Annotated in this window: 49 protein-coding genes and 4 tRNA genes (1 of these 53 cut by a window edge); 29 read left to right on the forward strand and 24 right to left on the reverse strand. The window is 70.2% G+C overall.

Features of this window, described 5'->3' with window-relative positions:
• The first annotated feature begins 16 nt into the window (after positions 1–16).
• Entirely contained in the window at positions 17–1,555 is a 1,539-nt protein-coding gene (locus tag P5G59_RS02075; RefSeq protein WP_301215516.1) for a hypothetical protein, read from the forward strand.
• A 5-nt stretch (positions 1,556–1,560) separates the two neighbouring features.
• Here P5G59_RS02075 and sucB read toward each other — a convergent pair whose 3' ends face one another.
• The 3 genes from sucB to P5G59_RS02090 form a co-directional block, all read right to left on the reverse strand.
• A complete protein-coding gene (gene sucB / locus P5G59_RS02080) occupies positions 1,561–3,084 on the reverse strand; it encodes a 2-oxoglutarate dehydrogenase, E2 component, dihydrolipoamide succinyltransferase (RefSeq protein ID WP_301215519.1) in 1,524 nt (507 codons plus the stop codon).
• Between the two features lie 79 nt (positions 3,085–3,163).
• On the reverse strand, positions 3,164–4,537 hold the full coding sequence (gene lpdA / locus P5G59_RS02085) for a dihydrolipoyl dehydrogenase (protein ID WP_175336328.1): 1,374 nt from the start codon (positions 4,535–4,537) through the stop codon (positions 3,164–3,166).
• Positions 4,538–4,643: 106 nt separating this feature from the next.
• On the reverse strand, positions 4,644–6,128 hold the full coding sequence (locus P5G59_RS02090; RefSeq protein WP_301215522.1) for a leucyl aminopeptidase: 1,485 nt from the start codon (positions 6,126–6,128) through the stop codon (positions 4,644–4,646).
• Positions 6,129–6,220: 92 nt separating this feature from the next.
• On the opposite strand from P5G59_RS02090, the gene P5G59_RS02095 reads away from it, so the two are divergent.
• From P5G59_RS02095 to P5G59_RS02115, 5 genes are all read left to right on the forward strand, one after another.
• A complete protein-coding gene (locus P5G59_RS02095; protein ID WP_301215524.1) occupies positions 6,221–7,150 on the forward strand; it encodes a proteasome assembly chaperone family protein in 930 nt (309 codons plus the stop codon).
• A gap of 71 nt (positions 7,151–7,221) precedes the next feature.
• Positions 7,222–8,553 (forward strand): MFS transporter, encoded by a 1,332-nt coding sequence (locus P5G59_RS02100; RefSeq protein ID WP_301215525.1) that lies wholly within the window; start codon positions 7,222–7,224, stop codon positions 8,551–8,553.
• A gap of 199 nt (positions 8,554–8,752) precedes the next feature.
• Positions 8,753–10,120, forward strand: a complete 1,368-nt coding sequence (locus tag P5G59_RS02105) for an RNA polymerase sigma factor (protein ID WP_301215526.1) — start codon at positions 8,753–8,755, stop codon at positions 10,118–10,120.
• 4 nt (positions 10,121–10,124) lie between these two features.
• Positions 10,125–11,399, forward strand: a complete 1,275-nt coding sequence (locus P5G59_RS02110; RefSeq protein ID WP_301215527.1) for a MurT ligase domain-containing protein — start codon at positions 10,125–10,127, stop codon at positions 11,397–11,399.
• Positions 11,396–12,112, forward strand: coding sequence for a type 1 glutamine amidotransferase (locus P5G59_RS02115; protein WP_301215529.1), 717 nt, complete (start codon positions 11,396–11,398; stop codon positions 12,110–12,112). The genes P5G59_RS02110 and P5G59_RS02115 overlap by 4 nt, the downstream gene beginning before the upstream one ends.
• Positions 12,113–12,190: 78 nt before the next feature.
• Here P5G59_RS02115 and P5G59_RS02120 read toward each other — a convergent pair whose 3' ends face one another.
• From P5G59_RS02120 to P5G59_RS02130, 3 genes are read right to left on the reverse strand one after another with little or no spacing between them, the layout of a single operon-like run.
• On the reverse strand, positions 12,191–13,267 hold the full coding sequence (locus tag P5G59_RS02120; protein ID WP_301215530.1) for an alanine racemase: 1,077 nt from the start codon (positions 13,265–13,267) through the stop codon (positions 12,191–12,193).
• A 10-nt stretch (positions 13,268–13,277) separates the two neighbouring features.
• Positions 13,278–14,000, reverse strand: coding sequence for an alanine racemase (locus tag P5G59_RS02125; protein WP_301215531.1), 723 nt, complete (start codon positions 13,998–14,000; stop codon positions 13,278–13,280).
• Between the two features lie 34 nt (positions 14,001–14,034).
• On the reverse strand, positions 14,035–14,271 hold the full coding sequence (locus P5G59_RS02130) for a DUF7455 domain-containing protein (protein ID WP_018191296.1): 237 nt from the start codon (positions 14,269–14,271) through the stop codon (positions 14,035–14,037).
• Between the two features lie 213 nt (positions 14,272–14,484).
• On the opposite strand from P5G59_RS02130, the gene P5G59_RS02135 reads away from it, so the two are divergent.
• Positions 14,485–16,584 carry a DNA gyrase/topoisomerase IV subunit B gene (locus P5G59_RS02135; protein ID WP_301215536.1) on the forward strand — a complete coding sequence of 700 codons (2,100 nt, stop codon included), beginning with the start codon at positions 14,485–14,487 and terminating at the stop codon, positions 16,582–16,584.
• Between the two features lie 111 nt (positions 16,585–16,695).
• Here P5G59_RS02135 and P5G59_RS02140 read toward each other — a convergent pair whose 3' ends face one another.
• The gene (locus P5G59_RS02140; RefSeq protein ID WP_301215538.1) at positions 16,696–19,176 is read right to left on the reverse strand and encodes a DNA gyrase/topoisomerase IV subunit A; all 2,481 of its coding nucleotides are present in this window, start codon (positions 19,174–19,176) and stop codon (positions 16,696–16,698) included.
• Between the two features lie 84 nt (positions 19,177–19,260).
• On the opposite strand from P5G59_RS02140, the gene P5G59_RS02145 reads away from it, so the two are divergent.
• Complete coding sequence (locus P5G59_RS02145) at positions 19,261–20,382, forward strand: alkaline phosphatase family protein (protein WP_301216970.1); 1,122 nt, start codon at positions 19,261–19,263, stop codon at positions 20,380–20,382.
• A gap of 68 nt (positions 20,383–20,450) precedes the next feature.
• Here P5G59_RS02145 and sepH read toward each other — a convergent pair whose 3' ends face one another.
• Entirely contained in the window at positions 20,451–21,584 is a 1,134-nt protein-coding gene (sepH, locus tag P5G59_RS02150) for a septation protein SepH (RefSeq protein WP_301215540.1), read from the reverse strand.
• Between the two features lie 204 nt (positions 21,585–21,788).
• Between sepH and P5G59_RS02155 the strand changes: the two genes are divergently transcribed.
• A complete protein-coding gene (locus P5G59_RS02155) occupies positions 21,789–22,082 on the forward strand; it encodes a DUF4193 domain-containing protein (RefSeq protein ID WP_039920738.1) in 294 nt (97 codons plus the stop codon).
• An 11-nt stretch (positions 22,083–22,093) separates the two neighbouring features.
• Here the strand turns inward: P5G59_RS02155 and P5G59_RS02160 are convergent, their stop codons facing one another.
• A complete protein-coding gene (locus P5G59_RS02160) occupies positions 22,094–22,540 on the reverse strand; it encodes a DUF3093 domain-containing protein (protein ID WP_301215542.1) in 447 nt (148 codons plus the stop codon).
• Between the two features lie 39 nt (positions 22,541–22,579).
• On the opposite strand from P5G59_RS02160, the gene dut reads away from it, so the two are divergent.
• The 5 genes from dut to acnA all read left to right on the forward strand — a co-directional run bounded on the left by dut (position 22,580) and on the right by acnA (position 29,901).
• The gene (dut, locus tag P5G59_RS02165) at positions 22,580–23,038 is read left to right on the forward strand and encodes a dUTP diphosphatase (protein WP_301215544.1); all 459 of its coding nucleotides are present in this window, start codon (positions 22,580–22,582) and stop codon (positions 23,036–23,038) included.
• Positions 23,035–23,709, forward strand: coding sequence for a DUF3710 domain-containing protein (locus P5G59_RS02170; RefSeq protein ID WP_301215545.1), 675 nt, complete (start codon positions 23,035–23,037; stop codon positions 23,707–23,709). Before dut ends, P5G59_RS02170 begins: the two co-directional genes overlap by 4 nt.
• A 9-nt stretch (positions 23,710–23,718) precedes the next feature.
• The gene (locus P5G59_RS02175) at positions 23,719–24,549 is read left to right on the forward strand and encodes a DUF3159 domain-containing protein (RefSeq protein WP_301215546.1); all 831 of its coding nucleotides are present in this window, start codon (positions 23,719–23,721) and stop codon (positions 24,547–24,549) included.
• Positions 24,550–24,571: 22 nt separating this feature from the next.
• On the forward strand, positions 24,572–26,947 hold the full coding sequence (locus P5G59_RS02180; protein ID WP_301215548.1) for a cation-translocating P-type ATPase: 2,376 nt from the start codon (positions 24,572–24,574) through the stop codon (positions 26,945–26,947).
• Between the two features lie 140 nt (positions 26,948–27,087).
• Positions 27,088–29,901: an aconitate hydratase AcnA gene (gene acnA / locus P5G59_RS02185; protein WP_301215550.1), complete on the forward strand. Its 2,814-nt coding sequence runs from the start codon at positions 27,088–27,090 to the stop codon at positions 29,899–29,901.
• A gap of 55 nt (positions 29,902–29,956) precedes the next feature.
• On the opposite strand, the gene P5G59_RS02190 is transcribed toward acnA, so the two are convergent.
• Complete coding sequence (locus P5G59_RS02190) at positions 29,957–30,568, reverse strand: hypothetical protein (protein ID WP_301215552.1); 612 nt, start codon at positions 30,566–30,568, stop codon at positions 29,957–29,959.
• A gap of 275 nt (positions 30,569–30,843) precedes the next feature.
• On the opposite strand from P5G59_RS02190, the gene dxs reads away from it, so the two are divergent.
• Genes dxs through P5G59_RS02205 form a run of 3 tightly spaced genes read left to right on the forward strand, consistent with a single transcriptional unit; the run spans position 30,844 to position 34,237 of the window.
• The gene (dxs, locus tag P5G59_RS02195) at positions 30,844–32,802 is read left to right on the forward strand and encodes a 1-deoxy-D-xylulose-5-phosphate synthase (protein ID WP_301215554.1); all 1,959 of its coding nucleotides are present in this window, start codon (positions 30,844–30,846) and stop codon (positions 32,800–32,802) included.
• 56 nt (positions 32,803–32,858) lie between these two features.
• Entirely contained in the window at positions 32,859–33,260 is a 402-nt protein-coding gene (locus tag P5G59_RS02200; protein ID WP_175336309.1) for a MerR family transcriptional regulator, read from the forward strand.
• Positions 33,257–34,237, forward strand: a complete 981-nt coding sequence (locus P5G59_RS02205) for an aldo/keto reductase (RefSeq protein ID WP_301215557.1) — start codon at positions 33,257–33,259, stop codon at positions 34,235–34,237. The genes P5G59_RS02200 and P5G59_RS02205 overlap by 4 nt, the downstream gene beginning before the upstream one ends.
• A gap of 75 nt (positions 34,238–34,312) precedes the next feature.
• Here the strand turns inward: P5G59_RS02205 and P5G59_RS02210 are convergent, their stop codons facing one another.
• From P5G59_RS02210 to P5G59_RS02225, 4 genes are all read right to left on the reverse strand, one after another.
• Positions 34,313–36,451 carry a 3-hydroxyacyl-CoA dehydrogenase NAD-binding domain-containing protein gene (locus P5G59_RS02210; RefSeq protein WP_301215559.1) on the reverse strand — a complete coding sequence of 713 codons (2,139 nt, stop codon included), beginning with the start codon at positions 36,449–36,451 and terminating at the stop codon, positions 34,313–34,315.
• 5 nt (positions 36,452–36,456) lie between these two features.
• Positions 36,457–37,665, reverse strand: a complete 1,209-nt coding sequence (locus P5G59_RS02215; protein WP_301215561.1) for a thiolase family protein — start codon at positions 37,663–37,665, stop codon at positions 36,457–36,459.
• 73 nt (positions 37,666–37,738) lie between these two features.
• Positions 37,739–38,935: an HRDC domain-containing protein gene (locus P5G59_RS02220; RefSeq protein ID WP_301215562.1), complete on the reverse strand. Its 1,197-nt coding sequence runs from the start codon at positions 38,933–38,935 to the stop codon at positions 37,739–37,741.
• The gene (locus P5G59_RS02225) at positions 38,928–39,539 is read right to left on the reverse strand and encodes a DUF3000 domain-containing protein (protein WP_301215563.1); all 612 of its coding nucleotides are present in this window, start codon (positions 39,537–39,539) and stop codon (positions 38,928–38,930) included. The genes P5G59_RS02220 and P5G59_RS02225 overlap by 8 nt, the downstream gene beginning before the upstream one ends.
• Positions 39,540–39,640: 101 nt before the next feature.
• Between P5G59_RS02225 and P5G59_RS02230 the strand changes: the two genes are divergently transcribed.
• Positions 39,641–40,834: an alpha/beta hydrolase family protein gene (locus P5G59_RS02230; protein ID WP_301215564.1), complete on the forward strand. Its 1,194-nt coding sequence runs from the start codon at positions 39,641–39,643 to the stop codon at positions 40,832–40,834.
• Here P5G59_RS02230 and P5G59_RS02235 read toward each other — a convergent pair.
• Positions 40,831–41,265 (reverse strand): SufE family protein, encoded by a 435-nt coding sequence (locus P5G59_RS02235; protein ID WP_175336301.1) that lies wholly within the window; start codon positions 41,263–41,265, stop codon positions 40,831–40,833. The two genes, P5G59_RS02230 and P5G59_RS02235, sit on opposite strands and share 4 nt — an antisense overlap.
• 47 nt (positions 41,266–41,312) lie before the next feature.
• Positions 41,313–42,212, reverse strand: coding sequence for a sulfurtransferase (locus P5G59_RS02240; protein ID WP_301215565.1), 900 nt, complete (start codon positions 42,210–42,212; stop codon positions 41,313–41,315).
• Positions 42,213–42,362: 150 nt separating this feature from the next.
• On the opposite strand from P5G59_RS02240, the gene zapE reads away from it, so the two are divergent.
• The 4 genes from zapE to P5G59_RS02260 all read left to right on the forward strand — a co-directional run bounded on the left by zapE (position 42,363) and on the right by P5G59_RS02260 (position 46,689).
• Positions 42,363–43,418 carry a cell division protein ZapE gene (gene zapE, locus P5G59_RS02245; protein ID WP_301215566.1) on the forward strand — a complete coding sequence of 352 codons (1,056 nt, stop codon included), beginning with the start codon at positions 42,363–42,365 and terminating at the stop codon, positions 43,416–43,418.
• Positions 43,419–43,626: 208 nt separating this feature from the next.
• On the forward strand, positions 43,627–44,910 hold the full coding sequence (locus tag P5G59_RS02250) for an ammonium transporter (RefSeq protein ID WP_301215567.1): 1,284 nt from the start codon (positions 43,627–43,629) through the stop codon (positions 44,908–44,910).
• A 104-nt stretch (positions 44,911–45,014) separates the two neighbouring features.
• Complete coding sequence (locus tag P5G59_RS02255; protein WP_301215568.1) at positions 45,015–46,268, forward strand: ammonium transporter; 1,254 nt, start codon at positions 45,015–45,017, stop codon at positions 46,266–46,268.
• Positions 46,269–46,296: 28 nt separating this feature from the next.
• The gene (locus tag P5G59_RS02260) at positions 46,297–46,689 is read left to right on the forward strand and encodes a type II toxin-antitoxin system PemK/MazF family toxin (protein ID WP_301215569.1); all 393 of its coding nucleotides are present in this window, start codon (positions 46,297–46,299) and stop codon (positions 46,687–46,689) included.
• A gap of 113 nt (positions 46,690–46,802) precedes the next feature.
• On the opposite strand, the gene P5G59_RS02265 is transcribed toward P5G59_RS02260, so the two are convergent.
• A tRNA-Val gene (locus tag P5G59_RS02265) sits at positions 46,803–46,878 on the reverse strand.
• Positions 46,879–47,050: 172 nt separating this feature from the next.
• On the opposite strand from P5G59_RS02265, the gene P5G59_RS02270 reads away from it, so the two are divergent.
• The 4 genes from P5G59_RS02270 (at position 47,051) to P5G59_RS02285 (ending at position 47,972) form a co-directional block, all read left to right on the forward strand.
• A tRNA-Gly gene (locus P5G59_RS02270) sits at positions 47,051–47,123 on the forward strand.
• Between the two features lie 66 nt (positions 47,124–47,189).
• A tRNA-Cys gene (locus tag P5G59_RS02275) sits at positions 47,190–47,260 on the forward strand.
• 26 nt (positions 47,261–47,286) lie between these two features.
• Positions 47,287–47,358: transfer RNA gene (locus P5G59_RS02280), tRNA-Val, on the forward strand.
• 137 nt (positions 47,359–47,495) lie between these two features.
• A complete protein-coding gene (locus tag P5G59_RS02285) occupies positions 47,496–47,972 on the forward strand; it encodes a hypothetical protein (RefSeq protein WP_301215570.1) in 477 nt (158 codons plus the stop codon).
• A gap of 21 nt (positions 47,973–47,993) precedes the next feature.
• Here P5G59_RS02285 and P5G59_RS02290 read toward each other — a convergent pair whose 3' ends face one another.
• The 7 genes from P5G59_RS02290 to P5G59_RS02320 form a co-directional block, all read right to left on the reverse strand.
• Positions 47,994–48,410, reverse strand: coding sequence for a hypothetical protein (locus P5G59_RS02290; RefSeq protein WP_301215571.1), 417 nt, complete (start codon positions 48,408–48,410; stop codon positions 47,994–47,996).
• Between the two features lie 35 nt (positions 48,411–48,445).
• Complete coding sequence (locus P5G59_RS02295; protein WP_301215572.1) at positions 48,446–48,946, reverse strand: hypothetical protein; 501 nt, start codon at positions 48,944–48,946, stop codon at positions 48,446–48,448.
• Positions 48,947–48,951: 5 nt separating this feature from the next.
• A complete protein-coding gene (locus P5G59_RS02300; RefSeq protein ID WP_301215573.1) occupies positions 48,952–49,395 on the reverse strand; it encodes a GNAT family N-acetyltransferase in 444 nt (147 codons plus the stop codon).
• A 4-nt stretch (positions 49,396–49,399) separates the two neighbouring features.
• A complete protein-coding gene (locus tag P5G59_RS02305) occupies positions 49,400–49,846 on the reverse strand; it encodes a hypothetical protein (protein WP_301215574.1) in 447 nt (148 codons plus the stop codon).
• Positions 49,847–49,850: 4 nt separating this feature from the next.
• Positions 49,851–50,303 carry an NUDIX domain-containing protein gene (locus P5G59_RS02310; RefSeq protein ID WP_301215575.1) on the reverse strand — a complete coding sequence of 151 codons (453 nt, stop codon included), beginning with the start codon at positions 50,301–50,303 and terminating at the stop codon, positions 49,851–49,853.
• 79 nt (positions 50,304–50,382) lie between these two features.
• Positions 50,383–50,853, reverse strand: coding sequence for an NADPH-dependent FMN reductase (locus P5G59_RS02315; protein WP_301215576.1), 471 nt, complete (start codon positions 50,851–50,853; stop codon positions 50,383–50,385).
• 40 nt (positions 50,854–50,893) lie between these two features.
• A complete protein-coding gene (locus P5G59_RS02320; protein WP_301215577.1) occupies positions 50,894–51,967 on the reverse strand; it encodes an alkene reductase in 1,074 nt (357 codons plus the stop codon).
• Positions 51,968–52,134: 167 nt separating this feature from the next.
• Between P5G59_RS02320 and P5G59_RS02325 the strand changes: the two genes are divergently transcribed.
• The 3 genes from P5G59_RS02325 to thrS form a co-directional block, all read left to right on the forward strand.
• Positions 52,135–53,676, forward strand: coding sequence for a DUF1254 domain-containing protein (locus tag P5G59_RS02325; RefSeq protein ID WP_301215578.1), 1,542 nt, complete (start codon positions 52,135–52,137; stop codon positions 53,674–53,676).
• A gap of 158 nt (positions 53,677–53,834) precedes the next feature.
• Positions 53,835–54,881, forward strand: coding sequence for a DUF4917 family protein (locus P5G59_RS02330; RefSeq protein ID WP_301215579.1), 1,047 nt, complete (start codon positions 53,835–53,837; stop codon positions 54,879–54,881).
• Positions 54,882–55,068: 187 nt separating this feature from the next.
• Positions 55,069–56,952: the 5' portion of a threonine--tRNA ligase gene (gene thrS / locus P5G59_RS02335; RefSeq protein ID WP_301215580.1), read on the forward strand. The gene runs 99 nt beyond the window's last position; 1,884 of the gene's 1,983 nt are visible here — the first part of the coding sequence; its start codon is at positions 55,069–55,071; its stop codon lies off the right edge, out of view.

Genomic DNA, 56,952 nt, shown 5'->3' on the forward strand with positions numbered 1-56,952 from the left:
CTACTGGGATGGAGGCATGACACCGATCACCGGCTCCTCCCCCTCCCGTCCTGCCGACCGTGCAGAGCTCCACCGCATCGCGACGGCACTGGCCCGCGCCGAGGGTTGGGACGCGGCGGGGCCGCCGACGGACGACCCGGGCGGGGGAGTGTCCCTGCCGGTGACGGGCGCCGCGCTGCACCGACGGGCGCGGCTGCGAGTGCGCGAGCGGCGGGCTGGAGAGGCAGGGCCGTCCGCCGACCGCGAGCTCGCGGCGCGGAGGCGAGCCGCGAGCGAGCACGTCGTCGGGCTCGTGCAGGAGGTCGGCCGACGCCAGGTCCGCGGACGTGAAATGGATGCCGTCCTCCTGGCCGACGCTCCCGGCGGCACTCTGGCGGAGCTGATCGCGCGTCGCTCGGGTGTGTCGGGCGGTGAGGCCGCGACGGTGCTGCTCGGCGTTGCGCGGGGGATCGCCGCCCTGCACGCGGCGGGCTGGGCCGCGCCGACCCTCTCGCCGGAGGGTGTGGAGTTCACCGCCGACGGCTGCCCGTCCCTCGGCCTCCTCGACGGTGTCGTGCCGCTGCATCCCGAGGCCGCCGTCGCGGACGCGGAAGCGTTCCACGCGTTCGCTCGCTCCCTGTGCCTACGCGTGGTCGACGGCACCGGCATGCGCCTCCTGGCGGCCGTGGAGGGTGCACTCCGCAGCGGGCGGTGGTCCGCGGTGGAGGAGGCGGTGGCGGCGGTCGCGCGTCCGGTCGCGGTGCGTTCGGCGGTCGAGGGGGAGGTGCCGTCCGTCGGGGTCTCGGTGAACGCGCCGGGAGCCGTCGATGCCGGCGATTCCGCTCGCGCTGTGGCGAGGGCTCATCCGAGCGGGGACGATCGGGGACGTGCTCCGCGCCTTGCCTCGGTGGTCGAGCTGTTCGACGACCGTCCCCTTCAGCGAGTGGGGACGCGACTGCTCGCCGCCCTGCGCAGGCGGCCTGCCCTGGCTCTGGTCGCCGCTGTGCCCGTGATCGTCGGGCTGGCAGTCGTCGCGCTGGTTCCGGGAACCCCGGCGCCGAGCGCGGCGGTGAGCCGCTCGACCGCGGCGAGTACACCATCGGTCGGCCGATCGACCGCGGCCTGGGGACGGTCGGGTGCGACGGGAACCCCGGTCGCCGGCTCCGGGGCGGCATCCCTCGCGGCGGAAGCGGGCGATGGAGGAGCCGGCGCGGGCGCTTCACCTGAGGGCGAGAAGCCTCGCGGCGACAGCGATGACCCGGTGGATGCGGCGGTCACTCTGCTGGACGCGCGGCATGCCTGCTTCTCCGCGACATCGGCCGCCCCCGCCTGCCTCGACGATGTGCTCGAAGCCGGAGCCGCTCTGCAGGGGGACGAGGCTGCAGCGCTCGGCGGAGCGGGGGCGGCAGACGAACGCGACTACGCGGGAGCTCAGCTCTCCCTGGTGGAGCGCTGGGGCGATGCGGCGCTGGTGGCGGTCGTCCCCGATGCGGCGCGCACGCCGAAAAGCCGACCGGCCTCGCTCCTACTGGTGAGGAGCGAGGCCGGCTGGCGGTTACGGGCGGTGTTCCCGTGAGGCGATCAGATCCCGAGGTTGCCCTCGAAGTTGCCGCCCTCGAGACGGTTCTTGACCGCGACGAGGAAGCGGGCCGCGTCGGCGCCGTCCACGATCCGGTGGTCGTACGAGAGGGCGAGGTACACGGTCGAGCGGATGGCGATCGAGTCGCTGCCGTCGGCCGAGACGACGACCGGCTTCTTGGTGACGATGCCGGTGCCGAGGATCGCGACCTGCGGGAGGAACACGAGCGGGGTGTCGAACAGCGCGCCGCGCGAACCGGTGTTGGTCAGCGTGAACGTGCCGCCCGCGAGCTCGTCCGGCTTGAGCCGGTTGTCGCGGGTGCGCTCGGCGAGGTCGCCGATCTCCTTCGCCAGGGCGGCGATGTCGAGCTCGGAGGCGTTGCGCACCACCGGGGTGAGCAGCCCGCGCTCGGTGTCGACGGCGATCGAGATGTTCTCGTGGTCCGGGTAGACGATGCTGTCACCGTCGACGGTCGCGTTGATGACCGGGTAGGTCTTCAGCGCCTCGGCGGCGGCCAGCGCGAAGAACGGCAGGAAGGAGAGCTTCACACCGGTCTTGCTCAGGAAGTCGCCCTTCACGCGGTCGCGGAGGGCGGCGACCTTGGTCACGTCCACCTCGACGACGCTGGTGAGCTGCGCGGTCGACTGCATCGAGACGACGGCGCGCTCGGCGACGACCTTGCGGAGGCGCGACATCGGCTGCGTGGTGCCACGCAGCGGCGAGACCTCCGGGGCCGGGGCCGCGGCGGCGGGAGCCGACGCAGCGGCGGCAGGGGCGGCGGCCGAAAGGATGTCCTCCTTGCGGATGCGTCCGCCGACGCCGGTGCCCGTCACGGTGGAGAGGTCGACGCCCTGCTCGTTCGCGAGCTTGCGCACGATCGGCGTCACGTAGCCGGCGTTGCCGGCGTGGGCGCCGCCCGATGAGGCGGGTGCGGCGGCCGCAGCAGCGGGCGCCGCCGGGGCAGCGGCCTGCGGAGCGGCAGCCTGCGGAGCAGGCGCGGCGGCAGCCTGCGGAGCAGGGGCGGCCTGAGCAGGAGCGGCCTCAGCCGGAGCGGCGGGCGCCTGCTGTGCCGGAGCGGCCGGAGCGGCGGCAGCCGGCGCGGGAGCGGCCTGCTCGGCCGGGGCGGCGGGCGCGGACTCCTGAGCGGGGGCGGCCTGCGGGGCCTCCTGCGCCGGAGCGGCCGGTGCCTCCTGCGCGGGGGCGGGCGCCTCCGGTGCGGGAGCAGCGGCCTCGGCGGGCGCGGCCTCGGCCGGCGCAGCCTCGGCGGGCGCCTCGGCGCCGGCACCCGAGCCGTCGCCGATCGTCACGAGCGCGGTGCCCACCTCGACGGTCTCGTCCTCCTGCACCAGGATCGCCTCGATGACGCCGGCGACCGGCGACGGGATCTCGGTGTCGACCTTGTCGGTCGAGACTTCGAGCAGGGGCTCGTCCACCTCGACACGGTCGCCAACGTTCTTCAGCCAGCGGGTGACCGTGCCTTCCGTGACACTCTCGCCGAGTGCCGGGAGGCTGACGGATTCGCTCATGAGCTTCTCTCCTTCAAACCTGATCGTTCAGTAGCTTATTGCAGGCGGGTCCGCGCGCGGCGGACCCGCCTGCGACGTCCTAGAGGGTGTGCAGCGGCTTGCCCGCGAGGTAAAGGAAGGCCTCGCCGAGCGACTCGTTCTGCGTGGGGTGCGCGTGGATGAGCGGAGCGATGTCCTCCGGGTACGCCTCCCAGTTCACGGCCAGCTGCGCCTCGCCGATCAGCTCGCCGACGCGGGCGCCGATCATGTGCACGCCGACCACGGGGCCGTCGTTGACGCGGACGACCTTCACGGAGCCGTTCGTGCCGATGATCTCGCTTCGGGCGTTGCCGGCCAGGCTGTAGTCGTAGCTGCTGACGCTGTCGGCGCCGTACTTCTCGACCGCCTTCGCCTCGGTGAGGCCGATGGAGGCGACCTCCGGGTCGCAGTAGGTGACCTTCGGGATGTTGACGTCCGGGACGACGATCGGGTTGAGGCCCGCGATCTCCTCCGCGACGAAGATGCCCTGCTGGAAGCCGCGGTGCGCGAGCTGCAGGCCGGGGACGATGTCGCCCACGGCGTAGACGCCCGGGATGTTGGTGTGCAGGCGCTCGTCGGTGATGACGAAGCCGCGGTCCATGGTGACGCCGACCTCGTCGAAGCCGAGGCCCTGGGTGAGCGGTCCGCGGCCGACGGCCACGAGCAGCAGGTCGGCCTCGATGGTGTTGCCGTTCTCGAGGGTGACGACAACGCCGTTCTCGTTCTGGGTGACGCCCTGGAAGCGGACGCCCAGGCTGTAGTCGATGCCGCGGCGGCGGAACGCGCGCTCCAGCGACTTGCTGATCGACTCGTCCTCGTTCGGGACCAGGTGCGGCAGCGCCTCGATGATGGTGACGTCGGAGCCGAACGACTTCCAGACGCTGGCGAACTCGACGCCGATGACACCGCCGCCGAGCACGGCGACCTTCTTCGGGACGAAGTCGAGCTCGAGCGCCTGCTCCGAGGTGATGACCCGTCCGCCGATCTCCAGACCCGGCAGCGAGCGCGAGTAGGAGCCGGTCGCCAGGATGACGTTCTTGCCGACGATGCGGTCCTCGCCGACCTGCACGGTCGTGGGGGAGACCAGGCGGCCCTCGCCCTCGATGACCGTGATGCCGCGGGCCTTCACCAGGCCCTGCAGACCCTTGTACTTCTTCGCGACGATGCCGGTGCGGTACTCGGTCACGCCGTTGATGTCGACGCCCTGGAGCTGGGTGACGATGCCGTACTTCGCCGACTCCCGCGAGTAGTCGGCGATCTCGGCCGCGTGGAGCAGCGCCTTCGTCGGGACGCAGCCGCGGTGCAGGCACGTGCCGCCGACCTTGTCCTTCTCGATCATGCCGACGGTGAAACCGAGCTCGGCCGCACGCAGCGCCGCTGCGTAGCCTCCACTCCCACCGCCGAGCACCACAATGTCAAAGTTCTGCTCAGACACCCAGCTACTCCCTCGCGCATCAGGATCATGTGACACGATTTGCCGCCCAGAGGGGTGGCTCCGGGTGACGTGTTGATGGGCGGGATTTCCCGCCCATACGACCCTACTACTTCCCTGAAATGGTCTCGGCCAGACGCAGAAGCGCACGTACGCTGACGGCGGACGGGCCCTTGCCGGTGAAACCGTAGGGCGCCGCGGGGCTCTTGGCGGGGCCTGCGATGTCCAGATGGGCCCACGGGATGCGCGGCGCGTCGTCCTCCTCGCCGGTGCGCCCGATGAACTCCTGGAGGAACACCCCGGCCAGCAGCGCGCCGCCGGCGGTGTTGCCCGGGTTGGCGTTCGCGATGTCGGCCACGTCGGAGTTGATGGTCGCGCGCAGCTCGCCCGGGAGCGGCATCGGCCACAGCAGCTCGCCGGACTCCTTCCCGGCGGCGAGCACCTGGTCCACCAGGTCGTCGGAGCCCATGACGGCCGCGTAGCGCGTGCCGAGCGCGACCATGGCGGCGCCGGTCAGGGTCGCCACGTCGACGATGGCGTCCGGGTGCTCCTCGCTCGCCGCCACCAGGCCGTCGGCGAGCACGAGCCGCCCCTCCGCGTCGGTGTTGAGCACCTCGACCGTGCGCCCGCCGCGGATCCGCAGCACGTCGTTGGGTCGGATCGCCGAACCCGACGGCATGTTCTCGGCCAGGCACAGCCAGGCGGTGACCCGCAGCGGGAGGGCGAGCCGCGCGGCCGCGAGCGCCACGGCGAGCACGGTGGCGGCGCCGGTCATGTCGTACTTCATCCCGACCATGCCGGTCGCGGGCTTGAGCGACAGGCCGCCGGAGTCGAAGGTGATGCCCTTGCCCACCAGGGAGAGGTGGCGGGAGGCGTCCGCGGGCGCGTACGACACCTTCACCAGCCGCGGCGGGCGCGTCGAGCCCTGGCCGACGCCGAGGATGCCGCCGAAGCCGTCGGCCGCGAGCCGCTCCTCATCCCACACCTCGACGGTGACCGGCAGGTCCGCCGCCGCGTCCTGCGCCCGCGACGCGAAGGTCTCGGGGTAGAGGTCGAGCGGGGGCATGTTCACGAGGTCCTTGACCAGCGCGGCGGCCTCGGCGACCGCGGTCGCGCGGGCGACGAGCGCCTCGGCGTCGGGAGCGGAGCCCAGCACCTCGATCGACCCGACCGGGTCCTTGACCGCGGCGCGGCTCTTCTCGCGGTACTCCGTGAACGCGTAGGCGCCGAGCGCCGCACCCTCCAGTACCGCGCCGACCTCGGCCGCGTCCCCGGCGGGCAGGTCGAGGGCGACCGCCGCCGTGCCGGCCAGCTGGCGCACGGCGCTGCCGGCGGCGTAGCGGAGCGCGTCCGTCCCGCCCTCGGGGAGCCCGATGACGGCGAGGGACGCGCCGGCGCCACGGCCGGGCAGCCGCACCAGCTCGTCCCGCCCGCCGCCGAAGCCGACCTCCCGGAGCTGCTGCTCCAGCACCTCGCGGTGCTCGCCGGAGAGCACGGCGACGGTGTCGCGCGCCACGCGGGCGGCGACGACGAGCACGTCGGCGGAAGTGGCGGGGGTGGGGGCGTCGGTCAGCGTCAGCGAGGGAACGGTCATGCTCCGACCCTAACGCGCGTGTTCGCTGTGGGCGTGGCCGCGCGGGGTCCTGAGCAGGGCACGCGCGGGGGAGCCCGATCTAGAGTTGAGTTATGCGAGACCCCGGCGAACTGTTCGAGCTCAACCCGGCACTCGACGTGCCGGAAGGTCTGCCGCTGGTCGCGGGACTGACCGGTTTCGCCGACGCGGGCTCCGGCGTGAGCCAGCTCGGCACCTACCTGCTCGGCACCCTCGACAGCGAGGTGGTCGCCACCTTCGACGCCGACATCCTGCTCGACTACCGCGCCCGCCGGCCCATCATCCACTTCGACCAGGACCACCTGACCGACTACCAGCCTGCGACGCTCAAGCTCTACCTCGCGTACGACGAGCTCCGTCAGCCGTTCCTGCTGCTCTCCGGCTTCGAGCCGGACTTCCGCTGGGAGGCCTTCACGGAGGCGGTGCTCGGCCTGATCGAGCGCTTCAAGGTGTCCACGATCACGTGGGTGCACTCCATCCCGATGCCGGTGCCGCACACGCGCCCGATCGGGGTCACGGTCAGCGGCAACCGGCAGGAGCTGATCGACTCCATGTCGATCTGGAAGCCGCACACGCAGGTGCCCGCGAACGCCCTCCACCTGCTGGAGTACCGGCTGCAGCAGCTGTCGTACCCGATCGCGGGGTTCATCCTGCTCATCCCGCACTACCTCGCCGACACGGAGTACCCGGCGGCCGCGGTGGCCGCGCTCGACTCCATCAGCGCGTCGACCGGGCTGATCTTCCCGACCGACCGGCTGCGCCAGGAGGACAGGGAGTTCGTCGCCAACATCGACGAGCAGGTCGCCGGCAACCCGGAGCTCGGCCGGCTGGTCGGCACCTTGGAGGAGCGCCACGACTCCTACATGGAGGACACGCAGCTGCGCTCGCCGCTGACCGACAGCGACGGCGAGCTGCCGAGCGCCGACGAGATCGCCGCGGAGCTCGAGAACTTCCTGGCTTTCCGCCGTCACGGCGACGAGGACAACCCGCGCGGCGAGCGCTGACCGCGCGCTGACCGCGCGCTGAGCGCACACCCGATTCCTGGCCGGTGCATAGCCGGGCGTAGGATCGTTCGGTGAATTCGCGTCGCTCCTGGATCGTCTACGGGATCGGCGTCTTCGCCTACCTGATCGCCGTGATGCAGCGCACCACCGTGGGTGTCGCGGGCGTCGCGGCGACCGAGCGCTTCCACGTGTCCGCGTCGGTGCTGTCGACCCTCGCCGTCGTGCAGCTCATCGTGTATGCGGGCATGCAGGTGCCGGTGGGCGTGCTGATCGACCGGATCGGGTCCCGCGTCCTGATGCTGGTGGGCACCGCCCTCATGGTGGTCGGCCAGGTCGCCGTCGCCCTCGCGCCGAGCATCGCGATCGCGATCGTCGGCCGCATCCTCGTGGGGGCGGGCGATGCGACGGTGTTCACCTCGCTGATGCGGCTGGTGAACTCCTGGTTCCGCGGTCGTATCGTGCCCCAGCTGTCGCAGTGGATCGGCAACGTCGGCCAACTCGGCCAGGTGCTCTCGGCCGTTCCGTTCGCCCTGCTGCTGCACCTCTCCGGCTGGACGGTCGCGTTCCTCTCCGCCGCCTCGCTCTCGGTGGTGGCGCTCATCGGCATCGTGCTCGGCGTCACCGACCGCCCGGTCGGTGCGAGCGAGGGGCCCAGGCCCGCGACGTGGTCGGACTCGCTGCGCCAACTGCGGATCAGCCTGGCGCGGCCCGGCACCCAGCTCGGCTTCTGGTCGCACTTCGTGACGCAGTCCTCCGGCACCGTGTTCAGCCTGATGTGGGGCATCCCGTTCCTCGTGTTCGCCATCGGGATCGAGCCGGCCGAGGCGTCGGCGCTGCTGACGGTGCTGGTCGGGGCCGGCCTCGTGTCCGGTCCCATCCTCGGCATCCTCACCGCCCGGTTCCCGATGCGACGGAGCAACCTCGTGCTCGGCATCGTCGCGCTCATGGCGGCCGCGTGGACGCTGGTGCTGCTGTGGCCGGGGAAACCGCCGCTGTGGACGATCGTCGTCCTCATCGCCGCCATCGGGATCGGCGGCCCCGGCTCGCTGATCGGCTTCGACTTCGCGCGCACCTTCAACCCGCTGCACAGCCTCGGGTCGGCGAACGGCATCGTCAACGTCGGCGGCTTCCTCGCCAGCTTCGTGATGATGTTCCTGATCGGCGTCTCCCTCGACCTGCAGGCGCACGGCGCGGAGGGCGACGCCCAGCTCTACCAGCTCGACCACTTCCGCTGGGCGTTCGCCATCCAGTACGTGATCGTCGGGATCGGCGTCGGTTTCCTCGTCCGCGCGCGCCGCCGGACACGCCGTCATCTCCTCGAGGACGAGGGAATAGAAGTGGCCCCTCTCTGGGTTGCACTTGTCGGAGCGTGGAGGCGGCGCGGCGGGCGCGAGGCTCTGTAACGACGTGGTCGGGGGAACGCGGGGAACGTGCAATAATTGATGTCTGGACCCGTTCATTTCCTGGGGCCGGAGCATTAGACGATGCACGGCGCAAACCCCCAGGACTTGACATGGGTCTTAGTAGTGTCCGCACGCAAACCCTGAGCCAGGCCCGGCCGTCAGGATCCCGGCCCCTCCGCTTGGTATGAAAGGTGTTCACATGGCAACCCGTGCAGCAACGAAGACCCGCGAGCCGGAGGTCGAGGTCGACGAGACCGTGACCGCGGCGGCGGGCGAGGAGACGGCGAAGCCCGCAGCCAAGAAGGCGGGCACGAAGGCGGCGCCCAAGAAAGCGGCCGCGAAGTCGACGGCTGCGAAGAAGCAGGCCGCCCCGAAGGGCAAGGCTGCGGACGACGAAGACGACGAGGTCCTCGACGACGACGCCGAGGTCGAGATCGACGAGGACGACGAGACGGACGCGGAGGGCGACTCCGACACGGAGGCCGCCGCCGAGGGCGACGCCGACAGCGAGTCGGAGGAGACCGAGGGCGACGAGACGGGGAGCGCCGCGCCTGCGGCCGCCCCGGCCGGCGACCTCCCGCTGCCGACCGATGCCCTGGTGCTGCGCGCCGTCGACGAGGAAGACGACATCCCCGTCTACTCGACGACGATCACCGGCGCCACCGCCGACCCGGTCAAGGACTATCTGAAGCAGATCGGCAAGGTCCCGCTGCTGAACGCGGCGGAGGAGGTCGAGCTCGCGATGCGCATCGAGGCGGGGCTCTTCGCCGAGGACAAGCTCGCGAACACGCCGAACCTCAGCAAGGAGCTCGAGCGCGAGCTGAAGTGGGTCGCCCGCGACGGCCAGCGCGCCAAGAGCCACCTGCTGGGCGCCAACCTGCGTCTCGTGGTGTCCCTCGCCAAGCGCTACACCGGCCGTGGCATGCAGTTCCTTGACCTCATCCAGGAGGGCAACCTGGGTCTCATCCGTGCGGTCGAGAAGTTCGACTACACGAAGGGCTTCAAGTTCTCCACGTACGCCACCTGGTGGATCCGTCAGGCGATCACCCGCGCGATGGCGGACCAGGCGCGCACCATCCGCATCCCGGTGCACATGGTCGAGGTCATCAACAAGCTCGCCCGCGTGCAGCGCCAGATGCTGCAGGACCTGGGCCGCGAGCCCACCCCCGAGGAGCTGTCGAAGGAACTCGACATGACCCCGGAGAAGGTCATCGAGGTGCAGAAGTACGGTCGCGAGCCCATCTCGCTCCACACGCCTCTCGGTGAGGACGGGGACAGCGAGTTCGGCGACCTGATCGAGGACACTGAGGCGGTCGTCCCGGCCGACGCGGTCGGCTTCACCATGCTGCAGAAGCAGCTGGAGAGCCTGCTCGACTCGCTGTCGGAGCGCGAGGCGGGCGTCATCCGCATGCGCTTCGGCCTCGGCGACGGGATGCCGAAGACGCTCGACCAGATCGGTGACACGTTCGGCGTGACGCGTGAGCGCATCCGCCAGATCGAGTCGAAGACGATGGCGAAGCTGCGCCACCCGTCCCGCTCGCAGTCGCTGCGCGACTACCTCGAGTAAACCGGTGCGCTACCGACTGGCGGTCATCGCCGGCCGCCTCGCCCGCTGGCTTCTGCGCCTGCGGGGAGGCGGCTCCGCGGTGCCGGGCCGCGTCGCGCTCGCGATCGCCCCGAAGTTCCTGGAGCGTGCGGTCAGCCGGCTGCCTCTCGGCGTCGTGTTCGTGTCCGGCTCGAACGGCAAGTCCACGACGACGAACATGCTCACCGCGATCCTGCGGGAGCACGGGCTGGACGTCTTCACCAACCCCTCCGGCGGCAACCTGCCGCAGGGCATCGCGTCGGCGCTGCTCGCGGACGTGCCGCTCGACGGCTACGTGCGCGGCGACGTCGGTGTTATCGAGGTGGACGAGGCCTACGGCGTCGACCTCGCGCGCGTGCTGAAGCCGCGCGGCTCGTTGCTGCTCAACGTCCAGATCGACCAGCTGAACCGCTTCTTCGAGCCGACCCGCGTCATCGGGATGCTGCGGTCGATCGCCGAGGGCTCGTCCGAGTTCGTCGTGGTGAACGCCGACGACGACAGCCTCGCCCGCGTCGGGGCGGAGCTGGCGGCGCAGGGGCGCGACGTCACCACGTTCGCTGTCGCGCCGTCCCTCATCGAGGCGTCGCCGAACGGGCTGGCCAACGTCAAGGACCTGACCGGTGCCGCGGCGGGGTCGCTGCCCATCCCGTCCGTCTTCGTCAGCAAGCTGGAGGTGCAGAGCGCCCAGCTCACCATCGGCGGCGAGAACGTCCGCATCGGGCTGCCCGCGCGCGGCCTGCACTACGCGGTGGACGCCGCCGGCGCGACCGCGATGGCCCGCCGCCTGCTGGGTGACCGGTTCCAGCCGAACGCCGTGGTCGCCGCGATGGCGGCGCTGCGCACGGTGTACGGCCGCGGCGAGACGCTGAAGGTCGGCGACGAGGACGTCGAGATCATCATGATGAAGAACCCGCCGAGCCTCCAGCTCAACCTGGACTACCTCAGCGAGTCGCCGGAGCAGGTGTTCGTCTCGGTCGACGAGGGCACCCCCGACCCGTCGTGGGTGTACGACATCGACCTGTCGAAGCTGAGCCACGTGGATGTGATCTCCGGCACCAAGGCCTGGCAGTTCGCCACGCGGTTCGCCTACGCGGGCATCGAGGTCGACCAGGTCGTGCCCGAGCTCAAGCCGGCGCTGCAGGCCTTCCTCGCGCTGCCGAAACCGTCGCGCGGCACGAAGACCATGATCGTCAACTACGAGCAGATGATGCTGATCCGCAAGCAGCTGGGCTTCCTCGACCTGGAAGGCGGCGAGCGATGACCGTGCTGCGCATCCTGCACCTGTACCCGGCCGAGCTGGGCATCAACGGCGACGCGGGCAACGTGCTCGCCCTCGCCGAGCGCGCCCGCTGGCGCGGCATCGACGTCGAGACCGTCGCGCACGCGCCGGGGGCCGAGCTGCCGCCGAGTGCGGACATCGTGCACATCGGCTCCGGGCCGCTCTCGGGCCAGCGCGCGGTGCACCAGGACGTGCTCCGCATCGCGCCGAGACTGCGCGAGTGGCGTGACGCCGGCGTGCCGATCCTCGCGATCGCGGGAGGCTGGCAGCTGCTCGGCACCGAGCTCGAGACCGCTGAGGGCGAGGTGCTCGCGGGCGCCGCGGTGTTCCCGACGCGTGCCGCGCTCGGCCCGAAGCGCCACGTCGGCGAGGTCGTGGCGCGGCTGGCCGACGGCACCGCCATCGCCGGTTTCGAGAACCACTCCGCCCGCACCGTGCTCGAGGGCGCGGAGCCGCTCGCCCGCATCGTCAGCGGGACGGGCAACGACGGCTCGACCGAGGGCGTGGTCGTCGGTGCGTCGATCGGCACGCACCTGCACGGTCCGCTGCTGCCGATGAACCCGGTGCTCGCCGACCGTCTGCTCTCGACCGCGCTGCGCGCCGAGCTGCCGCCGGTGCCGCAGACGGAGCGCGTCGACCGCTACGCGACGAACGCCCGCCGAGCCATCGCCGACCGCCTCGGCGTCTCCCTCTAGCAGCCATCAGCTCCGGACTTGTTCGACCCCGCATCGGCGTGTCGGGTCGAAGAACTCAGGAGCTGACGGCGTCGGGGGTCAGTCGACGTAGACGCGGGGGACGCGGGCGGAGACGCCGGTGACCATCTCGTCGGCGATCGTCTCGGCCCAGTCGGCGTACTGCTCGGCGGTCGGCTCGCCGGCGGTGCCGGGGCCGAACAGGATCGCGGTGTCGCCCACCTCGACGCGGTGCGGGCCTGCATCGACGAGCATCCCGTCCACCTCGACGTCGATCACCGGGCAGCGCCGGCCGTTCAGCGACACCGAGGTCTTCGCGATCCCCAGCGTCGGCACGCCGTCGCCGTAGCCGATGCCGAGCCGGACGTGCGTGGTGCCGTCGACGTGCACCTCGGTGACCGGAGCCTCCAGCCGCATCACCGGGATGAGGCCGAGCTCCGCGCCCGTCGAGTCGTCGAACGGGGAGAAGCCGTAGGCGGCGATGCCGAACCGGACGAAGTCGAAGCGCGCCTCGGGCATCCGGATGCCCGCCGAGCTCGCCGCCAGGTGCAGCACCTCGAAGCGCGCGCCCAGCGACTCCGCCTCGGCGACCGCGTCCCGGAACTCGGCGAGGGCCGCCTCGTCGTCGGCGATGGAGGCGTCGGCCAGGTGCGACCAGGCCGCCCGGACGCGGAGCACCCCGCGCTCCTGCAGTTCGAGCGCCGTGCGGATCAGCCCGGGCCAGTCCTCGCGGGTCGCGCCGTTGCGGCTGAGCCCGGTGTCGACCTTGAGGTGCACGACGGCGGGACGGTCGGCGCCGGCGGCGGCGATCGCCTCCAGCTGCCACACGGCGGAGATCCCGAGCTCGATGTCGGCCTCGATGCCCGCGCGCCAGTCGGTGTCCTGCCCGTGAAGCCAGGCCAGGATCGGCACGTCGATGCCGGCGCTGCGCAGGATGAGTCCGGCGGGGATCTCGAGCACGGCGAACGAGGTCGCTCCGGCGTCGAGCCCGGCGTCCGCGATCGGCAGCAGTCCGTGCCCGTACGCGTCCGCCTTCACGGCGAGCATGGTCTGCGCGGGCTCGATGAGACGGGTCAGGTGCGCGACGTTGTGCCGGAGCGCCGCCAGGTCGATGACCGCGCGGGGGAGCGGCTCCGCGATGGCGTCCACGATGGTCATGCGGCCGTCCTCACTCGCAGTACGTCCTCTCGATGCGGCGGCCGAGCCGGCTGGTGATGACCGGCGCCGCGACGCCGAGCGCGTCGGCCCAGTCGAGCACGGTCGGCTCGCCGAGCGCGGCATCCCCGAACAGGATGACGGCGTCGCCGGGCTCGGCGGAGTCGTCGCCGAGGTCGACGACGAACTGGTCCATGGCGATGCGGCCGGTGATCCGGCCGGTGGTCGCGCCGACCTTCACCGGCGCCTTGTTGGAGGCGACGCGGAGGATGCCGTCGGCGTAGCCGAGCGCGACGAGCACGAGTGTGCTCGGCCGTTCGGTGCGATACGTGTAGCCGTAGGAGACGCCGCGGTGGGCGGGCACGCGCTTGACCGCGATGACCTCGCCCTCGAGCCGCATGGCCGGGGCGGAGGGCCGCGTGGGGTCGAGCCCGAGCAGCTCAGGACCGAGCAGCGCACGGTCGTCGGTCGCCGTCGGCGGATGCGCGGCGACCGTCGTCGGGACCGGCACCCCCTCGTCGGCGATCGCGGCCGCATCCTCCACCCGGGAGACGACGAAACCGCCGACCCCCGCATCCGTCAGCGCACGTGCCACGGGGATCAACCCGTGTCCGTACGCGTCAGCGCGGAGATCGGCGGCGCAGTCGGGGAGCGGTGTCGCGAGCGACGCGGCGGTCGAACGGATGACGGAGAGGTCGATGTGGGCGCGCCTGCGCACGCCGGTCCTGATCGTCATCGCCCGGTCGGACTCGCTGTTCGCGACGGCCGCGTTAAGCGCGCTGCTCTTCGAACAGGCGAGCGGTCTCGTCGTGCCAGCTGTGGGCGATCTGCGAGAGCTTCTCCTGGTGCTTCTTGCCGTGGTGGGCGCAGAACAGGAGCTCGCCGTTGTTCACGACGACGCGGATGTACGCCTGCGCGCCGCAGCTGTCGCAACGGTCCGCGGCCGTCAGTTGCGGCCCCGATGCGAGCTCGTCAACCGCCCCGTTCTCCGAGGTAAGTGTCGACATGTGATGCTCCTTCCGTCGCAACCGGTGAACTCGGTACGTCTATAGAACCACGGATGTTCGGCAATCAGGCGCGCATTGGCTGCTATTTCGCTCAACGCGTAGCCTCCCGGGCGCACCCGTGTCGTGGCGTAGGCTCCGCCGCCCGGCGCTTAGGCTGGAAGGGCACATGCGCCCGGACCCGCGGTGGGCGCATCCGATCCACAAGGAGCGCTCGTGGCGAGTTCGGACTATTCGGCCAGGCACCTCTCGGTGCTCGAGGGGCTGGAGGCCGTCCGCAAGCGTCCAGGCATGTACATCGGCTCCACCGACTCGCGCGGCCTGATGCACTGCCTCTGGGAGATCATCGACAACTCCGTCGACGAGGCGCTGGCCGGATTCGGGTCGGACATCGAGGTCATCCTGCACCCGGACGACAGCGTGGAGGTGCGCGACCAGGCGCGCGGCATCCCGGTCGACATCGAGCCGAAGACCGGACTCTCGGGTGTCGAGGTCGTCTTCACGAAGCTCCACGCGGGCGGCAAGTTCGGCAGCGGCTCGTACGCCGCCTCCGGCGGACTGCACGGCGTCGGCGCCTCGGTCGTGAACGCGCTGTCCGAGCGCCTCGACGTCGAGGTGGACCGCGACGGCAAGACCTACGCGATGTCCTTCCACCGCGGCGAGCCCGGCGTCTTCGACGACAAGGGCGGCGTGGCGAGCCCGGACAGCCCGTTCTCTCCGTTCGTCAGCGGCAGCGAGCTGCGCGTCGTCGGCAAGGTGAAGAGGGGCGTCACCGGCACCCGCATCCGCTACTGGGCCGACCGGCAGATCTTCACGAAGGGCGCGGAGTTCTCCACCGACGACCTGATCGGTCGTGCCAGGCAGACCGCGTTCCTCGTTCCCGGGCTCTCGCTGTCGATCGACGACAAGCGTCCTGCCGCGGGCGACGCCGAGCCCGCGGGACGCACCACCTTCCGCTACGAGGGCGGCATCTCCGAGTTCGTCGACTTCCTCGCCCCGGACAGCCCGATCACCGAGACCTGGCGACTGACCGGCGATGGGCACTTCACCGAGACCGTCCCCGTGCTGTCGGAGACCGGCGCGATGGTGCCCACCGAGCTGAAGCGCGACTGCCAGGTCGACATCGCCCTGCGTTGGGGCACCGGGTACGACACGGTGATGAAGAGCTTCGTCAACATCATTGCGACGCCGAAGGGCGGCAGTCATCAGGCCGGGTTCGACCAGGGGCTGCTCAAGTTCCTCCGCCAGCAGGTGGAGCTGAACGCGCGCCGGCTCAAGGCGGGCAACGACAAGCTGGAGAAGGACGACGTGATGGCCGGCCTCACCGCCGTGCTGACCGTCCGCCTCCCGGAGCCGCAGTTCGAGGGCCAGACCAAGGAGATCCTAGGAACGCCCGCGGTGCGCGCGATCGTCGCGAACGTGGTGCAGAAGGCGATGTCGGAGCGGTTCGGCTCGTCGAAGCGCGACGACAAGGCGCAGTCGGCGCTCGTGCTCGACAAGGTCGTCGCCGAGATGAAGTCGCGCATCTCCGCACGCGCCCACAAGGAGACGCAGCGCCGCAAGAACGCGCTGGAGACCTCGTCGCTTCCGGCGAAGCTGGTCGACTGCCGCTCCAACGACGTCGCCAACAGCGAGCTGTTCATCGTCGAGGGCGACTCGGCGCTCGGCACAGCCCGCCGCGCGCGGGACAGCGAGTACCAGGCGCTGCTGCCGATCCGGGGCAAGATCCTCAACGTGCAGAAGGCGTCCATCTCGGACATGCTGTCGAACGCCGAGTGCGCGGCCATCATCCAGGTCATCGGCGCAGGATCGGGACGCAGCTTCGACATCTCGACGGCCCGCTACGGCAAGGTCATCATCATGTCGGACGCGGACGTCGACGGCGCCCACATCCGCACGCTGCTGCTCACCCTGTTCTTCCGGTACATGAGGCCGATGATCGAGGAGGGGCGCGTGTTCGCCGCCGTCCCGCCGCTGCACCGCGTCGTCGTGGTGAACCCGGGGTCGAAGCCGAACGAGACGATCTACACCTACTCGGAGGCGGAGCTGCACGCGGTGCTGGCCGACCTGAAGAAGCGCGGCAAGAAGTACCAGGAGCCGATCCAGCGCTACAAGGGCCTCGGCGAGATGGATGCGGACCAGCTGGCGACCACGACCATGGACCGTGCCCACCGCACGCTGCGCCGGGTGCGCGTCTCGGACGCCGAGTCGGCCAACCGCGTCTTCGAGCTCCTCATGGGCAACGACGTCGCCCCGCGCAAGGAGTTCATCATCGCCGGCGCCGACGACCTCTCCCGCGCGCGCATCGACGCCTGACCCTCGCCCGCAGAGCCCCGCCACCGAGTACACGAAGACTGCACGTTTTCCGCGTGATTGCGTGCAGTCTTCGTGTACTCGACGGCGGGGGGAGGGTTCAGAGGCGGGGCGTCAGCCGATCTGGCGGCCGAGGGAGCCGACGACCGTGTCCAGCGGGGTGCCGGAGCCGTCGCGACGGGAGCCGCCCTCAGGGAGACTGCGCGCGACGCCGTCGGGGGCGACCGCGAGCGCGGGTCCGCGGCCGGCCCAGGCCAGCACCAGCTCGCTCTCGCCCTTCAGGAACCGCTGGGCGCGTACGCCGCCGGTGGCGCGTCCCTTCGCCGGGTACTCGGCGAAGTCGCTCACCTTCGCGGTACCGGGGTCGGCGCCCGGCAGGGTCGCGTCGCTCGCCGCGATGGTCGCGACCACCGCCTGCTCGGCGTCGGCCGCGGCGACCGCGCCGAAGAAGATGACGCGCGCACCGGAGCCCAGGTTGATGCCGGCCATGCCTCCCGCCGCCCGGCCCTGCGGCCGCACAGACGACGCCGCGAAGCGCAGCAGCTGCGCGTCGCTCGCGACGAAGACCAGCTCGTCCTCGTCGGTCACCGTGGTGGCGCCGACGACCTCGTCGCCGGCCTTCAGCGAGATGATCTCGAACTCCGGCTTGTTGGCCCAGTCGCCCGCCGCGACGCGCTTCACGACGCCCTGCTTCGTGCCGAGGGCGATCGTCCGGTCGGTGTCGGTGAGGGAGGCGAGCGCGAGGATGCGCTCCTTCTTGTCGGCCAGCGCCAGGTAGTCGCCGACCTTCACGCCGGCGCCGAGCTGGATGGAGTTGGCCGGCACCCCCGGCAGGTCCACGGGCGAGAAGCGGATGAGCCGGCCGCGGTTCGTGATCGCGCCGATCTCGCTGCGGCTGGTCGTGTCCAGCTGCGACAGGATCGCATCGTGCTTGCTGCGGCGCGCCGGCGGCTGGATGCGGTCGAGCCCCTGCTCCTCCGTCGCGCCCGCATCCACGCGCAGGATGCGGCCGGTGGTCGACAGGTACACGCGCGTCGGCACGTCGGCGACCTCCAGCTGAACCGTCGCGGCCTTGCTGCGCGAGGCTCCGGCGATGGAGGGCTTGGCCTCGGTGAGCAGCGTGCGCCGCGGGGTGCCGAAGGTGGCGGCCACGCGCTCCAGCTCGTCGGAGACGAGGTCGTTGATGCGCTGGCGGGAGGCGAGGATCGCCTCCAGCTCCTCGATCTCGGCGCGCAGCTGGTCGCGCTCGGTCTCCAGCTCGATGCGGCTGAACTTCGTCAGCCGGCGCAGCCGCAGCTCGAGGATGTAGTCGGCCTGCAGCGTGCTGAGGTCGAACACCTGCATGAGTCGCCCGCGCGCCTGCTCGGTGTCGTCGGAGGTGCGGATGACCTGGATGACCTCGTCGATGTCGAGGATCGCGATGAGCAGGCCCTCGACCAGGTGCAGGCGCTCTTTGCGGCGGGCCAGCCGGAAGCGGGAGCGCCGGGTGACCACGCTGATGCGGTGGTCGAGGTACACCTGGAGCAGCTCGCGCAGGCCGAGGGTCTGCGGCCCGCCCGCCACCAGGGCGACGTTGTTGATGGAGAAGCCCTCTTCGAGCGGCGTGTGGCGGTAGAGCTGCTCCAGCACCGCCTCCGAGCTGAAGCCGGTCTTGATGCCGATGACCAGCCGGAGGCCGTGCTGCCGGTCGGAGAGGTCGGTGACGTCGGAGATGCCGTTGAGCTTCTTGCCGTTGACGCCGTCCTTGATCTTCTCGATGACCTTCTCGGGCCCGACGCCGTAGGGGAGCTCGGTGACCACAAGCCCGCTCTTACGGGCCGTGATCGACTCGACGGAGACCTTGGCGCGCATCCGGAAGCTGCCGCGTCCGGTCGCGTAGGCGTCGCGCACGCCGGACAGGCCGGCGATGATGCCGCCGCTCGGCAGGTCGGGGCCGGGGACGTACGCCATCAGGTCGTCGAGGGCCGCGTCCGGGTTCTCCAGCAGGTGGCGGGCGGCGCCGACGACCTCGATCAGGTTGTGCGGCGCCATGTTCGTCGCCATGCCGACCGCGATGCCGCTGGCGCCGTTGACCAGCAGGTTCGGGAAGGCGGCGGGCAGCACGTCCGGCTGCATGAGCTGGTTGTCGTAGTTCGGGACGAAGTCGACGACGTCCTCGTCGAGGTCCTCGGTCATGGCGAGCGCAGCGGCGGCGAGGCGCGCCTCGGTGTAGCGGGCGGCCGCGGGACCGTCGTCGAGGGAGCCGAAGTTGCCGTGGCCGTCGACCAGCGGCACGCGGAGGGTGAAGTCCTGCGCCATCCGCACCAGGGCGTCGTAGATGGCGCCGTCGCCGTGCGGGTGCAGCTTTCCCATGACCTCGCCGGTGACGCGGGCGGACTTGACATGGCCGCGGTCGGGCCGCAGCCCCATCTCGGTCATCATGTAGAGGATGCGGCGCTGCACCGGCTTCAGGCCGTCGCGGGCGTCCGGGAGGGCCCGGGAGTAGATCACCGAGTAGGCGTACTCGAGGAACGAGCCCTCCATCTCGGTGGTGACGTCGACGTCTTCGATGCGCTCGGTCGTTCCGGCGGCGGGCTGGTCGTCTGCGGGGGTCATTCGTGCAATCTGTGCTGTGTGGCCTCTGGGGGAGGGGCGGGGGCCGGCGTGCCTGGCTGTGCCAGACTGGGCCGGATGCCCCCCATGCTACCGGCCGCGTTCTCCACCCGAGCGAGCCTCGCCACGGTTCTCCCGAGTTCCCTCGCCGCGCTGTCCGGCGGCGCGAACGAGCTGGCGCTGCCGCGGATGGAGCACGTCGTCGTGATGCTCGTCGACGGCCTCGGCGCCGCCGCCTTGCGGGCACGTTCCGGCCACGCCAGGACGCTCGCGCCGCTGCTCGGCAAGACGACGACCATCGACGCCGGCTTCCCGACGACGACCGCCGCCGCCCTGACCACCCTGACTACGGGCACGATGCCCGGCGTGCACGGGATGGTCGGCTACCGGGTGCGCGACGCGGCCGGTCGTCTCACGAACCAGCTCTCCGGCTGGGACGGCCGGATGGATCCCGCGACCTGGCAGCGCTCGCGCACGGTGTTCGAGCGCGCGGTCGAGCAGGGGGTCCGCGCCCGCGCGATCGGGCTGCCGAAGTTCGCCGGGTCAGGGTTCACGGAGGCGGTGCTGCGCGGCGCCGAGTTCGTCGGCGTCCAGTCGCTGGCGGAGCGGTTCGAGGTCGCGGCCGAGATCGTCGCCTCCGCCGGGCCGGGCCTCACCTACCTCTACGTCGCCGAGCTCGATGCGCTCGCGCACGCCCGCGGCTGGGAGTCGCCCGCCTGGACCGCCGGCCTGGAGACCCTGGACGCCCTGGTCTCCGGCTTCGCCCGCCGGCTCGGCCCGGGCCGCGGCGCGCTGCTGACCGCGGACCACGGGGTGGTGGATGTGCCCGAGAGCGGACACATCCTCTACGACACGGCGCCCGAGCTGCTGGAGGGCGTGGCCGAGGTCGCCGGCGAGCCGCGGATGCTGCACGTCTACACCGAGGCGGGCGAGGCCGACGCCGTCGCCCGGCGCTGGCAGGACGCCGAAGGCGACCGCTCGTGGGTGGCGACCCGCGAGGACGCGGTGGCGGCCGGCTGGTTCGGCCCGGCCGTCGAGCCGGAGGTGGCGCCGCGGATCGGCGACGTGCTCGTGGCCGCCCGCAAGCGCATCGCGTACTACGACGGCCGCGACCCCCAGCGCACCGGCCGCAACATGGTCGGCCAGCACGGCTCGCTCACCCCGGAGGAGACCCGCGTCCCGCTGCTCCGCTTCGGCGCCGTCGCCTGATCCATGGGACGCGACACGCCGCTATGCGAGAACGATAGCGGCGTGTTGAGACCCACCGATGCGCGGGGTCAGGCCAGGTCGTCGTCCGTGCGGGCGCCGAAGACGATCTCGTCCCAGCTGGGCATGGAGGCGCGGCCCTTCTTGCGGGCCGACGGCTGCGGGCCGGAGTCGTTCGAGGCCGACGGGGTCGAGGTCGACGAGGACGCCGGGGGAGCGGGCACGTCGAGCGGCAGCGGCGGCTGCTCGACGACGGCGATGGGCTCCTCCACCACGCGGAACGCCGGCTGCTGCGGCGGCTCGGGCGCCGTGGCGGCCGGCGTGGGCGCGGCGGGCTGGTCGTCGTAGCTCGCGGCCTCCCGCTCGCCCCGGCGGCGGCGCAGCGCCTCCAGGAGGTCGGCGGTCTGGTGCAGGTCGCGCGGGGTTCCGTCGTCGGCGCGCTTCATCGCCGACACCGGGATGGAGTTGTTGGCGCCCGGGATACGCCCGGACGGCAGCGGCTCGATCGGCTGGGTGATCTCCGGGCCGAGCAGGTCGACGCTCGGAGCCGGGAACGTGAAGGCCCCGCTGTCGAAGCGGGACGTGTCCGGCTCGGTCTCGTGCGGCAGCACGGCACGCAGGCGCGGGATGAGCGCCCCGCCCCGCAGTTCGCCCGCCTGGGACAGCGTGGTGGCCTCGGAGTTGAGCGGCGCGAGGGCGTGCTTGCGCACGTCGTACGACCAGCGGGCGTCGTGGTCGATCGTGTCCGCTGTGAACTCCAGCTTCACGATCCAGCCCGTCTCGCTGTCCTTCCAGCTCGCCCAGCGTTCGCCCGCGACGCCGAGGGACGCCAGCCGGTCGCGGATCACGGACCCGAAGGTCTCGCCCTCGCCGAGCGGGTCGACGGCGTCGGTGGTGTGCACGGGCACGCTGAGCGCGCTCGCGACGATGTGCTCGCGCTCGGCGAGGATGGGCCCCTCGAAGCGCTGCACGTACTCCAGGGGAGCGCCGGTGACCGCTGCGACATCCTCCGCGGACATCCCGGACCGGATGTGGGCCTGCACTTCGCGCGGGGAGAGTTTGGGGGCCTCGGCGGACGTCTCCTGCCTCACCTGGCGCACCTTCGACTGCAACGCCTCGTCGACGGCGATGCGGAAACGCTCACCGTCGTCGCCGACGGCGACCAGCGCGCCGTTCTCGACCCCGATGACCTTCAGATCCTGCATGTGGATTGCCTTCCGAGTTCGTTCGTACCGGCCCAGAATGCCACGGGAACACAGGCATTCCGGGGAATAGCGCGGGCGTGCCGGAAGTTGCACATCCAGCAATCGCTGAGAGGCTCCTGAACGGTTTTGCTATTCGGGGGCTATTGATGCAAACTATGGCCGCCGATTGCGAGAATCGGCCGTTACGACGAGAAGTGGATGGGCATGGCAACGGATTACGACGCACCGCGGAAGACCGAGGACGACTCCGAGTCGATCGAGGCCCTCAAGGAGCGTGTCCCGGACAAGATGTCGGGGGTCGTCGACGTCGAAGACGCTGACAACCCCGGCGGATACGAGCTCCCCGGTGCCGACCTCTCCGACCTCGACCTCGATGTCGTGGTGCTGCCTCCCCAGGCTGACGAGTTCACCTGCGTGAACTGCTTCCTGGTGAAGCACCGCTCTCAGATCGACCACGAGTCCAAGCTCGGGCCGATCTGCGTGGAGTGCGCCGCCTGACGACAGGTCGACTAGGAAGCGAGGCGAGCCTCATCGAGAACCCGGACCAGCTGGTCCGGGTTTCTTGTCGAGAGGAGCCAGTACGGCGCCGGGTCGTCCGCGTCCAGCACCGGCACCTTCACGACCGGCTTGATCCAGCCGCGGATGAGCAGCCAGGCCCGCGCGTCGAGCCGCCGCCCGCGCTCCAGCACCGCGTCGTCGCCGCGGTACGCGGTGGGCTCGCCGGTGAGCGCGAGCGGGATGCGGGCGCTGCCGGCGACCAGCTCGTCCTTCGTCACCCGGATCGTCGGGGCCGTGGCGACCAGGAAGACGGCCCAGGCGGCGTAGATGGCGATCGCCAGCACGATGCCGATTGTGAGGTTGATCGGGGCGAACACGAGCATCACGGCGGGGATGACGAGCAGCGTGGAGATGAACAGCCAGGGTGTCGCCCACAGTCGTTCGCGGTAGAGGTCCATGCCCTCTATTCGATCAGACTTCTGCACTAGCCTCGACACGTGACCGATACCGTCGACGTCCCCATCATCGCCACGTTCCCGCCCGCCTATGCGCACCCGGGCGACGCCGGGGCCGACCTGTCCGCGGCCGAGGCGGTCACGCTGGGTCCCGGGGAGCGGTTCACGATGCCGACCGGCGTGTCGATCGCGCTGCCCGACGGATACGCGGCGTTCGTCGTCCCGCGCAGCGGCCTGGCGATGCGCCACGGCCTCACCATCGTCAACGCGCCGGGCACGGTGGATGCGGGCTACCGCGGCGAGATCCGGGTCACCCTCCTCAACACGGACAGGTCGATGCCGTACGATATCGCCGTCGGCGACCGGATCGCCCAGCTGATCGTCATGCCGGTCACGCGAGCCCGGTTCATCCCCGTCGACACCCTCCCGGACAGCCACCGCGGCACCGCGGGCTTCGGCTCGTCCGGGTACACCGTGACCGAGGCAGGAGAACACGCGTGAGCGACACCAGCGACACCCCTCGCGGGGCCGACCGGGGCGCCGAGCTCGAGCAGCAGACGGCCGAGGCCGAAGAGTTCGAGAAGTCGGCGCCGGAGGACCGCGCCACCGAGGGGCCGCTCGACGAGAGCGAGGCGAACCCCGTTCGCCCGTACGTCGACCTGGGCGGTGTGAAGATCCTCCCGCGCGAGGGCCTGCACCTGCGTCTGGAGGTCGAGGAGGAGTCGCAGCGCGTCGTCGCCGTCGGCCTCGACTACGCCAACTCGACGCTGCAGGTGCAGCCGTTCGCCGCGCCGCGCTCGAGCGGGCTGTGGCACGAGATCCGCGAGCAGATCACCGACCAGATCCAGCGTCAGGGCGGCCGGGTGTCGGAGCGCGACGGCGCGTTCGGGCCGGAGCTGGTGGCCGAGATCCCCGTGGCCGCGGAGCCGAACGGCGCTGTAGAGACGCGCGTCGCGCGCTTCGTCGGCGTCGACGGGCCGCGCTGGTTCCTCCGCGGCGTCATCGCGGGCGACGCGGCGGTGAAGCCGGAGGCCGCGGCCCTGGTCGAAGACCTCTTCCGCAGCATCGTGGTCGTCCGCGGCTCGGTGCCCATGCCCCCGCGCGACCTCATCCCGCTGCGCATGCCGACCGCTCCGACGGCCGGCAACGAGAACGACTACTCCTCTCTTTAAGGCGTCACCATGACCGATCAGGACCGGCCGGACCCGACGACCGGCGGACCGCAGAGCGGCACGCCCACGGCTGGCGAGCCCGCAGCGGGCGAGCCCGCGGCGGATGCTGCGGCCGCGGATGCGACGCCGGGACTCGGCGAGAGCATCGCCGCGGCCGCGCGCCGCTCCGGCCTCGGGCAGCTGACCGAGAGCGACGACGCGTCGACCGGCGCCGCGCTGCTCGGCGCGCTCGGCGGAGTGCGCGGACTGCTGGAGACGATCCTCCCGGGGCTCGTCTTCCTCATCCTCTTCACCTTCACGCAGAACGTGCCTCTCTCGATCGTGGCCTCGGTCGCAGTCGCGGTCGTGTTCACGGTCGTGCGCATCGTCGGCAAGACGCCGGTCACCCAGGCCATGGCCGGCCTCATCGGCGTGGGCATCTCCGCGATCCTTGCGCTCATCACCGGCCGCGGGGAGGACAACTTCCTGCTCGGGATCTGGACCAACGCCGCGTACGCCGCTGGCATCCTGATCTCCATGCTGGTGCGGTGGCCGGTCATCGGCCTGGCCGCGGGCTACCTGATGGGCGACGGTGTGGCCTGGCGCAAGGACAAGCGGAAGTTCCGCGTGATGCAGGCGCTGACCTTCCTCTGGTTCCTCCTGTTCGCCGCGCGGCTGGTCGTGCAGGTGCCGCTGTACCTCGCGCACACAGACGCCGCCACGAGCGCGCTGGCGCTCACCAAGCTGCTGATGGGCGTGCCGCTGTACGCGCCGCTGCTGCTGGTGACCTGGTTCGTGGTGAAGGGCCAGTTCCCGCAGAAGCCCGCCGAGGGCGCCCGACGGACCACGTCGGCGGGGTAGAGCGGGCGCACGAGGGGGACGGATGCCGGAGGTGGGGACGCGCGACGGGCTGACCGCCGCTGAGGTGGCCAAGCGTGTCGCCGACGGCCGCGTCAACACCCAGACCCAGCCGAGCTCGCGGTCGCTCGGCGACATCCTGCGCGAGAACATCTTCACGCTGTTCAACGGCATCCTCACCGCCTGCTTCGTCGCGGTGCTGCTGCTGGGCGACCTGCGCGACGGGTTCTTCTTCGGCATCGTCGTCGTCAACGCGCTCATCGGCATCGTGCAGGAGTACCGCGCGAAGCGCGTGCTCGACCGCGCCGCGCTGCTGGCCGCGCCGCACAGCCGGGTGCGCCGCGACGGCCAGGCCGTGACCGTCGCGCTCGAAGACGTGGTGATCGACGACCTGCTCGTGCTGCGGCCGGGCGACCAGATCCCCGCGGACGCCGTCGTGGTGGAGAGCACCGGGCTCTCGCTCGACGAGTCGATGCTGACGGGGGAGTCCGACCCGGTGTTCAAGGACGAGGACGCCCTGCTCCTCTCCGGCTCGCACGTCGTGACGGGCACCGGCCTCGCGCTGGTGACCGCGGTGGGCGCCGACTCGTATGCCAGCCGCCTGACCAGCGAGATCCGCAAGCACTCGCTCGTGCGGTCGGAGCTGCGGGAGGCGACCAATCGCATCCTGGTCTACCTCTCGTGGGTGCTCGGGCCGCTCATCCTGGTGACGCTCGTCGGCCGGGTGCTCACCTACGGCGGGTTCTCCGAGGTGTTCGTCGACGACCGCTGGCGGCGCGCGCTGCTGGACGCGGTCGCGGCGGTGGTCGGCATGATCCCGGAGGGTCTTGTCCTGCTGACCAGCCTCGCCTTCGGGGTGGCGGCCATCCAGCTCGCCTCACGCAAGGTGCTGGTGCAGGAGCTCGCCGCGGTCGAGGTGCTCGCCCGCGTCGACGTGCTGTGCCTCGACAAGACCGGGACGCTGACCACCGGCGAACTCGACCTGCACGGCATCGAGCCGCTGTGCGCGCCCGCGGGGGAGGAGCTCGCCGAGATCGCCCTCGCGGCCTTCGGGTCGGACGAGGCGGGCAACGCCACCTCGGGCATCCTCGGCTCGCGGTTCCGCAGCGACCGGTTCCGCGTGACGCGCCGCATCCCGTTCTCCTCCGCCACCAAGTACAGCGCCCTGACGATGACGGTGGACGGCGAGGAGAGCTCCTGGGTGCTCGGCGCGCCGGAGCGCGTGCTGGAGGCGCACCCCGATCAGCTCGCACGGGCAACGGAGCTCGCTGCGAGCGGCCTGCGCACCCTGGCGCTCGCCCGCGCTGTCGACCCGCTGCCCGCAGAGGTGCACACGCCGCTCAGCGGGACGCGCGTCGAGCCGGCCGAACTCGTGCTGCTCGCCGAGACCCTCCGCCCGGAGGCGCGCGACACGCTCGGCTACTTCCGGGAGCAGGCGGTGCGGGTCGTCGTCATGTCCGGCGACAATCCGGTCACCGTCGCGGCCATCGCGCGGGAGCTGCAGCTGGAGGGTGAGGCGGTGGACGCGTCCACGTTGCACACCGACGAGCAGCTGGCCGACGCGCTGGAGACGGCGAGCGTGCTCGGCCGGGTGAGCCCGGACCAGAAGCGCGCGGCCGTGCGGTTGCTCAAGGAGCGCGGCAGGACGGTCGCGATGACCGGCGACGGCGTCAACGACGCGATGGCGGTGAAGGACGCCGACCTCGGCATCGCGATGGGCACCGGCACCGCGGCGACCAAGGCGGTCTCGCGGGTGGTGCTGCTCGACGACCGGTTCGACCGGCTGCCGGATGTGCTCGCGTCCGGGCGCCGGGTCATCGCCAACGTGGAGCGGGTGTCGAACATCTTCCTGGCGAAGACGACGTACGGCATCCTGCTTGCGCTCGTGAGCGCGGTGGTGCTCTGGCCGTTCCCGTTCCTTCCGCGGCAGCTGACGCTGGTGTCGACGCTCGCCATCGGCATCCCGTCGTTCTTCCTGGCGCTCGCGCCCAACAAGCGCATCTACACGCCGGGGGTGCTCGGCCGCATCCTGCGCTACTCCGTGCCGACCGGCCTCATCGCCGGGGCGACCGCGATCGTGGCGTACGCGCCGCTGTACCGCAGCGTCCCGCTCCATGAGGCGCGCAGCGTGACCACAGTCGCGCTGTTCTGCGTCTCGCTGTGGATCCTGTGCGTCCTCACCCGGCCGCTGACCGGAGCCCGCTGGCTGCTGCTCGTGGCGGTGGCAGCGGCGTTCGTGCTGGTGTGCTTCATCCCGTTCACCGCGTCCTTCTTCGAGATGCATGTCGCGCTGGATACAGCCCTCGCCTGGGGTGTGCTCGTCGGGGCCGCCGGGGCGGTGGGCGTGGAGCTGTTCTACCGGTTCGCCAAGCGGCGCGGCCTGGTCTTCGACCGGCTCTGAGCGTGGTAGATTTATCTCGACGTCAAGATACTTTCCGTTCACGGTGAATTAGGCTTACCTTGCTGGAAAGGCGCTTCGACGGACGACGAAGATGGACGAGGCGTGCGTGGACATCGCCTGCCGATGAAGGAGAGGGCATTGTGGCTGCTGTGAACAGCTTCGGCGCGAAAAGGGCGCTGACCGTCGGGGATCGTGACTACACGATCTTCGGAATCGACACCGTCGAGGGGTACCAGCGACTGCCGTTCAGCCTCAAGGTGCTGCTCGAGAACCTGCTGCGCACCGAGGACGGCGCCAACATCACCGCCGACCACATCCGTGCGCTCGGCGGCTGGGACCCGGCGGCCGAGCCGGACACCGAGATCCAGTTCACGCCCGCCCGCGTGATCATGCAGGACTTCACCGGCGTCCCCTGCATCGTCGACCTCGCCACCATGCGCGAGGCCGTCTCCGCCCTCGGCGGCGACCCCAAGAAGATCAACCCGCTCGCCCCGGCCGAGATGGTCATCGACCACTCCGTCATCGCCGACCTGTTCGGCCAGCCGGACGCGCTCGAGCGCAACACCGACATCGAGTACGAGCGCAACGGCGAGCGCTACCAGTTCCTCCGCTGGGGCCAGACCGCCTTCGACGACTTCAAGGTCGTCCCGCCGGGCACCGGCATCGTGCACCAGGTCAACATCGAGTACCTGGCACGCGTCACCATGACCCGCGAGGTCGACGGCGAGCTGCTCGCCTACCCGGACACGTGCGTCGGCACCGACTCCCACACCACCATGGTCAACGGCCTCGGCGTGCTCGGCTGGGGCGTCGGCGGCATCGAGGCCGAGGCGGCCATGCTGGGCCAGCCGGTCTCCATGCTCATCCCGAAGGTCGTCGGCTTCAAGCTGACCGGCGCCATCCCGACCGGTGTGACCGCGACCGACGTCGTGCTCACCATCACGCAGATGCTGCGCAAGCACGGCGTGGTCGGCAAGTTCGTCGAGTTCTACGGTGCAGGCGTCGCCGAGGTCCCGCTCGCCAACCGCGCCACCATCGGCAACATGAGCCCGGAGTTCGGCTCCACCGCCGCCATGTTCCCCATCGACGACGTCACCCTCGACTACCTGCGCCTCACCGGCCGCAGCGAGGAGCAGGTGAAGCTCGTCGAGGAGTACTCCAAGGCGCAGAGCCTGTGGCACGACCCGGCGAACGAGCCCGTCTTCAGCGAGTACCTCGAGCTCGACCTCTCGACGGTCGTCCCGTCGATCGCCGGCCCGAAGCGCCCGCAGGACCGCATCGAGCTGAGCCACGCGAAGGACCAGTTCGAGAAGGACCTGGTGGACTATGCGGACGTCTCGCACGACCTGGTCGACCTGACCATCGCCGAGTCGTTCCCGGCCTCCGACCCGGGCGAGCTGCAGCCGGAGGACGCGCGCAGCACCCACCAGCACAGCCACCACAGCCACGCGCCGAAGGCCGCGTCGAACCCGACGCCGGTCACGCTCAAGGAGAACGGCGAGGACTTCGTCCTCGACCACGGCGCCGTCGCCATCGCGGCCATCACCTCGTGCACCAACACGTCGAACCCGTCGGTCATGCTCGCCGCGGGCCTCCTCGCCCGCAACGCGGCGAAGAAGGGCCTCAAGGCCAAGCCGTGGGTCAAGACCACGCTGGCCCCGGGCTCCAAGGTCGTCACCGACTACTACGAGAAGGCGGGCCTGACGCACGACCTCGAGGCCCTCGGCTTCTACACGGTCGGCTACGGCTGCACCACCTGCATCGGCAACTCGGGCCCGCTGCTCGACGAGATCTCCGAGGCGGTCAACCAGAACGACCTCGCCGTCACCGCGGTGCTCTCGGGCAACCGCAACTTCGAGGGCCGCATCAACCCCGACGTCAAGATGAATTATCTGGCCAGCCCGCCGCTGGTCATCGCCTACGCGCTCGCCGGTTCGATGAACTTCGACTTCGAGGTCGACCCGCTGGGGCAGGACTCCGAGGGCAACGACGTGTTCCTGAAGGACATCTGGCCGGACGCCGCCGAGGTGCAGGAGACGATCGACTCCTCCATCAACGAGGGCATGTTCGTGCACCAGTACTCCTCGGTCTTCGAGGGCGACGAGCGCTGGAAGTCGCTGCCCACCCCGACCGGCTCCGTGTTCGAGTGGGACGAGAAGTCCACCTACGTGCGGAAGCCCCCGTACTTCGACGGCATGACGCTCGAGACGACCCCGGTCACCGACATCGTCGGCGCCCGTGCGCTCGCCAAGCTGGGCGACTCGGTCACCACCGACCACATCTCGCCCGCCGGCTCCATCAAGGCGGACAGCCCGGCCGGTCGGTACCTGAACGAGCACGGCATCGACCGCAAGGACTTCAACTCCTACGGCTCGCGCCGCGGCAACCACGAGGTGATGATCCGCGGGACGTTCGCGAACATCCGACTGAAGAACCAGCTGCTCGACGGCGTGGAGGGCGGCTACACCCGCGACTTCACCCAGCCCGACGCCCCGCAGTCGTTCATCTACGACGCCTCGCAGAACTACCAGGCTCAGGGCACCCCGCTCGTCATCCTCGGCGGCAAGGAGTACGGCTCCGGCTCGTCGCGCGACTGGGCGGCCAAGGGCACCAGCCTCCTCGGTGTCCGCGCGGTCATCACCGAGAGCTTCGAGCGCATCCACCGCTCGAACCTCATCGGCATGGGCGTCGTCCCGCTGCAGTTCCCGGCGGGCGAGTCGGCCGACTCGCTCGGCCTCGACGGAACCGAGGTCTTCTCGATCACGGGCCTCGAGCAGCTGAACGAGGGCACCACGCCGAAGACCGTGCACGTGGTCGCCGAGCCCAGCGAGCACTCGCCGGCCGGCAAGCAGACCGTCGAGTTCGACGCCGTCGTGCGGATCGACACCCCCGGTGAGGCGGACTACTACCGCAACGGCGGCATCCTGCAGTACGTGCTGCGCAGCCTCGTCTGAGCGGTCCCTGCCGAACCTGAGCCCCCGGTCGTCGCGTGAAGCGGCGGCCGGGGGCTCAGTTGGTCCGGGCGAACTCGGGCCAGTCGGCGTAGAAGTCGTCGAGCGCCGGCGAGAGCGGCTCGTGCTCGACGAACCAGCGCCGGGCGGTGGGGCTGATGCTGTTGAGCACATCGCGCATCGCCTTGCGCTTGCCGCGGAGGTCGAGGGCGAAGACGGGTTCGTGGTGGGCGATGCGGTTGCGGAAGTCGGACACGATCGCAACCGATCGCGCGATCTGGTCGACTCGGACTCCTTGGCGGTTGGCGAACGCGTGCTGGAGGGCTTCATCCCACAGCGCCTGCTTCCAACGGTGTCGCTTCGATGGCAGCAGATTGCGCCACACACCGAACGTGATCTGAGCGATCACATCGTCGTGCGTCGGCCGCCGACGGCCCCGGACTGCTCGAGCGGCGTCGAGGCCGGCTCTGCGGAGGCGGTCGGCCGGAATCACGGAGGCCAGCAGGCGTCCAGGCTCGAATGCCCACTCCGGTGTTCCGTGCACCGACTGATTCCACGTCCGCAGCTCCCGATCGAGCGCATTGCGGAGCATCACCTCGAAATAGTGGACCGCTGCATGGGCCACTCCGCTGATCTGAGCGTTGGCGCGATACAGCTCGAGCGCCCGCACCTCGTCGCCCGCATCGCGCGCGGTACGTCGCGATGCGCGGTTCGCTCAAATAGGTCACGATCGCCGCCGTCATGCCGCGAGCGTAGTAATCTTCTGCTCAGGACGCCGGCAACACTAACGGCGTCACGCTCTCAGCGGCCCGGGTTCTCCCGGGCCGCTGTGCTTAACCGCACGCCCTTGCGGACAGCATCCGGTCGGCGGGTCGGAAGTCAAGGGGAGGCCCGGAATGCGCCGTTCTGAGCCTCTCTTCATACCCGCGCGCCTAGACTCGGAGCATGGGCATCCTCGAGACGATCCACGGTCCCCGTGACCTCGACCGGCTGACCGAGCAGGAGCTCGTGCAGCTGGCCGCAGAGGTCCGGGCGTTCCTCGTCGCCAACGTCGCGAAGACCGGCGGCCACCTCGGGCCCAACCTGGGCGTCGTCGAGACGACCATCGCCATCCACCGCGTCTTCGACTCGCCGCGCGACGCCATCGTGTTCGACACGGGCCACCAGTCGTACGTGCACAAGCTGCTCACCGGGCGTCAGGACTTCTCGCGGCTCCGGCAGCGCGGCGGCCTGGCGGGCTACCCGCAACGGTCGGAGTCGGAGCACGACATCGTCGAGAGCTCGCACGCCTCCTCATCCCTGTCGTGGGCGGACGGCATCTCGCGCGCCTTCGAGCTGACCGGCCAGAAGGATCGGCACGTGATCGCGGTCGTCGGCGACGGCGCCCTCACCGGCGGCATGACGTGGGAGGCGCTCAACAACATCTCCGACGACAACAACCGCCGGCTCATCATCGTCGTCAACGACAACGGCCGCTCGTACGCCCCGACGATCGGCGGCATGGCGCGCTTCCTCAACACCGTCCGCACGCGGAAGAGCTACCGCAACCTGTACCTCACGTCGCAGCGCGCGTTCGACAAGCTGGGCACGCCCGGTCGGTCGTTCTACCGCGGCGTGCGCGGCGGCCTGCACGGGTTCCTCAGCCGGTTCTCCAACAACGAGGCGCTGTACTCGAACCTCGACATCAAGTACATCGGCCCGGTCCACGGCCACGACATCGAGGCGATGGAGGAGGCGCTGCGCCAGGCGAAGAACTACGGCGCGCCCGTCATCGTCCACGCGATCACGCAGAAGGGCCGCGGCTACGAGCCGGCCCTGCGCGACGCGGCCGACCAGTTCCACTCGGTCGGCCAGATCGATCCGGAGACCGGTGAGCCGACGGAGGGGTCGAGCAAGCCGTCCTGGACCGGCGTCTTCGCCGATGAGATCGTCCGGCTCGCCGAGCAGAACCCGAAGATCGTGGGCATCACCGCGGCCATGCTGCGCCCGACCGGGCTGCACAAGCTGGCCGAGCGGTTCCCCGAGCGGGTGCACGACGTCGGCATCGCCGAGCAGCACGCGGCGACGAGCGCGGCCGGCCTCGCGTTCGGCGGCCTGCATCCCGTGGTCGCCATCTACGCCACCTTCATGAACCGCGCGTTCGACCAGGTGCTGATGGATGTCGCCCTGCACAAGGCCGGCGTCACCTTCGTGCTCGACCGCGCCGGTGTGACGGGTCCGGACGGGCCCAGCCACCACGGCATCTGGGACCTCGCCATCCTGCAGGTCGTCCCCAACATCCGGCTTGCCGCGCCGCGCGACGGCACCCGGTTCCGGGAGGAGCTGGCGGAGGCCGTGGCGGTCGACGACGCGCCGACCGTGCTGCGCTTCCCGAAGGGGTCCGTGCAGCCGGACATCGACGCCGTGCGCCGCCTCGACGACGGCGTGGACGTGCTCCGGGAGGGTGAGCGCAAGGACGTGCTGCTCGTGACGGTCGGCCCGATGGCCGACCTCGGGCTCAAGGTCGCCGACCGGCTGGCCGCGCAGGGCATCGGCGCCACCGTGGTCGACCCGCGCTGGGTCGTCCCGGTGCCGAAGAGCATCCTGTCGCTGGCCGCGGAGCACCGGATCGTCGTCACGATCGAGGACGGCATCCGGGTCGGCGGCATCGGCACGCGCGTGCGGCAGGACCTGCGCGAGGCCGGCATCGACACGGCCGTCGACGAGCTCGGCCTGCCCGACGCGTTCATCGACCACGCCTCCCGCGACCAGATCCTGGAGGACGCCGGCCTCACCCCGCAGAAGATCGCGCGCGACCTGGTGGCCCAGGTGCTCGGCAGCCGCGTCCCGATCGCGCGCCCCCTGCCCGACGACTCCGCGGTGCCCGACGACGCCCCGGCCCCGGTCAAGAAGCGCCGCGCCTGACCCACGGCTCCGGGGGCGGTTGACTTGGAGTGCGCTCGAAGTTCTACTGTGGCGATATGACCGACACACGAACGGCGATGTCGATCTCCGACGTCGCCGAGCGGACCGGGCTCACCACCCACACGCTGCGCTACTACGAGCGGGAGGGGCTCATGCTCACCCCGGTCGGGCGGGCGTCGTCCACCCATCGCCGCTACACGGAGGCCGACGTCACCTGGGTGACGTTCCTCACCAAGCTGCGGTCGACCGCCATGCCGATCGCGACGATGCGCGAGTACGTCGTGCTCGCGCGGCAGGGCGACGGCACGCAGGCCGACCGGCTGGAGCTGCTGCTCCTGCACCGGATGGCCGTGGTGCGGCAGCTGGAGGAGATGACGGCGAGCCTGGCGGCCATCGACTACAAGATCGACCTGTACCGGCGCAACGTCGGCCTGGTCACGGAAGGGAACGACGCATGAAGACGATCGCACTGGGAACGGAGAAGCTGGAGGTCTCGCAGCTGGGACTCGGCTGCATGGGGATGTCCGCCTTCTACACGGGAGCCGGGTCCGACGAGGCGGGCTCGATCCGCACCATCCACCGCGCGATGGACCTCGGGGTCACGTTCTTCGACACCGCCGAGATCTACGGTCCGTACGCGAACGAGGAGCTGCTCGCGAAGGCGTTCGCCGACGGCCGTCGCGACCGCGTCGTCATCGCGACGAAGTTCGGCACCATCCTGCACCGCGGGAACGGGGAGCGCGGCCTGGACGGCTCCGCGGAGAACGTGCGCCTGTCGGTGGAGGGGTCGCTGAAGCGGCTGCAGACCGACCACATCGACCTGTACTACCAGCACCGGATGGACCCGGGCACCCCGGTCGAGGAGACCGTCGGCGCCCTCAAGGAGCTGATCGAGGAGGGGAAGATCCGCCACTACGGCCTGTCGGAGGCCGCACCGGAGACCATCCGCCGGGCGAATGCGGTGCACCCGGTGACGGCCATCCAGACCGAGTACTCGTTGTGGACGCGCGACCCCGAGGCCGAGGTGCTGCCGACCGTCCGCGAGCTCGGCATCGGCTTCGTGCCGTACTCGCCGCTGGGCCGCGGGTTCCTCACCGGGACCATCCGCTCGCTCGACCAGCTGTCGGAGGACGACTTCCGCCGGTTCAACCCGCGCTTCGAGGGCGACAACCTGGAGACCAACATCCGGATCGTGGAGCAGGTGGACGAGGTCGCCCGCGAGGCGGGCGCCGCGCCCGGTCAGGTGGCGCTCGCCTGGCTGCTGTCGAAGGGCGACGACATCGCCCCGATCCCGGGCACCACGAAGGTGGCGAACCTGGAGCAGAACGTCGCCGCGACGGAGCTGGTGCTGACCGAGGACCAGCTGGCCCGGCTCGACGCCATCGCCGCACCTGTGGGCGACCGCTACCCGGACATGTCCGGCGTCAACCGCTGACCCGTCCATCCGTGGGACGCAACACGCCGCTATCCGAAACGGATAGCGGCGTGTTGCGTCCCATAGGTGTGAGCGTTACGCGACGCCCTTCACCGGCGGGTGGTGGAACGTGTCGCCGAAGACGCGCTCGGAGGCGCCCACCCGGTCCAGGTACGGCGTGATACCGCCCATCTGGAACGGGAAGCCCGCCCCGAGGATCATGCACAGGTCGATGTCCTCCGGAGCCTCCACGACGTGGTCGTCGACCAGCATGCGGTGGATCTCGTCGGCCAGGCCGTCCTCCAGCGTGCGGAGGATCTGCTCCTTCGTCCACGGGTTCTTGCCGCCCGAGACGATCTTCGCGGCGCCCTTGTCGAGGCCCTTCACCTTGCCCTTGGCGTCCTTCTCCAGCAGCGTGCCGTACTCGGCGAGCTTGTGGAGGTTCTCCGAGCGGTAGAACCGGTCCGGGAACGCGGCGTGGTGGGTGTCGAGCACGTGCGCGCCGACCTTCAGCCCGACCAGGTCGAGCAGGGCGGAGGGCGCCATCGGCAGCCCCAGCGGCGCGATGGCCTCATCGACCACCTCGAACGGCGTGCCGTCGTCGACGGCGTGCATCGCGTCCCCGAGGATCTTCGCCAGCACGCGGTTGACCACGAAGCCGGGGGTGTCCGCGGTGATCACGGCGTTCTTCTTCAGGGCCGCCGCGGTCACCATCGCGGTCGACAGCGTCGCCTCGTCGGTGTGCGGCGTCTTCACGACCTCGATGAGCGGCATGACCGCGACCGGGGTGAAGAAGTGGAAGCCGACCAGGCGCTCCGGATGCTTCAGCTTCGCGCCGATCTGCTCGACCGACAGCGACGAGGTGTTGGTGGCGATGACGGCCTCGTCCGAAAGGTACGGCTCCACCTCGGCGAAGACGTTCTGCTTCACCGACAGCTCCTCGAAGACGGCCTCGATGACCCAGTCGCAGTCGGCGAAGTCGGCCTTGTCCGTCGTGCCCGTGACGAGCGCGCGCAGACGGTTGGCCTCGTCGGGGGAGATGCGGCCCTTCTCCTGCAGCTTGCCGATCTCGTCGTGGATGTACGCCACGCCCTTGTCGACGTGCGCCTGGTCGAGGTCGGTGATGACCACCGGCACACGGAGGCGGCGCACGAACAGCAGCGCGAACTGGCTGGCCATGTAGCCGGCGCCGATGACGCCGATCTTGGTGACCTTCTTCGCCAGCTTCTTGTCGGGCGCGCCGGCCGGCCGCTTCGCGCGCTTCTGCACGAGGTTGAAGGCGTAGATGCTGGCCTGGAACTGGTCGCCCGAGATGAGCTCGGCGAGCGCCTCGTCCTCGAGCTCGAAACCGGCGGCGCGGTCGTTCGACTTGGCGGCCTTGAGCAGGTCGAGCGCCTTGTACGGCGACTTCGGGACGGTGCCGATGCGCGACTCGAGCATCTTGCGGGCGATGCCGATGGCGGCGTCCCACTTCACCATGCGCTCGATCTTGCCCGGCTCGTTGGGGCGCTTGACGACGACGTCGCCGGTGAGCACCTTGTCGGCCCACTTCAGCGAGTCTTCCAGGAAGTTGGCCGAGTCGAAGATCGCGTCCGCGATCCCGAGGTCGAACACCTCCTGCGCCTTGAGCATGCGGTTCTGCTTGAGCGGGTTCTCGACGACGACCTTGAGCGCGTTCTCGATGCCGATCAGGTTCGGCAGGATGGTAGCGCCGCCCCAGCCCGGGATGAGGCCGAGGAACACCTCGGGAAGTGCGAACGCGGCCGTGTTGCGGTCGATGGTGCGGTAGTCGGCGTTGAGGCCGATCTCCACGCCGCCGCCGAGCGCGAGGCCGTTGGTGAACACGAACGACGGGACGCCGAAGGTCGCCTGCTTGCCGAGCACGTAGTGGCCGAGCTGCGGGAGCAGCTTCGCCACCTCGACGCTCGGGATGTCGCTGACCCGGCTGAGGTCGGCGCCGGCGGCGAGGATGAACGGCTTGCCGGTGACCCCGACCGCGTCGATCTCGCCGCGCTTGGCCCGCTGCGTGAGCTCGTCGAACACGCGGCCGAGCTCCAGCAGGGTCGCCGGGCCCAGCGTGTTCGGGCGGGTGTGGTCGCGACCGTTGTTGAGGGTCACGAGCGCGAGGGTCTTGCCGCTGGGGAGCGGGACGTCCTTCACGAACGCGTGGGTGACGACCTCGTCGTCGGCCACGGCCTCCAGGGGGCTGAAGTCGATGGTGCTGTAGTCCGTCACGTGTCTCAGCCCTTCCGCGCCGCGCGCTTGTCGTAGTTGGGGTTCTCCCAGATCACGGTGCCGCCCTGGCCGAGGCCGACGCACATCGCGGTGATCCCGTAGCGCACCTCCGGGTGCTCGGCGAACTGAGCCGCGAGCTGGATCATCAGGCGGACGCCGCTGGCCGCGAGCGGGTGGCCGATCGCGATCGCACCGCCCCACTGGTTGACGCGCGGGTCGTCGTCGTCGATCCCGAAGTGGTCGAGGAACGACAGCACCTGGATGGCGAACGCCTCGTTCAGCTCGAACAGGCCGATGTCGTCGATGGTCAGGCCCGCCTTGCGCAGCGCCTTCTCGGTGGACGGGACCGGGCCGATGCCCATGATCTCCGGCTCGACGCCGGCGAACGCGAAGCTCACCATCCGCATCTTCGGGGTGAGGCCCAGCTCCTTGACGGCGTCGTGGGACGCGAGGAGCGAGGCGGTGGCGCCGTCGGTCAGGGGCGACGAGTTGCCCGCGGTGACGCGCCCGTGCGGGCGGAACGGCGTCTTGAGGGTGGCGAGACCCTCCATGGTGGTCTGCGGGCGCATGCCCTCGTCCTGCGTGGCGAGGCCCCAGCCCGACTCGGAGCGGATCGCGACCGGCACCAGGTCCGGCTGCAGCTTGCCCGCCTCGTACGCCGCGGCCGTCTTGTGCTGGCTGCGCATCGCGAAGCGGTCGGAGCGCTCCTTGGTGAGCGCGGGGAAGCGGTCGTGGATGCGCTCGGCGGTCATGCCCATGTTGAGCGCGTCCTCGGCGACCATCTTCTCGGAGAGGAAGCGCGGGTTCGGGTCGGCGCCGAAGCCCATCGGGTGGCGGCCCATGTGCTCGACGCCACCGGCGATCACGAGGTCGTAGGCGCCGAACGCGATGCCCGAGCCGAGCGTGGTGACGCTGGTCATGGCGCCCGCGCACATCCGGTCGATGGCGAAGCCCGGCACCGACTTCGGCAGCCCGGCGAGCAGCGCCGCCGTGCGGCCGAGGGTGAGCCCCTGGTCGCCCTGCTGGGTGGTGGCGGCGATCGCCACATCGTCGATCCGGTCCTTGGGCACCTCGGGGTTGCGCTCGAGCAGACCGATCATCGCCTTCACGACGAGGTCGTCCGCCCGGGTGTTCCAGTACTGCCCTTTTTCGCCGGCCCGCCCGAACGGAGTACGGACTCCGTCGACGAACACGACATCGTTCCTATCGGCCACAGTGCCTCCCAAATCAAGGTCGGGAACGATCCTAGGTACACGACTGTGCACGAAAAGAATCGTTTGATCCTTCCTACGAAACGGGCTCGGACCCGTCGTCGGCGTTTTGGGGCCCTTCTACAAAAGCCTGGGCGATCACCTGTGCGGTTGCATCAACCTGCCAGGGTCGTGCGCCGTGCGCCGCGAGCGCCTCTCCGACGCTCTGCGGGGTGATCTCGGCCGGCGGCGCCCAGGCCACCCGGCGCAGCGTGTCCGGGGTGAGCAGGTTCTCCAGCGGGATGGCGCGCTCCTCCGACACAGCGGTGAGCGCCGTGCGGGCGGCCTTCAGCCGGGCGTCGGCGTCCGGGTTGCGGTCGGCCCAGGCGCGCGGCGGCGGCAGGCTGTCGCCGGTGCCGCGCAGCACCGGGAGGTCGTCGGTGGTGCGACCGGCCTCGATGGCCGCCCACCAGCGGTCGAGCTCGGTGCGGCTGGCGCGTCCGGTGAACTCCCGCATCGCCGCGAGCGCGCGCTTGCTGTCGGGCATCGCCTTCGCCGCGGCGGTCAGCGACGCGTCGGGGACCAGGCGGCCGGGGGCGGTGTCGAGCTCGCGCGCCAGCGCGTCCCGGCTGAGCCACAGCTCGCGGGCGACCGCCAGGTTGCGCAGGCCGCGGATCGAGTGGATGCCGGACAGCCGGCGCCAGGGCTCGGCCCGCACCGGGACGAGGTCGCGCACCAGCTCGTCGGCGAACTCCTGCCGTGCGATCTCGAGCTTGCCCGCCTCCTCCAGCAGGGCGGCGATGGCGTCGCGCAGGTCGGGCAGCAGCTCGACGTCGAGGGCGGCGTAGGTGAGCCACGGCTCGGGCAGCGGACGCGTCGACCAGTCGGCCGCGCTGTGCTCCTTGGCCAGGTGGATGCCGAGCAGCTCCTCCACGACCGTGCCGAGGCCGACCCGCGGCATCCCGAGCAGGCGTGCGGCGAGTTCGGTGTCGAACACGATCGACGGGTCCAGCCCGACCTCGCGGAGGCAGGTGAGGTCCTGCGTGGCCGCGTGCAGCACCCACTCGTCGTCGTGGATGGCCTCGTTCAGCTCGTCGAAGCGGCCGACCGCGGGCGGGTCGAACAGGAACGTGCCGGATCCGCGGCGGAAGACCTGGATCAGGTAGGCCCGCTGAGAGTACTTGAAGCCGCTCGCCCGCTCCGCGTCCACCGCGATGGGGCCTTCGCCCGCAGCGATGCGCTCGACCGCGGACAGGTAGCCCTCGCGCGTGTCGATGACGGAGTGCTCAGCCACGCGGTGCCTTCCTCGACGCGGACGTGCGGGCGCTCAGCAGGCTCACGCCCTCGCCGGTCGGCGGCAGGCCCGCGAGCATGCACAGCAGCTCGCCCCAGCCCTCGACGTGCGCCGAGACGTCCGACTCCAACGGGCTCCAGGAGGCGCGCAGCTCGATCTGGGAGCCGTCGCCCTGCGCGGCGAGTTCGCCGAAGCCGGTGGAGATGATCTTCGTCGCGGTGCCGCTGGCCGCGGTGTAGCGGGCGTGCCGGGCGTCGAGCGCATCCACCAGCCACGACCATGCGACGTCGGCGAGGAACGGGTCGAGTCCGATGTCCGTCTCCAGCGGCGCCTGGGCGAAGCAGACGATGCGGAACGGGCCGCCCCACGCCTCCGGCTCTTCGGGATCGTAGAGCAGGATGAAGCGTCCGGTGCCGAGGTCCGAGTCGCTGCCGTGGCGCGCCGGTCGCACGTCCGCCGCGAGCGCGACCGAGTACGGGGCCAGCTGCGCGGGCGCGGGGATCTCCTCGATCACGAGCTCCGGACGCGACACTGCGGCTCGGATGGACTGCAGCGCCGTGGCGAACTCCGCCGGGTGCTGCGGTGTGGATGTCGGTGTCGGCACGCTTCGAACACTAGAAGCCTTTCCCGCGTCCCGTCTGTAAGGCACGCCGCCTGAGGAAGTCCTGAGGGCGGCCGACCGGTCGCGCCGGTACGCTGCTGACCATGACGGCACGCGGCACGGGATCGGCGTTCGGCAGGGCACTCGGGACCGCGGCGATCGTCGCGGGCGGCCTCGCGCTCGCCACCGCGGCGGGCGCCGCCTGGGTGACCACCCGCGTCGCCCGCACCGTGATCACGCCGGTGCGGCGCCGCCCGCAGAACCAGACCATCCGCTCGTTCGACGAGACGCTCGGGACGGTGACGCTGCGCGACACCCCGGACGCGGCGATGCCCGGCCGGTTCGGCCTGTGGTGGGGGAGCGAGACCGCCTTCGCGAAGCTCGGCGGCCTGATCGAGCGCGGCGACGGGACGGTGACCCGCGAGCTCGAACGCGTCGAGTTCGGCGAGCTGCGCGAGGGCCGAGCCCGCATCTCCGGGTACTACTACCTGCAGCCGGAGGAGCTCGGCCTGCCGGTGAACAGCGTCGAGATCGACACCGACCTCGGCCAGGCTCCCGCATGGGTGTTCCCGGCGCCGGAGGGCGCAGGCGACGACCGCTGGGTGATCCAGGTGCACGGCTGGGGCGCCACCCGACAGGAGGGTCTGCGCGCCGTCCGGGTCTACCACGAGGCCGGATTCACCTGCCTGCTCGCCTCCTACCGCAACGACGGCGACGCCCCCGAGAGCGAGGACCGCCGCTACGGGCTCGGCGGCACCGAGTGGCGTGACATCGAGGCGGCGATCGGCTACGCGGCAGAGCACGGCGCCCGCTCGATCGTGCTGATGGGCTGGTCGATGGGCGGCGCCGTCGTGCTGCAGACCATCACCCGCTCCCGGTCGCTGGATCTGGTGACGGGCATCGTCCTGGAGTCGCCGGTCATCGACTGGATCGACACCCTGGAGTACCAGGGCAACCTCCTGCGGCTCCCCGACGTGGTGACCCGCGCCGCCATGCGCCTCATCGAGTCGGAGTGGAGCGGGCCGATCACCGGCCAGGGCGCCCCGATCGACCTGCGCAGCATGGACTTCGTCGCCCGCGCCTCCGAGCTCAGCCTCCCGATGCTCATCCTGCACAGCGACGACGACGGCTTCGTCCCCTCCACCGGGTCCCGCGCGCTCGCCGCGGCGCGCAGCGACATCGTCACCCTGGTGTCGTTCGACGTGGCCCTCCACACCAAGCTGTGGAACTACGACGAGGCGAAGTGGACCGCCGCCATCGCCGGCTGGCTCGCCGAGCACGTGCCGGCGCAGGACTAGGCGGCGAGCTTCTCCCGCACCTGGCGCTTCGCCCGGCCGAGCAGCGCCGACATGCCGCGGAGGCGGAGCGGCGACACGGCGGCCGCCAGACCGAGCGTCTGCGGGAAGTCGTCCGGCACCGCGAGCACCTCGTCGGCGGTCAGGCCGGCGAGGCCCTGCACCAGGATGGACGCGAACCCGCGCGTCGTCGGCGCCTCCCGCGGTGCGGTGGCGAACAGGTGCACGACACCGGCCGCATCCACCTCGACGAAGATGAACACGGGCGCCTGGCACTCCTCGACCCGCTCCAGTAGATCGGGATGGTCGCGGTAGCGCTCCGGCAGCTCGGGCAGCTCGTCCGAGAACTCCAGCAGCAGCTGCAGCCGGTCGTTCTGCTCCAGCGCCTGGAAGTCGTCACGGATCTCAGCCAGAGTGCCCGTCAGTTCGGTCATCCCTCAAGGCTACGTCGGATTCGCACTGCGCCGGAGCCGGCGACGACTCAGCGGGACGGGACTTCGCCCGGCTCGCTGCCCGTCACGATCGGGACGCGCACGGCCGAGCCCCACTCCGTCCACGAGCCGTCGTAGTTCTTCACGTTCTCGAAGCCGAGCAGGTGCGTGAGCACGAACCAGGTGTGGCTGGAGCGCTCGCCGATGCGGCAGTAGGCGATCACGTCATCGCCCGGCTTCAGCCCTGCGCCGTCGAGGTAGACCTCCTCGAGCTCCGCCCGGCGCTTGAACGTGGCGTCGGGGGCGGCGGCCTTCGCCCACGGCACGGACTTCGCCGACGGGATGTGACCGGCACGCAGCGCGCCCTCGGTCGGGTACCCGGGGATCTCGGTGCGCTCGCCGCTGTACTCCTCGGGCGAGCGGACGTCGATCAGGGGCCGGCCGAGGTGGGCGAGCACGTCCTCCTTGAAGGCGCGCACGACCGTGTCGTCGCGCTCCACCACCGGGTACTCGACCGCGGCGGGCGTCGGCACCTCGCGGGTGATCTCCCTGCCTTCGGCGATCCATTTGTCGCGGCCGCCGTCGAGCAGCCGCACGTCTTCGTGGCCGAACAGGGTGAAGACCCACAGCGCGTAGGCGGCCCACCAGTTGTTCTTGTCGCCGTAGATCACGACCGTGGTGTCGCGCGCGATGCCCTTCGAACCGAGCAGCTCGGCGAAGCGCTCGGAGCTGACGTAGTCGCGGACGACCGGGTCGTTGAGGTCGGTGTGCCAGTCGATCTTGACGGAGCCGGGGATGTGGCCGGTGTCGTACAGGAGCACGTCCTCGTCCGACTCCACGACCGCGAGACCGGGTTCGCCCAGGTGCGCGGCGAGCCATTCGGTGCTCACCAACCGCTCGGGGTGCGCGTAGCCGGCGAACTCGGGCGACGGGTCGGTCTCGATGGTCATGCGGTCTCTCCTTGCGAAGTGCGTCCAGGATCCGGTCCGCATCGCGGGACTAGGCTGGATGAGCCCCGCGAGCGCAGGCGATCTACGTCCAGCGTATGCGGCCGGAAGCGCACGCGGGTAAGACTTCGACACAAAGGTGCACAACACGCCATGACCCTCGAACAGACCGGCGCCCTTCCGCGTCTCGCCGACCGCTCGCCCGAGATCACGGGCGCCGAGATCGCCGGGAGCCTGGTCCCTCCGTCGCAGTTCGAGCACGCCAGCTTCGAGTCATACCGGCCCGACCACGACTACCCCTCGCAGGCCGAGGCGGTGGCGACCCTGAAGCTGTTCGCCAAGTCGTGGGAGCCGCAGCGCCCGGCCGGCCTGTTCAGCCGCAACCGCAGGAAGGTCGAGGCGATGAAGCCCGGCGTCTACCTCGACGGCGGCTTCGGCGTCGGCAAGACCCACCTGCTCGCGGCGCTCTGGCACGAGGCCCCCGGCCCCAAGTACTTCGGCACCTTCATCGAGTACACCGCGCTCGTCGGAGCGCTCGGCTACGCGGGCGCGGTCGACCTGCTCCGCGGCTCGACCCTGATCTCCATCGACGAGTTCGAGCTCGACGACCCGGGCGACACCATGATGATGACCAGGATGCTCGGCGAGCTCGTCGCCTCCGGCACCCGCATCGCCGCCACCAGCAACACGCCGCCGAACGCGCTCGGCGAGGGCCGGTTCGCCGCCAGCGACTTCCTCCGCGAGATCCAGTCGCTGTCGTCGAACTTCCAGACCATCCGCATCGACGGCCTCGACTACCGTCGCCGCGACACCACCGGCACCGCCATCACCGTCGACCGCGCCGACTACGACCGCGCGCTCGCCGCGATGGCCGGGCGAGGGGAGACGGTCACCAGCGACGGCTTCCAGGACCTCATCGCGCACCTGGCGACCGTCCACCCGTCGCGGTACATCAAGATGATCGAGGGCGTGGATGTGATCGGCCTCACCGACGTGGAGGTGCTGCACGACCAGATGGCCGCGCTGCGCCTGGTCGCCTTCATCGACCGCGTCTACGACGCCGAGATCCCGGTGGTGCAGACCGGCGTCCCGCTGAGCGAGGTGTTCGACGACGAGATGCTCGGCGGCGGCTACCGCAAGAAGTACCTCCGCTCGACCTCCCGCATGATCGCGCTCACCGCGGGCGAGCTGCCGCCCCACGACGACTGAGCCGGCGGGCTCGCCCGGCACGCACTCCCCGGCGAACACGAGGCGCCCGGCGAGCAGATCGGCAGCCTCCCGAAACACAGTGTTTACACGACGCCGGGATGCGTAACCTCCGCGAAACACGTCCAGCCCTCTGTCGAAACCTCCTGGTCTGAGACTGGCTCCACCCCGAAACCCGAGGGGTGCACGCACAGAGAGGTAGACAATTCGCATGGTGCTCCACACAGCAGCGGACTACGCGGAGGCAGGGACGGTCAACGCCCTGTGGCTCCTGGTCGCCGCAGCCCTCGTTCTGCTGATGACCCCCGGTGTCGCCTTCTTCTACGGCGGCATGGTCCGCGCGAAGAGCGTCATCAGCATGATGATGATGAGCTTCGGGGCCATGGCCCTCGTCGGCGTCCTCTGGGTCGTCTACGGCTACGGGCTCGCGTTCGGCCCCGCCAGCATCCCCCACTTCCTCGGAACGCCGGACTGGTTCCTCTCCAGCCTGATGGGCAAGGACGGCATCACGCCTGACCTGAGCGGTCTCGCCTTCGCCGGCTTCCAGGCCACGTTCGCCATCATCACCGTCGCGCTGATCTCCGGTGCGATCGCCGACCGCGCCAAGTTCGGCTCGTGGATGGTGTTCGCCGGCATCTGGGTGACCATCGTCTACTTCCCGGTCGCGTACTGGGTGTTCAACCTCGCCGACGGCTGGGCCCCGGCCGTGCTCCACGTGAACGACTTCGCCGGCGGAACCGCGGTGCACATCAACGCCGGTGCTGCGGGTCTCGCGCTCGCCCTCGTCCTCGGCAAGCGCGTCGGCTTCCAGAAGGGCATGTCGAAGCCGCACAACGTCCCGCTGACCCTGCTCGGCGCCGCCCTGCTGTGGTTCGGCTGGTTCGGTTTCAACGCCGGTTCCGAGGCCGCGGTCGACGGCGTCGCCGCGATCGCCTGGGTCAACACCCTCGCCGCCCCCGCCGCCGCGACCATCGGCTGGCTGATCGTCGAGAAGTTCAAGGACGGCAAGCCGACCTCGATCGGCGCCGCGTCGGGTGCCGTCGCCGGCCTGGTCGCGATCACCCCGGCCTGTAACATCCTGACCCCGGGCTTCGCGATCCTCCTCGGCCTCGTCGCCGGCGCCGTCTGCGCCCTGGCCATCGACCTGAAGTTCCGCCTCGGCTTCGACGACTCGCTCGACGTGGTCGGCATCCACCTCGTCGGCGGCCTCATCGGAACGCTGTGGATCGGCTTCTTCGGCTTCACCCACATTTACAACTCGAAGGGCGAGGCGACGGACAAGTTCTCCAGCCTGCTCTACGGCGGCAGCTTCTACCAGCTGGGCGTGCAGGCCGTCGGTGCCTTCGCGGTGCTGATCTACTCCTTCGTCCTGGCCTACGCCATCGGCTGGGTCATCCAGAAGACGATGGGCTTCCGCATCAAGAACGAGGACGAGCTCGCCGGCGTCGACACGGTCGTGCACGGCGAGGAGGGCTACGCGCTCGAGACGGTCTGAGCGCAGGCCGATCACTCGGAGCACCGAACGGGGTGCCGCCTTCGGGCGGCGCCCCGTTCCGCTGTCGCTAGGGTGTGCTTGACGGTTTCCGGCGAAGGAGAGGCATGGCTCACGCGACGCCCGACCAGGTGGACGCGCTGCTGCTGTTCTTCTGCGGCGCGCTCGTGCTCCTGGCCTCGTTCGGGCTTGCACTCTTCTCGGGCGGGATGGCGGGCCGCGCCCGGGCGACGCGTGCGTTCCGGTTCGTGCTGGTGGGGGCGGCCGTCACGATCCTGCTCGCGGTGCTCGGCGGGTACGGGGCTGTCACAGGGCGGCCGCTGATCCCGCACCTGTTCGGCGTCCCGGATCCCGGCCTGGCCGCCGTCGCCGGCACAGACCCCGCGGCGTCGTCGCCGTACCCGGCGGCGCGCGCCGGCTACCTCATCGCCGTGCTGATCGTGGTCGCCGCCGTCGTGGCGGTCGCCGTGGCGTCGCGCATGACCCTGCGGGCCTGGATCGTGTTCGCCGCTCTCTGGCTGCCCCTGGTGGTCTTCCCGGTGGCGTACGGCGTGTTCCAGCTCGACGACGGCTGGGCGGTCGCCGGCCTCCACGTCGTCGACTTCGGCGGAGCCCTCCTCGTGGTGGCGGCGGGAGGCAGTGCCGTCGGGCTGCTGCTGGCCGGCGGTCGCTCCGAGCATCTGCCGCCGCTGTCGCCCAGGCCGACGCTGATGGCCATCGGCGGGGCGATGGTGTGGGTCGGCTGGCTCGGTCTCATCGTCGGCTCCGAGGCCGCGCTCGACGCCTACGCGTCGCTCATGGCGGTCGGCGGCTTCCTGGCGTCGGCGACCGGCGTTCTGATGTGGATGCTGGTGGATGCCGTGCTGCTCCGGCGGCCCACCCTCTCCAGTGCGCTGTGCGGGGCGTTCGCCGGCCTCGTCGCGGTGACCGCGGCATCCGGTGTGCTGACGCTCGGCTGGTGCATGCTCGTCGGCGCCCTGTCGTCGCTCGCCTGCGCGACCATGGTCGACCTGGCCGCCCGGGCGCGGTTCGGCCCCGCGCTGACCCTGTGCGTCATCACGATCGTCGGCGGGCTCGTCGGCCTGCTCTTCCCGGGCCTCTTCGCCACCGGCGGCGGGATGGTCGACAGCGGCAACTTCGACCTCTTCATCGCGCAGGGGATCGCCGGGATGGCCGTGCTGCTGTACTCGGTCACGGTGTCGCTGCTTCTCGGGCTGGCCCTGCGCTTCACGATCGGGCTGACGCGCGTCCGCTATCGTGCCGCACGTGGCATCCGTGAGAAGCGTCCTGTCCGCCCTGACCGGGCTGTTCCGCCCGTCCCGCGTGGGCAGGATCGGCGGGGGCGCCCCACCGCGGACTGAGCCGGGCCGCGCCGGCCGCACTGCGACGGTGCAGGTCGACCCCCGCAGCCTCGGCCGCATCCGCACCGCATACAACCCGAACCTCGACGGCGACGCCGACCCCGGCGAGATCGTCTGGACCTGGGTGCCGTACGAGGAGGCCGACGGCCGTGGCAAGGACCGGCCCGTCCTGGTCGTGGCCACGGAGCCGTCGGGCACGGTGCTTGCCGTGCCGCTGACCAGCCAGGAGCATCCCGGCCGCCCGGAGTACCTGCCGATCGGCGCGGGGGAGTGGGACGGCCGCCGCCGCCCGAGCTTCGTGCGGCTCGACCGCGTCTACCGGGTGCACCAGGCCGGCCTGCGCCGCGAGGCGGCCGCCCTCGACGCGCGCCGGTTCGCGCTCGTGCGCGAGGCGCTCGCGGCGCGCTACGGCTGGCGCTGAGCGCCCGCGATTCGTGCCGAATGTGCGTTCTCGGGCGGGTATTCCGCACATTCGTCACGAATCGGTGCGGCCTCCGGAAACGACGAAACCCCCGGCGGACCGGGGGTTTCTGGTGGTGGGCGATACCAGACTCGAACTGATGACCTCTTCCGTGTGAAGGAAGCGCGCTACCAACTGCGCCAATCGCCCATCCGCATCCGCCTGAGCGGCTGCGAGATTCGATACTAGCCGACTCGGGGGCCCCGATGCACATCGACACGGGCCCGCCGGGCGACACACCCGGACGGCCTGTCCGGTTTTGTCTTGCGCGCGCGGATCGGCTAGAGTCTTTCAAGTGCCGCAGGGAACTGCGGAACGAAATGCGGATGTAGCGCAGTTGGTAGCGCATCACCTTGCCAAGGTGAGGGTCGCGAGTTCGAGTCTCGTCATCCGCTCGAGTCGGCCCGGTCTTCGGATCGGGCCTCTCGGGTACGGTACGGTTTTTCCGTGTTGTGGCGTTCGGTGGATTGGCCGAGAGGCGAGGCAGCGGCCTGCAAAGCCGTATACACGGGTTCGAATCCCGTATCCACCTCGAATCTGAGCTTCACGCTCAGACTCGGGCGATTGGCGCAGCGGTAGCGCGCTTCCCTGACACGGAAGAGGTCACTGGTTCGATCCCAGTATCGCCCACAGAGAGAGCAACGCAGAGAGAAACCCCCGGTGAGCCCGGGGGTTTCGTCGTTTCCGGGGTGCGGGAGCACGCGCGCTCACGTGGCCCTGACTGGGGGCTGATCGGCGCTCGTCGAGCTGGCACGATGAGAGTGATCATGAATAAACTCACACCCTTCGCCCTGACCGTCACCATCACAGCACTCGCCCTCACCGGCTGCAGCACCGCACCCGGCGCCGCGCCGGCGAGCACGTCAGACTCCACGCGGACCGCCGTTGCCGAGCCGACGACGGAGCCGGCGAAGACACCGGACCTCGTCGGCACCTGGAAGCAGATCAACTCGGCAGCCTCCGATAGCTACCAGGAGGCGGAGATCTCCGGAGACGTGATCACGATCAACTGGGTGGCTGACAACGGCGACACCAAGTCGATCTACTGGGTGGGGAGCTTCACGGCGCCGAACGACGCCTCAACGCCGTACACATGGACCTCGACGCGCGACGAGGCCGCGACCGAGTCCGCCATGCTCGCGTCAACGGATGCCACCAAGGATTTCACGTTCCAGGACGGCACCATCAGCTACACGGCGAGCGCGCTCGGAACCACCACGACGATCAAGCTCAAGAAGAGCTGAGCGGCGGGGTTCCTCCTCGGCTCAGGCGCACACGGCGTCACGGGTGGGCGTCAACTTGCCCAGGACGTCGGTGATGACACCGGGAAGCTGCGCGATCGCCGTGTCGCCGTCCGGGCCCGACAACGCACGCACCTGTTCGTCGAGTTCCGCCGCGGCGTCGTGAAGGCGAGAGGCCGTCGCCGCGTCGCCGGGCGTCTCGGCCTTCAGGGAGTTCTCGATCCCGTTCACCCACTCGACCGCGGCGGCCGCATCGTGGTGGTCGAGGCACCAGGCTCGGAGCGCCTCCAGGTTGGTGACGGTCGAGCGGAGGTCCAAGCAGAAAACGCCGCCGGACGCGGTGGTCCCCGGATCCGGGAGCGTGGAGCAGCCGGCGAGGCCGATCGCCAGAGCGAAAGCGGCGACGGTCGTGGTGCCGAATGCACGGGCGCGCGTGTTCATGGTTCCCCCTGTCGACGATGACATCCACCGCGATCCTACGGCCCGGGCGTCTCCGCCGGCGTCGGGACGAGAAGGCTGCCATCGTCTGCGCCGCCCATCTGGAGGCGCCCGTCCGCTGCGATGAGGACCTGTCGGCTCCACTGGTCGGGCATCGGGCAGGCCGCGCCCTTCTGCCCGGGGACGAGTTGAAGCGCCACCTGTGCCGTGTCTCGCGTCGTGCTCGTTTGGTCGTCGAGGGTGACGTCGAGGTCATGCTCCTTCCGGAGGTCCAGCGTTCTCGGAGCAAGTACCTCGAACGACGGCCTGGTTCCGTCCTCGTCGTCGCACGAGTCGGCGTAGCAGGCGTGGACGGTGCCGCCCGGGTGGAGCTGGAGCCAGGGAGAGGCGGCGATGGTGATGTGAGGGGGACGGTTGTCGGGCATCGAGCACGCGACGAACAGCGGGGCGCAGCCCGCCAGCAGAGTCGCAAGAACGACACCGACGGTGGCCGCAAGGGCCCGGCGCACGAGTCGTTTCGCTTCGGCCCCGGCGCGCATCGGCGTTACGCCAGGTCGCCCGCGTACCGCATCAGCACCGAGTCGCGGCGCTGGAAGCCGACGGACTCGTACAGACGGATCGCCGACTCGCGGCTGGGCCGCGAGGTGAGGTCGAGGGTGCGCAGCCCCCGCTCGCGGGCGATCCCTATCACGGCCTCGAGGAGGAGCCTCGCGATGCCGCGGCCGCGCATCTCCCCGTCGACGACCACATCGTCGAGGTGCCCGCGCACGCCCGTCGGCAGGGGGAACGAGGCGAGGGTCGCCATCCCGACGATCCGGCCGTCGTCGCGAGCGACGATGAGGTCGGTGCCGTCGTGGTCGAGCATCGACAGGACGCGGGCGCGGTCGAATGTCGCCGACGACGAGAGTTGCGGCAGGAGCTGCTCGATGGCGGCGAGATCCTCGTCGGTGAGCGACTCGGCGACCTGGACACGGATGTCGGCGGACATGACCTCAGGCTAATCGCCTCGACCGGCGAGGCAGCAGGAAGAGAACGAGCGGCACGGCTGCCGCAAGGATGATGGCGGCGCCGATCAGATTGTCGCGGAGCGGGTTGCCCGACGCGATGTCGATCGGCTCACCGATGCAGCCGACGAGGATGATGACCGCGAGCGGGACGATCGCGGCGATCCCTCGCCGCCCGCGCCACGCTCCTACGGCGCCGATGACCAGGCTCGCAGCGCCGGCCAGGGCTGCGACGAGGAAGAACGCGACACCGCGATCGGCCGCGTGGCTCTCGAGACTGCCGACCGTGCCGCGGCCGCTGGTCCAGTCGATCCCCAGCGTCACGGCGAGCCCGGCAAGCACGCATGCGTAGCTGCAGGCCAGAACGGCGGCGATGATCGTGGGCCACGTCCGCGGGAAGCGTCGTCGCGGCGTGACGGGTGGCGTCATCGTCATGCCCTCACGCCAGCGGGGCATCGGCGATCACCCGATCGATCCAGTCCTGCCGCGAGAGGTCGCCGATCTCGGCGCGCTCGAACCAGCCCAGCTCGATGAGCTCGTCCATGTCCGGTTCCGCGGCACTGAGCAGCTCGCACTCGTAGGCGACGGTGACATAGCCCGCTCGGTCGCCGTTCCCGTAGGTTCTCATCATCGACTCGCCACCATAGGCCCCGACGAGCCCGGTGATCCGGATGCCGGCACCCGTCTCCTCGAGCACCTCGCGAGCGAGAGCGTCAGCTGGTTCTTCCCCCGGTTCGATGCCGCCGCCGATCAGCGTCCACTGCCGGCTGAAGGCATCCCGGGCCAGCAGGAACCGATCGCCCTCGCGGATCACCGCGGTAACGGCCGGAAGCAGGAGGAAGTCGTTCCCGATTCGCTCGCGGATGGACTGCACGTACTCGGACATCGCCATGGGCGTCATCGTAGCGTCGGCGTGAGGGCGCCCCCAGCGGTGCGGGGGAGACCAGCACGGCGGCCGTGCCGGTTGTCCTCTAGATCTCCCAGTCGGAGCGGTACGTCCGGTGCGCCAACAGATCGCGCAGTTCCGCGTGTACAGCGACAGTCTTCGCAAGGCGGGAGCGAAGACTATCGCTGAAGCCGTGCTCGAGACTCAGGTCGCGGTCCGACGCATAGACCATGTACGGGTTCACGACGCATTTGAAGTCCAGCATCATGGACGCGGCGATCTGGCTGTACGCCATGTAGGAGTGCGGAAGACCGCCGGCGCACAGGAAGGTGATCACCTTGTCGAACCACGCCGCGCGGCGCCCCTTCTCGCCGGTCGCACCGGTGAGTTCGATGAAGTTCTTGGCCGAGCTTCCGGCACCCCAGTTGTAGATGGGCATGGCCATCACGATGCTGTCGGCTTCGAGAAGAGCATTTCGGCTCTCGGTGTCCAGACTTGTCGAGACGACCAGGTGTATGCCGAAGGGTCGGCGAGCGACATGTCTCGATCCTTCCACGTCACCGCCGGTCAGTGAGAGCGGGCGGTGACGCGGGCCGCTACGCGCTCAGCCGCGGGTAGTCCGTGTACCCCTCCGCGCCGGTCCCGTAGAACGTCGCGGGGTTCGGCTCGTTCTCGGGGTGCTCGCCCTTCCAGCGCTCGACGAGGTCGGGGTTGGCGATCGCGAGGCGGCCGACGGCGACCGCGTCCGCGTGCGCGTCCTCGACCAGTGCGATCGCCTCGTCTCGGGTGGTGACCGAGCCGAAGCCGCTGTTCACGATGAAGGGACCGCCGAAGCGCTCGCGCAGGTCCTGCACGAGCGAGCCCCTCGGGTCCTTGTGGAGCACGCTGACGTAGGCGAGGCCGAGCGGGGCGAGCCCGTCCACGACGGCCTCGTAGGTGGCGGTGACGTCGGCGAGGTCGGTCTCGTGCACATCCTGGATGTTGTGCATCGGCGAGAGGCGGATGCCCACCCGGCCCGCGCCGACGGCGTCGGCGATCGCCGCGGTCACCTCGACGACGAAGCGGGCGCGCGCCTCCGGGCTGCCGCCGTACCGGTCGTCACGCACATTGGACACCGGCGAGAGGAACTGGTGCAGCAGGTAGCCGTTCGCACCGTGCACCTCCACCCCGTCGAAGCCCGCGGCGATGGCGTTCTTCGCCGCCGCGACGAACTCGTCGCGCACGGTCGCGAGCTCCTCGGCGGTGAGGGCGTGCGGCACCGGGTACGGCATCTTGCCGGCGGGGGTTCGCGCCTCGCCGGCGATCGCGACGGCGCTCGGGGCGACGACCCGGTCCACGCCGTTGATGAGCGGATGCGAGACCCGGCCGCTGTGCATGAGCTGCATGACGATGCGTCCGCCCTGGGCGTGCACGGCGTCGGCGACCGTGCGCCAACCGGCCACCTGCTCCTCGGTGACGATGCCCGGCTGCCCGGGGTACGCACGCGACTCGTGGCTCGGGTAGGTGCCCTCGGAGACGATCAGGCCGACGCTCGCCCGCTGCGCGTAGTGCTCCGCCACCAGCGGCCCCGGGATGCCCGCGTCGCCCGAACGGGTGCGGGTCAGCGGCGCCATCACGACGCGGTTGGGGAGGTGGAGGTCGCCGAGCGAGACGGGGGAGAACAGATCCATCGAGAGGGGTGCCTTTCTGTTGCGGGCAGGGGCGCCGGTCGGACCCCGCCGTGGAGGCGAACGGCTTACATAGCTCGGCTATTCCCTCCCGGGATCACCGTCTATCGCCGCGCGGCGGCGCGTCGCTACCGTGACGGCATCCACGCATCGCTGAGGAGAGAGCCGGCATGACCATTCAGACCGACACCGTGCACACGCCCGCCGTCGTCGCCACCGAGCGCGGCCCCCTGGAGTTCCCGCTCGGAGCGCCCACCGCCGAGGCCGCCGCCCGCGCGTACGACATCCTCGACCGGGAGAACGCCTACCGCGCGTACCTCAACGGCTATCCGGCGGTCTCCGAGTGGATGCTGCGCAAGGGGCTCGTCGAGGCGGGCATCCACGACGGGGACGTGCTGATCACCCGGCGACTGCTCGACAGCCGGTCGCTGTTCCTGACCGCCAACGCCGACACCGTGTACTTCATGACCTATCTCGACCTCACCGACGGCCCGGTGATGATGCGGACGCCGGAGGACGTGCTGACCGTCGTGGACGACATGTGGTGGCGCTGGGTCACCGATGTCGGCATCCCGGGTCCGGATCGCGGTGCAGGCGGCCTGTACCTGTTCGTCGGCCCCGACTACGACGGGCCGCTGCCGGAGGGCGGCTGCTTCGTCCGCCGCTCCCGCACGCACCGGGTCAGCGTGCTCGGCCGCGCCTTCCTGGAGGACGACGACCCGGCCCCCGCGGTGGAGCGGATCACGTCGACGCTGGCGTTCGGGCGCTGGCAGCCGGGCGGGTTCGGCTTCTCCATCGGGGCGTTCCTGGAGGGAGAAGGGCCGCTCGGCGCGCTGCAGCCGTTGGCGAGCCCGCGGTTCGTCGAGGGGTCCGGACTCGTCGTCGACACCATCCCGCCGTCCGACGCCTCCTACTTCGACCTCCTGAACGAGGCCGTGCAGGCCGAACCGGCGAGCGCGCTCGACCCCGAGCTGGCCGGCCCGATCGCGGCGATCGGCATCGTGCACGGCTCGGCGTTCGCCCCCGACGACCGGATGCGCGAGCTGCTCGCCGAGGCGGTCGCCCGGGCCGACGCGGTCACGCGCGCCGTGGCGTTCCGCCCGCGCGAGTCGGAGGGCTTCGAATACTACCCGGGGACCGGGCTGCACTGGTCCAACCCGCTGTTCGCGGGCGGGTACAGCTTTCAGGTGCCGCCGCCGCGGATCGGACCCGACGGGCTCGTGCCCTTCCCGGACCACGGCGCCAAGCTCACGACCGCGCGCTCGTCGTTCCTCTACCTCGCGACCGGGATCACGCCGGCGATGTGCATGAACCTGCCCGACGTCGGCTCGCAATACATCCTGGCGACGGTGGATGCGGCCGGAGACGCCCTCGACGGCGGCGCGCACTACACGCTCAGCCTTCCCGCGGGCATCCCGGCCGAGAAGTTCTGGTCGATCACCCTCTACGACAACCGGACGCGGTCGATGCTCGTCAGCGACCAGCTCTACCCGCGCGCCGGCTCCCAGGCGTACCCCACCCCGGCGGCCGTCCCCGGCCCGGACGGGACGACGGTGCTGCACCTCTCGCCAGAACGGCCGGACGGCGTCGAGCCGGGCAACTGGGTGCAGACGGTCCCGGGCGAGGGGTTCTTCGCGATCCTGCGCTTCTACAGCCCGGCGCGCGCGTTCTTCGACCGGTCGTGGGAGCCGTCGGACATCACCCGCGTGTGAGCGGGGCCTGTGGGGCATCGAGACGGATTGCTGGTAGCGATGCGCGTGGTGCCACCGCGGCCGGGCTGGGTCAGATGCCAGGAAGCGGTCCCGTGTTAGATCCGATGTACACCGAAGTGGGGCAGGCGATGCATTCGCACCATTGTCAGACTGGCGCGGTGAGCGAGATATTGGACTACTCCGAGGCCGTGGAGGCCGCCCAAGCTTCGTGTGAGGAACTGTCCTTGCTGCTTGGCAATGGCTTCAGCATCGACTACGACCCGATGACATTCCGGTACGAATCGCTAGCTGCGGAGGCCAAACTCCCCGGGCTCTCGGTGGCGAAAGAGGAGCTGTTCGACCGGCTTGGAACCGACAATTTCGAGCTGATTATAGAGAGGCTGCGCGCGGCGGCAGCCCTCGAGACCACTTACCAATTCGGAGTCGAAGTGGCAGAGCGGATGGAGTCCGACGCACGGGTCGTGAGGAATGGGCTTGCGGATGTGATCGCGGCTCGTCATCCTGATCGAGCGAGCGTCCTAACAAGCGACGAGATCATGCACGCCCGCACATTCTTGTCGCCGTTCAAGAACATATTCACCCTTAGCTATGACTTGCTCTTGTATTGGGTGGTCAACGCGGTTGATACGAACTCGATACCGGTGCCGCGCGCAGACGGGTTTGAATGGCCGAGCTTTAAATCGCGAGACGTCCTCGTGTGGAAGTCGCGGCCGGGAAGTCCTCAACGCATCCACTTTCTGCACGGGGCGTTACATCTCTTCGTTACGACGCGGGACGATTCCGCCGTGCTAACCAAATTGGGGTGGGCATCCGGAGGCAACCTTGTAGATGCACTCAGAGCCGAGCTTGCAGCCGGCAAGTACCCTTTGGTTGTAACGGAGGGGACCCACGCTGAAAAGGTCGAACGCATCGAGCGAAGCAGCTATCTTCGGACCGCGCACAGGCGGCTCGGTGCACTTAGGGGGGCGCTATTCATCCACGGCATGTCGATGTCCGCGAGTGATGACCACGTACTTGAACGCCTCGAGAGCGAGACCTGCGCTGTGGATACACTTTATGTGGGGGTCCATGGGGATCCCAAGTCGCCGACTGCACGCTCGGTAATAGAACGCGCGAGACGTTTGAAGGAGCGCCGGGAGTCAGGATTCAAGGGGCTTGAGTTGTACTTCTACGACTCCGCGTCCGCTCACGCATGGCGTGGGTAGTTATTGGCACCTGCTGTTCGGAGCGACGTCTGTATTTGACTGGCTGGGCTCGCGGATCGGCGGATCATTGGCGGCTACTTCGCTCGTTGGACGGGACTAGACAGGCCAGCGGCCTTGTTGGGAAGCCTCGCTGTTCCCCCCGCTAGAGTTGGAGGGTTCCCCAACCGACGAATCAAGGAGTGGACAGGTGGCCGACGGCTTCGAGCTCTTCACCGACCGTTCCGTTGTCGCGATGCGCGTCAACGGTGAGCTGAAGGATCTCGCGACCACCGTCACGACGACCGACGTCGTCGAGCCCGTCACCATCGACTCGCCCGACGGCCTCAACATCCTGCGCCACTCCACCGCGCACGTGCTGGCGCAGGCCGTCCAGGCGATCAACCCGGAGGCGAAGCTCGGCATCGGGCCGCCCATCACCGACGGGTTCTACTACGACTTCGACGTGCTCGAGGCGTTCACGCCGGAAGACCTGAAGGCGCTCGAGAAGGAGATGCAGCGCATCCAGCGCGCGGGCCAGCGGTTCGTGCGCCGGGTCGTGACCGACGACGAGGCGCGCGCCGAGCTGGCCGACGAGCCGTACAAGCTGGAGCTGATCGGCCTCAAGGGCGGAGTGCAGCACGGCGACACCGCGGCATTCGACGAGAGCGAGTCGGTGGAGGTCGGCTCCGGCGAGCTGACCATCTACGACAACGTCGACCCCAAGAGCGGGGAGACGGTCTGGAAGGACCTCTGCCGCGGCCCGCACCTCCCGAACACCCGCATGATCGGCAACGGCTGGGCGCTCACGCGCGTCGCCGCCGCCTACTGGCGCGGCAACGAGAAGAACAAGCAGCTGCAGCGCATCTACGGCACCGCGTGGCCGAGCAAGGACGAGCTGCGCGCCTACCAGACGCGTATGGAGGAGGCCGCCAAGCGCGACCACCGCAAGCTCGGCGCGGAACTCGACCTGTTCTCCTTCCCCGACGAGATCGGCTCGGGCCTGGCGGTGTTCCACCCGAAGGGCGGGATCATCCGCAAGGAGATCGAGGACTACATGCGCGATCGGCTGATCGCGAACGGCTACGAGCTCGTCAACACGCCGCACATCACCAAGGCGCACCTGTTCGAGACCAGCCAGCACCTCAACTGGTACAAGGAGGGCATGTTCCCGCCGATGCACCTCGACGAGGAGCGCGACGCGGACGGCAACATCACCCGGCAGGGCCAGGACTACTACCTGAAGCCGATGAACTGCCCGATGCACAACCTGATCTTCCGCGCTCGCGGGCGCAGCTACCGCGAGCTGCCGCTGAGGCTGTCGGAGTTCGGGACCGTGTACCGCTACGAGAAGTCCGGCACGCTCTCCGGGCTCACCCGCGTCCGGGGTCTCACCCAGGACGACGCGCACATCTACGTGACCGACGACCAGATCAAGGACGAGGTCGCCCGCCAGCTGCAGTTCGTGCTCGAGACGCTGCGCGGCTACGGCCTGACCGACTTCTACCTGGAGCTCTCCACCAAGGACCCGGACAAGTACGTCGGCAGCGACGAGTCGTGGGAGACCGCGACCGAGACGCTGCGCGAGGTCGCGATCGAGTCCGGACTGGAGCTCGTGGACGACCCGGGCGGGGCGGCGTTCTACGGACCGAAGATCTCGGTGCAGGCGCGCGACGCGATCGGGCGCACCTGGCAGCTGTCGACCGTCCAGCTCGACTTCAACCAGCCGGAGCTGTTCGAGCTGGAGTACAACGCGGCCGACGGCACGCGCAAGCAGCCCGCGATGATCCACCGGGCGCTGCTCGGCTCGATCGAGCGGTTCTTCGCGATCCTGCTCGAGCACTACGCGGGCGCCTTCCCGGTGTGGTTGTCGCCGGTGCAGGTGGTCGGCATCCCGGTCGCCGATCAGTACGCGCCGTTCCTCGACGACGTGATCTCGCGGCTGAAGGCCCGCGGGGTGCGCGCCGAGGTCGACCACAGCGACGACCGGATGCAGAAGAAGATCCGCACGCACACCAAGGCCAAGGTGCCGTTCCAGCTGATCGTCGGCGAGGAGGACGCGTCGGCGGGCACGGTCAGCTTCCGCTTCCGCGAC

The organism is Leifsonia virtsii (genome assembly GCF_030433675.1).
Taxonomy (GTDB): domain Bacteria; phylum Actinomycetota; class Actinomycetes; order Actinomycetales; family Microbacteriaceae; genus Leifsonia; species Leifsonia virtsii.

Coding starts and splice junctions, on each gene's coding strand:
- P5G59_RS02230 (WP_301215564.1), top strand. CDS start 39,641: ATGACGGCACGCGGCACGGGATCGGCGTTCGGCAGGGCACTCGGGACC.
- P5G59_RS02290 (WP_301215571.1), bottom strand. CDS start 48,410: ATGAACACGCGCGCCCGTGCATTCGGCACCACGACCGTCGCCGCTTTC.
- P5G59_RS02155 (WP_039920738.1), top strand. CDS start 21,789: ATGGCAACGGATTACGACGCACCGCGGAAGACCGAGGACGACTCCGAG.
- dxs (WP_301215554.1), top strand. CDS start 30,844: ATGGGCATCCTCGAGACGATCCACGGTCCCCGTGACCTCGACCGGCTG.
- P5G59_RS02300 (WP_301215573.1), bottom strand. CDS start 49,395: ATGTCCGCCGACATCCGTGTCCAGGTCGCCGAGTCGCTCACCGACGAG.
- sucB (WP_301215519.1), bottom strand. CDS start 3,084: ATGAGCGAATCCGTCAGCCTCCCGGCACTCGGCGAGAGTGTCACGGAA.
- P5G59_RS02145 (WP_301216970.1), top strand. CDS start 19,261: ATGCTACCGGCCGCGTTCTCCACCCGAGCGAGCCTCGCCACGGTTCTC.
- P5G59_RS02305 (WP_301215574.1), bottom strand. CDS start 49,846: ATGACGATGACGCCACCCGTCACGCCGCGACGACGCTTCCCGCGGACG.
- P5G59_RS02075 (WP_301215516.1), top strand. CDS start 17: ATGACACCGATCACCGGCTCCTCCCCCTCCCGTCCTGCCGACCGTGCA.
- P5G59_RS02175 (WP_301215546.1), top strand. CDS start 23,719: ATGACCGATCAGGACCGGCCGGACCCGACGACCGGCGGACCGCAGAGC.
- P5G59_RS02115 (WP_301215529.1), top strand. CDS start 11,396: ATGACCGTGCTGCGCATCCTGCACCTGTACCCGGCCGAGCTGGGCATC.
- P5G59_RS02140 (WP_301215538.1), bottom strand. CDS start 19,176: ATGACCCCCGCAGACGACCAGCCCGCCGCCGGAACGACCGAGCGCATC.
- P5G59_RS02095 (WP_301215524.1), top strand. CDS start 6,221: ATGCGAGACCCCGGCGAACTGTTCGAGCTCAACCCGGCACTCGACGTG.
- P5G59_RS02285 (WP_301215570.1), top strand. CDS start 47,496: ATGAATAAACTCACACCCTTCGCCCTGACCGTCACCATCACAGCACTC.
- P5G59_RS02320 (WP_301215577.1), bottom strand. CDS start 51,967: ATGGATCTGTTCTCCCCCGTCTCGCTCGGCGACCTCCACCTCCCCAAC.
- P5G59_RS02130 (WP_018191296.1), bottom strand. CDS start 14,271: ATGTCGACACTTACCTCGGAGAACGGGGCGGTTGACGAGCTCGCATCG.
- P5G59_RS02090 (WP_301215522.1), bottom strand. CDS start 6,128: ATGACCGTTCCCTCGCTGACGCTGACCGACGCCCCCACCCCCGCCACT.
- P5G59_RS02160 (WP_301215542.1), bottom strand. CDS start 22,540: ATGGACCTCTACCGCGAACGACTGTGGGCGACACCCTGGCTGTTCATC.
- P5G59_RS02255 (WP_301215568.1), top strand. CDS start 45,015: ATGGCTCACGCGACGCCCGACCAGGTGGACGCGCTGCTGCTGTTCTTC.
- P5G59_RS02180 (WP_301215548.1), top strand. CDS start 24,572: ATGCCGGAGGTGGGGACGCGCGACGGGCTGACCGCCGCTGAGGTGGCC.
- P5G59_RS02105 (WP_301215526.1), top strand. CDS start 8,753: ATGGCAACCCGTGCAGCAACGAAGACCCGCGAGCCGGAGGTCGAGGTC.
- P5G59_RS02205 (WP_301215557.1), top strand. CDS start 33,257: ATGAAGACGATCGCACTGGGAACGGAGAAGCTGGAGGTCTCGCAGCTG.
- P5G59_RS02310 (WP_301215575.1), bottom strand. CDS start 50,303: ATGGCGATGTCCGAGTACGTGCAGTCCATCCGCGAGCGAATCGGGAAC.
- P5G59_RS02125 (WP_301215531.1), bottom strand. CDS start 14,000: ATGACGATCAGGACCGGCGTGCGCAGGCGCGCCCACATCGACCTCTCC.
- P5G59_RS02250 (WP_301215567.1), top strand. CDS start 43,627: ATGGTGCTCCACACAGCAGCGGACTACGCGGAGGCAGGGACGGTCAAC.
- P5G59_RS02120 (WP_301215530.1), bottom strand. CDS start 13,267: ATGACCATCGTGGACGCCATCGCGGAGCCGCTCCCCCGCGCGGTCATC.
- sepH (WP_301215540.1), bottom strand. CDS start 21,584: ATGCAGGATCTGAAGGTCATCGGGGTCGAGAACGGCGCGCTGGTCGCC.
- P5G59_RS02240 (WP_301215565.1), bottom strand. CDS start 42,212: ATGACCATCGAGACCGACCCGTCGCCCGAGTTCGCCGGCTACGCGCAC.
- zapE (WP_301215566.1), top strand. CDS start 42,363: ATGACCCTCGAACAGACCGGCGCCCTTCCGCGTCTCGCCGACCGCTCG.
- P5G59_RS02295 (WP_301215572.1), bottom strand. CDS start 48,946: ATGCGCGCCGGGGCCGAAGCGAAACGACTCGTGCGCCGGGCCCTTGCG.
- P5G59_RS02325 (WP_301215578.1), top strand. CDS start 52,135: ATGACCATTCAGACCGACACCGTGCACACGCCCGCCGTCGTCGCCACC.
- P5G59_RS02200 (WP_175336309.1), top strand. CDS start 32,859: ATGACCGACACACGAACGGCGATGTCGATCTCCGACGTCGCCGAGCGG.
- P5G59_RS02235 (WP_175336301.1), bottom strand. CDS start 41,265: ATGACCGAACTGACGGGCACTCTGGCTGAGATCCGTGACGACTTCCAG.